The sequence below is a fragment of the Paenibacillus sp. UNC496MF genome (assembly GCF_900113915.1).
GTDB classification, from domain to species: domain Bacteria; phylum Bacillota; class Bacilli; order Paenibacillales; family Paenibacillaceae; genus Paenibacillus_Z; species Paenibacillus_Z artemisiicola.
Map to the genome: position 1 here is coordinate 1 of NZ_FORE01000009.1, position 57,250 is coordinate 57,250.

General features: G+C 60.2%; 55 protein-coding genes. 9 read left to right on the forward strand and 46 right to left on the reverse strand.

Annotated features, from left to right (window positions below):
- Window positions 1-311: IS3 family transposase (locus tag BMZ79_RS15835; RefSeq protein WP_143088970.1), on the forward strand; the 311-nt coding region annotated here is incomplete at its 5' end.
- Between the two features lie 73 nt (window positions 312-384).
- Here the strand turns inward: BMZ79_RS15835 and BMZ79_RS15840 are convergent.
- Window positions 385-951 carry a TlpA family protein disulfide reductase gene (locus BMZ79_RS15840; RefSeq protein ID WP_090641608.1) on the reverse strand — a complete coding sequence of 189 codons (567 nt, stop codon included), beginning with the start codon at window positions 949-951 and terminating at the stop codon, window positions 385-387.
- A 150-nt stretch (window positions 952-1,101) separates the two neighbouring features.
- On the opposite strand from BMZ79_RS15840, the gene BMZ79_RS15845 reads away from it, so the two are divergent.
- Both BMZ79_RS15845 and BMZ79_RS15850 read left to right on the forward strand, forming a co-directional pair.
- Window positions 1,102-2,430, forward strand: a complete 1,329-nt coding sequence (locus BMZ79_RS15845; protein WP_090641610.1) for an MFS transporter — start codon at window positions 1,102-1,104, stop codon at window positions 2,428-2,430.
- Window positions 2,431-2,588: 158 nt separating this feature from the next.
- Window positions 2,589-3,083 (forward strand): M67 family metallopeptidase, encoded by a 495-nt coding sequence (locus BMZ79_RS15850; protein WP_090641611.1) that lies wholly within the window; start codon window positions 2,589-2,591, stop codon window positions 3,081-3,083.
- Here BMZ79_RS15850 and BMZ79_RS15855 read toward each other — a convergent pair.
- The 3 genes from BMZ79_RS15855 to BMZ79_RS15865 form a co-directional block, all read right to left on the reverse strand.
- Window positions 3,057-3,791 carry an exonuclease domain-containing protein gene (locus BMZ79_RS15855; RefSeq protein WP_090641613.1) on the reverse strand — a complete coding sequence of 245 codons (735 nt, stop codon included), beginning with the start codon at window positions 3,789-3,791 and terminating at the stop codon, window positions 3,057-3,059. The two genes, BMZ79_RS15850 and BMZ79_RS15855, sit on opposite strands and share 27 nt — an antisense overlap.
- Window positions 3,792-3,811: 20 nt before the next feature.
- Window positions 3,812-4,882: a DUF294 nucleotidyltransferase-like domain-containing protein gene (locus BMZ79_RS15860; RefSeq protein WP_090641614.1), complete on the reverse strand. Its 1,071-nt coding sequence runs from the start codon at window positions 4,880-4,882 to the stop codon at window positions 3,812-3,814.
- 87 nt (window positions 4,883-4,969) lie between these two features.
- Window positions 4,970-6,286 carry an ammonium transporter gene (locus BMZ79_RS15865; protein ID WP_090641616.1) on the reverse strand — a complete coding sequence of 439 codons (1,317 nt, stop codon included), beginning with the start codon at window positions 6,284-6,286 and terminating at the stop codon, window positions 4,970-4,972.
- 439 nt (window positions 6,287-6,725) lie between these two features.
- On the opposite strand from BMZ79_RS15865, the gene BMZ79_RS15870 reads away from it, so the two are divergent.
- Together BMZ79_RS15870 and BMZ79_RS15875 are read left to right on the forward strand one after the other, a co-directional pair.
- Window positions 6,726-7,184 carry a MerR family transcriptional regulator gene (locus BMZ79_RS15870; RefSeq protein WP_090641617.1) on the forward strand — a complete coding sequence of 153 codons (459 nt, stop codon included), beginning with the start codon at window positions 6,726-6,728 and terminating at the stop codon, window positions 7,182-7,184.
- 28 nt (window positions 7,185-7,212) lie between these two features.
- Window positions 7,213-7,893 carry a zinc metallopeptidase gene (locus BMZ79_RS15875; protein ID WP_090641619.1) on the forward strand — a complete coding sequence of 227 codons (681 nt, stop codon included), beginning with the start codon at window positions 7,213-7,215 and terminating at the stop codon, window positions 7,891-7,893.
- A 148-nt stretch (window positions 7,894-8,041) separates the two neighbouring features.
- Here the strand turns inward: BMZ79_RS15875 and BMZ79_RS15880 are convergent, their stop codons facing one another.
- From BMZ79_RS15880 to cymR, 14 genes are all read right to left on the reverse strand, one after another.
- On the reverse strand, window positions 8,042-10,192 hold the full coding sequence (locus tag BMZ79_RS15880; protein WP_256252773.1) for a methyl-accepting chemotaxis protein: 2,151 nt from the start codon (window positions 10,190-10,192) through the stop codon (window positions 8,042-8,044).
- Between the two features lie 246 nt (window positions 10,193-10,438).
- Entirely contained in the window at window positions 10,439-11,695 is a 1,257-nt protein-coding gene (locus tag BMZ79_RS15885; protein ID WP_090642132.1) for a peptidase U32 family protein, read from the reverse strand.
- Window positions 11,696-11,735: 40 nt separating this feature from the next.
- The gene (locus tag BMZ79_RS15890; protein WP_090641620.1) at window positions 11,736-12,680 is read right to left on the reverse strand and encodes a peptidase U32 family protein; all 945 of its coding nucleotides are present in this window, start codon (window positions 12,678-12,680) and stop codon (window positions 11,736-11,738) included.
- Window positions 12,681-12,692: 12 nt separating this feature from the next.
- A complete protein-coding gene (mltG, locus tag BMZ79_RS15895) occupies window positions 12,693-13,820 on the reverse strand; it encodes an endolytic transglycosylase MltG (protein WP_256252774.1) in 1,128 nt (375 codons plus the stop codon).
- Window positions 13,821-13,922: 102 nt separating this feature from the next.
- Window positions 13,923-14,222 carry a DUF1292 domain-containing protein gene (locus tag BMZ79_RS15900; RefSeq protein ID WP_090641623.1) on the reverse strand — a complete coding sequence of 100 codons (300 nt, stop codon included), beginning with the start codon at window positions 14,220-14,222 and terminating at the stop codon, window positions 13,923-13,925.
- 33 nt (window positions 14,223-14,255) lie between these two features.
- The gene (locus BMZ79_RS15905; protein ID WP_090641625.1) at window positions 14,256-14,567 is read right to left on the reverse strand and encodes a DUF1292 domain-containing protein; all 312 of its coding nucleotides are present in this window, start codon (window positions 14,565-14,567) and stop codon (window positions 14,256-14,258) included.
- Window positions 14,568-14,575: 8 nt separating this feature from the next.
- Window positions 14,576-14,992 carry a Holliday junction resolvase RuvX gene (ruvX, locus tag BMZ79_RS15910; RefSeq protein WP_090641626.1) on the reverse strand — a complete coding sequence of 139 codons (417 nt, stop codon included), beginning with the start codon at window positions 14,990-14,992 and terminating at the stop codon, window positions 14,576-14,578.
- 27 nt (window positions 14,993-15,019) lie between these two features.
- Complete coding sequence (locus BMZ79_RS15915) at window positions 15,020-15,280, reverse strand: IreB family regulatory phosphoprotein (RefSeq protein WP_090642134.1); 261 nt, start codon at window positions 15,278-15,280, stop codon at window positions 15,020-15,022.
- Window positions 15,281-15,329: 49 nt separating this feature from the next.
- The gene (gene alaS / locus BMZ79_RS15920; RefSeq protein WP_090641628.1) at window positions 15,330-17,966 is read right to left on the reverse strand and encodes an alanine--tRNA ligase; all 2,637 of its coding nucleotides are present in this window, start codon (window positions 17,964-17,966) and stop codon (window positions 15,330-15,332) included.
- Window positions 17,967-18,336: 370 nt separating this feature from the next.
- Window positions 18,337-19,407, reverse strand: a complete 1,071-nt coding sequence (locus BMZ79_RS15925) for an AI-2E family transporter (protein ID WP_090641629.1) — start codon at window positions 19,405-19,407, stop codon at window positions 18,337-18,339.
- Between the two features lie 308 nt (window positions 19,408-19,715).
- Window positions 19,716-19,910: a hypothetical protein gene (locus BMZ79_RS15930; protein WP_090641631.1), complete on the reverse strand. Its 195-nt coding sequence runs from the start codon at window positions 19,908-19,910 to the stop codon at window positions 19,716-19,718.
- 3 nt (window positions 19,911-19,913) lie between these two features.
- Complete coding sequence (locus BMZ79_RS15935) at window positions 19,914-20,459, reverse strand: PRC-barrel domain-containing protein (RefSeq protein WP_090641632.1); 546 nt, start codon at window positions 20,457-20,459, stop codon at window positions 19,914-19,916.
- Window positions 20,460-20,473: 14 nt separating this feature from the next.
- Window positions 20,474-21,628, reverse strand: a complete 1,155-nt coding sequence (locus BMZ79_RS15940; protein WP_090641634.1) for a cysteine desulfurase family protein — start codon at window positions 21,626-21,628, stop codon at window positions 20,474-20,476.
- Window positions 21,629-21,641: 13 nt separating this feature from the next.
- On the reverse strand, window positions 21,642-22,061 hold the full coding sequence (gene cymR, locus BMZ79_RS15945; RefSeq protein WP_090642135.1) for a cysteine metabolism transcriptional regulator CymR: 420 nt from the start codon (window positions 22,059-22,061) through the stop codon (window positions 21,642-21,644).
- A 244-nt stretch (window positions 22,062-22,305) separates the two neighbouring features.
- On the opposite strand from cymR, the gene mnmA reads away from it, so the two are divergent.
- Window positions 22,306-23,406 carry a tRNA 2-thiouridine(34) synthase MnmA gene (mnmA, locus tag BMZ79_RS15950; protein ID WP_090641635.1) on the forward strand — a complete coding sequence of 367 codons (1,101 nt, stop codon included), beginning with the start codon at window positions 22,306-22,308 and terminating at the stop codon, window positions 23,404-23,406.
- 111 nt (window positions 23,407-23,517) lie between these two features.
- On the opposite strand, the gene BMZ79_RS15955 is transcribed toward mnmA, so the two are convergent.
- The 16 genes from BMZ79_RS15955 to BMZ79_RS16025 all read right to left on the reverse strand — a co-directional run bounded on the left by BMZ79_RS15955 (window position 23,518) and on the right by BMZ79_RS16025 (window position 43,148).
- A complete protein-coding gene (locus BMZ79_RS15955) occupies window positions 23,518-24,879 on the reverse strand; it encodes a hemolysin family protein (RefSeq protein ID WP_090641636.1) in 1,362 nt (453 codons plus the stop codon).
- Window positions 24,880-25,130: 251 nt separating this feature from the next.
- Entirely contained in the window at window positions 25,131-26,435 is a 1,305-nt protein-coding gene (locus tag BMZ79_RS15960; protein WP_090641637.1) for a replication-associated recombination protein A, read from the reverse strand.
- Window positions 26,436-26,560: 125 nt separating this feature from the next.
- Window positions 26,561-27,910: an Nramp family divalent metal transporter gene (locus tag BMZ79_RS15965; RefSeq protein WP_090641638.1), complete on the reverse strand. Its 1,350-nt coding sequence runs from the start codon at window positions 27,908-27,910 to the stop codon at window positions 26,561-26,563.
- A gap of 255 nt (window positions 27,911-28,165) precedes the next feature.
- A complete protein-coding gene (locus tag BMZ79_RS15970; RefSeq protein WP_090641640.1) occupies window positions 28,166-28,831 on the reverse strand; it encodes a YdeI/OmpD-associated family protein in 666 nt (221 codons plus the stop codon).
- Window positions 28,828-29,583, reverse strand: a complete 756-nt coding sequence (locus BMZ79_RS15975; RefSeq protein ID WP_090641642.1) for a tRNA threonylcarbamoyladenosine dehydratase — start codon at window positions 29,581-29,583, stop codon at window positions 28,828-28,830. The genes BMZ79_RS15970 and BMZ79_RS15975 overlap by 4 nt, the downstream gene beginning before the upstream one ends.
- A gap of 78 nt (window positions 29,584-29,661) precedes the next feature.
- Complete coding sequence (aspS, locus tag BMZ79_RS15980) at window positions 29,662-31,476, reverse strand: aspartate--tRNA ligase (RefSeq protein WP_371263735.1); 1,815 nt, start codon at window positions 31,474-31,476, stop codon at window positions 29,662-29,664.
- A gap of 41 nt (window positions 31,477-31,517) precedes the next feature.
- Window positions 31,518-32,768, reverse strand: a complete 1,251-nt coding sequence (gene hisS, locus BMZ79_RS15985) for a histidine--tRNA ligase (RefSeq protein ID WP_090641644.1) — start codon at window positions 32,766-32,768, stop codon at window positions 31,518-31,520.
- Window positions 32,769-33,419: 651 nt separating this feature from the next.
- A complete protein-coding gene (locus BMZ79_RS34290) occupies window positions 33,420-33,578 on the reverse strand; it encodes a hypothetical protein (RefSeq protein ID WP_177222165.1) in 159 nt (52 codons plus the stop codon).
- 224 nt (window positions 33,579-33,802) lie between these two features.
- Window positions 33,803-34,246: a D-aminoacyl-tRNA deacylase gene (gene dtd / locus BMZ79_RS15990; RefSeq protein ID WP_090641646.1), complete on the reverse strand. Its 444-nt coding sequence runs from the start codon at window positions 34,244-34,246 to the stop codon at window positions 33,803-33,805.
- Window positions 34,247-34,280: 34 nt separating this feature from the next.
- Window positions 34,281-36,464: a RelA/SpoT family protein gene (locus BMZ79_RS15995; RefSeq protein ID WP_090641648.1), complete on the reverse strand. Its 2,184-nt coding sequence runs from the start codon at window positions 36,462-36,464 to the stop codon at window positions 34,281-34,283.
- A 209-nt stretch (window positions 36,465-36,673) separates the two neighbouring features.
- Window positions 36,674-37,186: an adenine phosphoribosyltransferase gene (locus BMZ79_RS16000; protein WP_090641649.1), complete on the reverse strand. Its 513-nt coding sequence runs from the start codon at window positions 37,184-37,186 to the stop codon at window positions 36,674-36,676.
- The gene (gene recJ / locus BMZ79_RS16005) at window positions 37,183-39,615 is read right to left on the reverse strand and encodes a single-stranded-DNA-specific exonuclease RecJ (protein WP_090641650.1); all 2,433 of its coding nucleotides are present in this window, start codon (window positions 39,613-39,615) and stop codon (window positions 37,183-37,185) included. Before recJ ends, BMZ79_RS16000 begins: the two co-directional genes overlap by 4 nt.
- A 41-nt stretch (window positions 39,616-39,656) precedes the next feature.
- The gene (locus tag BMZ79_RS16010; RefSeq protein ID WP_090641651.1) at window positions 39,657-40,568 is read right to left on the reverse strand and encodes a cation diffusion facilitator family transporter; all 912 of its coding nucleotides are present in this window, start codon (window positions 40,566-40,568) and stop codon (window positions 39,657-39,659) included.
- 37 nt (window positions 40,569-40,605) lie between these two features.
- Entirely contained in the window at window positions 40,606-41,538 is a 933-nt protein-coding gene (secF, locus tag BMZ79_RS16015) for a protein translocase subunit SecF (RefSeq protein ID WP_256252775.1), read from the reverse strand.
- Window positions 41,528-42,799 (reverse strand): protein translocase subunit SecD, encoded by a 1,272-nt coding sequence (secD, locus tag BMZ79_RS16020; protein ID WP_090641652.1) that lies wholly within the window; start codon window positions 42,797-42,799, stop codon window positions 41,528-41,530. Before secD ends, secF begins: the two co-directional genes overlap by 11 nt.
- Before the next feature lie 88 nt (window positions 42,800-42,887).
- A complete protein-coding gene (locus BMZ79_RS16025) occupies window positions 42,888-43,148 on the reverse strand; it encodes a post-transcriptional regulator (protein WP_256252776.1) in 261 nt (86 codons plus the stop codon).
- A 160-nt stretch (window positions 43,149-43,308) separates the two neighbouring features.
- On the opposite strand from BMZ79_RS16025, the gene spoVB reads away from it, so the two are divergent.
- Complete coding sequence (spoVB, locus tag BMZ79_RS16030) at window positions 43,309-44,919, forward strand: stage V sporulation protein B (protein ID WP_090641654.1); 1,611 nt, start codon at window positions 43,309-43,311, stop codon at window positions 44,917-44,919.
- 107 nt (window positions 44,920-45,026) lie between these two features.
- On the opposite strand, the gene BMZ79_RS16035 is transcribed toward spoVB, so the two are convergent.
- Window positions 45,027-45,761 carry a YetF domain-containing protein gene (locus tag BMZ79_RS16035; RefSeq protein ID WP_090641655.1) on the reverse strand — a complete coding sequence of 245 codons (735 nt, stop codon included), beginning with the start codon at window positions 45,759-45,761 and terminating at the stop codon, window positions 45,027-45,029.
- Between the two features lie 199 nt (window positions 45,762-45,960).
- Here BMZ79_RS16035 and BMZ79_RS16040 point away from each other — a divergent pair, with 199 nt between their 5' ends.
- Complete coding sequence (locus BMZ79_RS16040; RefSeq protein WP_090641656.1) at window positions 45,961-46,362, forward strand: TIGR04086 family membrane protein; 402 nt, start codon at window positions 45,961-45,963, stop codon at window positions 46,360-46,362.
- Window positions 46,363-46,483: 121 nt separating this feature from the next.
- Entirely contained in the window at window positions 46,484-47,344 is an 861-nt protein-coding gene (locus BMZ79_RS16045) for a phosphatase PAP2 family protein (RefSeq protein WP_090641658.1), read from the forward strand.
- Window positions 47,345-47,461: 117 nt separating this feature from the next.
- On the opposite strand, the gene BMZ79_RS16050 is transcribed toward BMZ79_RS16045, so the two are convergent.
- From BMZ79_RS16050 to BMZ79_RS34295, 11 genes are all read right to left on the reverse strand, one after another.
- Window positions 47,462-48,325, reverse strand: coding sequence for a DUF421 domain-containing protein (locus tag BMZ79_RS16050; RefSeq protein ID WP_090641659.1), 864 nt, complete (start codon window positions 48,323-48,325; stop codon window positions 47,462-47,464).
- Between the two features lie 135 nt (window positions 48,326-48,460).
- Complete coding sequence (yajC, locus tag BMZ79_RS16055; protein ID WP_090641660.1) at window positions 48,461-48,796, reverse strand: preprotein translocase subunit YajC; 336 nt, start codon at window positions 48,794-48,796, stop codon at window positions 48,461-48,463.
- An 18-nt stretch (window positions 48,797-48,814) separates the two neighbouring features.
- Complete coding sequence (gene tgt / locus BMZ79_RS16060; RefSeq protein ID WP_090642141.1) at window positions 48,815-49,951, reverse strand: tRNA guanosine(34) transglycosylase Tgt; 1,137 nt, start codon at window positions 49,949-49,951, stop codon at window positions 48,815-48,817.
- Between the two features lie 23 nt (window positions 49,952-49,974).
- On the reverse strand, window positions 49,975-51,021 hold the full coding sequence (gene queA / locus BMZ79_RS16065) for a tRNA preQ1(34) S-adenosylmethionine ribosyltransferase-isomerase QueA (RefSeq protein ID WP_090641661.1): 1,047 nt from the start codon (window positions 51,019-51,021) through the stop codon (window positions 49,975-49,977).
- A gap of 10 nt (window positions 51,022-51,031) precedes the next feature.
- Window positions 51,032-53,203, reverse strand: coding sequence for a SpoIID/LytB domain-containing protein (locus tag BMZ79_RS16070; RefSeq protein ID WP_256252777.1), 2,172 nt, complete (start codon window positions 53,201-53,203; stop codon window positions 51,032-51,034).
- A gap of 24 nt (window positions 53,204-53,227) precedes the next feature.
- A complete protein-coding gene (locus BMZ79_RS16075; protein ID WP_090641662.1) occupies window positions 53,228-53,674 on the reverse strand; it encodes a thiol-disulfide oxidoreductase DCC family protein in 447 nt (148 codons plus the stop codon).
- On the reverse strand, window positions 53,674-54,729 hold the full coding sequence (ruvB, locus tag BMZ79_RS16080) for a Holliday junction branch migration DNA helicase RuvB (RefSeq protein WP_090641664.1): 1,056 nt from the start codon (window positions 54,727-54,729) through the stop codon (window positions 53,674-53,676). Before ruvB ends, BMZ79_RS16075 begins: the two co-directional genes overlap by 1 nt.
- Window positions 54,730-54,746: 17 nt before the next feature.
- Window positions 54,747-55,379 (reverse strand): Holliday junction branch migration protein RuvA, encoded by a 633-nt coding sequence (gene ruvA / locus BMZ79_RS16085; RefSeq protein WP_090641665.1) that lies wholly within the window; start codon window positions 55,377-55,379, stop codon window positions 54,747-54,749.
- Window positions 55,376-55,879, reverse strand: a complete 504-nt coding sequence (gene ruvC, locus BMZ79_RS16090; protein ID WP_090641666.1) for a crossover junction endodeoxyribonuclease RuvC — start codon at window positions 55,877-55,879, stop codon at window positions 55,376-55,378. Before ruvC ends, ruvA begins: the two co-directional genes overlap by 4 nt.
- 190 nt (window positions 55,880-56,069) lie before the next feature.
- The gene (locus BMZ79_RS16095; RefSeq protein WP_177222166.1) at window positions 56,070-56,726 is read right to left on the reverse strand and encodes a BofC C-terminal domain-containing protein; all 657 of its coding nucleotides are present in this window, start codon (window positions 56,724-56,726) and stop codon (window positions 56,070-56,072) included.
- A gap of 131 nt (window positions 56,727-56,857) precedes the next feature.
- Window positions 56,858-57,250 (reverse strand): hypothetical protein (locus tag BMZ79_RS34295; RefSeq protein ID WP_218154699.1); only part of this gene is annotated, 393 nt, incomplete at its 5' end.

The window sequence follows — 57,250 nt, forward strand, 5'->3', positions numbered from 1 at the left end:
CAGATCTCACCGGTGTTCTCCTGCACGCCGATCAAGGATTTCAGTACACCTCTAACGCCTATAACCGCAAGCTTGAGAAGCTCGGGGCCATTGGCAGCCACTCTAGACGTGGAAACTGCTATGATAATGCCTGCATCGAGTCGTTCTTTTCACATCTGAAAACGGAAAAGATTTATCTTGTTCGTCCGCAAACGATGTCTGAATTGGGACAAGCGGTCGAAGAATACGTGTCGTTCTACAACAACGAACGCTTCCAGAAGAAGCTAAACGACCGTTCCCCGGTGGAATACCGTGAAACGGTCGCAGCATAGAGTTGTCTTTTGATAGATGTCTACTTGACGGGGTTATGACCAAGGGCTCCGGCTTTTTTATTTCCCGGTCTGGTCAGGTACTCGAACCGGCTTTCTGCCCGCTTTCGGCTTCTAGCCATTTGTCGATGAAGCCCTGCCACTTCGCTTTCGTAATGACGCCTTCGACCCGCTCCCGGACGATGCCGTTGCTGTCGATCAGCAGGCTGATCGGGAAGGAATTGACTTTATACAGCTTCTGGGCGTCTCCGTCGCGGTCCATCAAGATCGGGAAGGACAGCTTCTGCTGGTCGACGAATTCGCGGGCTTGGCGTTCCTTGTCGACGCTCGTGGCGTTAATGCCAAGAATTTGCAGCTTGCCCGCGTATTTCTTCGACAACGCCTGCAGATCGGGCGCTTCCATCTCGCACGGGTAACACCAGGACGCCCAGAAATTGACGAGCGTCAGCTGCTCCTTCTTTCCGCCGATGGCGACCGGCTCCTCCTTCAGGTCGGGGAGGCTGAGCGTCGGCGCCGTGTACCCCGGCTTCGGAAGCATGTCGGACGAAGCGGCAAGCGCGTCGTCGTGCTTGCCTTTATTTTGATAGACTGCGGCACCTGCCAACACCAGCACGATGACGAGCAATACGATCGATCGTTTCATGATGCGCCTTCTTTCACCAAATTTGTCGAATGCGATGCCTGGGCACGCTCCCTCCATGTTACCATGTTCAGGAATGGAAGCTCAAGTTCGGGGGCACATTAACCGTCGAGACCGCACGGTCATCCTCTAGCGCTTGGAGGCATTCATCGCATGAACGGTTCAACGAAATCGCGCGGGGCGGGAAGCAAGCCCGGCAAACTGCGCACGGCGTCTTCGGACAGCGGCTCGGCTTCGTCCGCGAAGGGTCAAAACAAAGGAAAAGGCGGCGGCAAATGGCTGGAATACGCCGCGCTCGCCACGGTGCCGCTCGTGCTCGTGCTGGGCAATTCCATGCTCGTGCCGATTTTGCCCGACATGGAGAAGCACATGCACATCTCGACGTTTCAGGCCAGCCTCGTCATTACGCTATTTTCCGTCGCCGCCGGTCTCATTATTCCGCTTTCCGGTTACTTGTCCGACCGCTACTCGCGCAAAGCCGTCATTTTGATATCGCTCGCCGTGTACGGCATCGCGGGAATCGGGGCGGGCATCGCCGCGGTCATGAATTCATACGGCTTCCTGATCGCCGCCCGGGCGCTTCAAGGCATCGGGGCCGCCGGCACGTCGCCGATCGCGATGGCGCTCGTCGGCGACAAATACAAGGACGGCGCGGAGAGCGAGGCGCTCGGGCTGATCGAAGCCTCCAACGGCGCCGGCAAGGTCGTCAGTCCGATCATCGGATCGCTGCTCGCCTTGATTACGTGGTACATGCCGCTGTTCGCGTTCCCTATCTTCTGCGCCGGCTCGTTCTTCGCCATGATGTTCCTCATTCAGGAAGCGCCGAAGGACGGAAAGTCCGAACCGCTGCCGCTCGGGCAGTACGTCAAGGACATCGGCAAGCTCTTCAAGGAGAAAGGCCGCTGGCTGATCGGCGCCTTCGTCTCGGGCTCCCTCGGCCTGTTCATCCTGTTCGGCGTGCTCTTCCGCCTCTCCGACCTGCTCGAGAAGGCGCCCTATCGCGTCGACGGCGTGGCCAAAGGCGGCGTCCTGGCGATTCCGCTCCTGTTCCTGGTCATCACCGCCTACGTGACGGGACGCAAGATCAAGAACAACGGCAAGCTGATGCGCGCGCTCATGCTCATTGGCCTGGCCGTCATGAGCGCGTCCCTCGCGGCCGCCGCGCTGTGGCATCGCAACATCTACCTGCTGATCGGGTTCGCCTCGCTTAGCAGCTTGGGAACCGGCCTGCTGCTGCCGTGCCTGAACACGCTCATCACCGGCGCCGTCGACCGGCAGCACCGCGGCATGGTCACGTCGCTCTACAGCAGCCTCCGCTTCCTCGGCGTCGCCTTCGGGCCGCCCTTGTTCGGCTGGATCGCCGGATACTCGGACGCGCTGCTGTACGGCATCGTCGCGGGCTTATCCGTCTGCGCGCTGCTGCTCATCGCCTTCCTGGTCCATCCGCCGGAGCAAGCCGGGGACGCGGCGAAGGCCAAGTAAACGCTCCGTCCGCCGAATCGGAGACGGCGCTTGCCGGACACGGCGACACGCATCTGTTCGCTTATTCCTAACAACGTCGATGGTCGTTTCCCGCTTTCTGCGCTATACTGATGGCATTCGACATGCCTGCGGACTAGAAGCGCAGAAGGAGGACAAGCATGAACGACATGCCGTTGATTGCGGAATTGACGCCAGAAGCCTACCAGGCCTTATTCGCGCTGACCATGGACGCGATGCCCCATGAAGTTTGCGGCGTTCTGACCGGACTTCGCTTGTCCGAGATCGGCAGCTCCACTCCCGCGCAGGCTGCGGCGGACGTACTGCGCGTCACCGGCGTCCTACCCGTCAAGAACGCCGCCGCGCGCCCGGAGACGCAATTCGCGTTCGATCCGCATGACTGGGTTCGCGCGGTCTACGACATGCAAAAAAACCGACAATCGCTTGTCGGTTTCTTTCATTCCCATCCCGGTTCGCCGCCCGTGCCCAGCAAGGCCGATCACGCCGGTTTTCCGTTCGGCGCCGCCGAAAGCGGGAGCGGAACGTCGTATTGGATTCTGTCGCCGGACGCGCTCGGCCGGACGCTGGCCATCCGGCCGTATTGGGTGCGCGGCGAATCGTTCCTGCCCTTAATGCTTGCTCAAGTACGCGTATAAGTCCCCTAGCGTCGCCACGTTCCGGTCCAGCATCCGGCGCAAATAACGCAGCCAAAGCTGGGCCGTCATGCGGGAATCCTCGAGCGCGTGATGACGGCGCGTGATTTCGATGCCGTTCTGCTCCAGCAGGTCGTCCAGGCCGTAGCCGGCAAGCTCGGGCTCCAGCCATTTCGCAACCATGATCGTATCGAGCACCCGATGCGTCAAGTTCACCTTGGACGTCCGCCAGAGCGCGCTGTTCAAGAACTGCTTGTCATGCCCGCTCGCGTGCGCGATGAGCAGCCGTTTGCCGACGAATTCCATGAAGTCGTGCAGCACCTGCATCAGGTCGGGGGCGTCCGACGCCATGTCGTTCGTAATGCCGGTCAATTCCGTGATATGCTTCGGCACTTTCCGCTTCGGATTGACCAGGCTGTAAAACGACTGCTCCTCCACGATCCGATTTCCACGCAGCAGCACCGCGCCGAACGACAGGATCTCGTCCCCGTTCGTCGGATAAAATCCGGTCGTCTCCAGGTCGAACACCACGACCTCCATCTCGTCCAGCAGCTGATCCATGATGGAATCCTTCCGCTGCTCCTTGGACATGGAGCGGATGAACGCCATCTGCTGGGCGTTCTGCGCGCCCATCATCGAAGCCAGCGCCGGCGTGAGGCCGCCCATCTTGTACAGGTGCCACATCCGGCCTACGCCTTTTTGCTCCTTCATGCTACTCCCCTCCGGAATGCTCAGAACCTGCCGGACGCCCGCCTGCGCACGTATTTCTGCAGTTTCTTGACGACGCGAAGCCCCGTCTTCAGTTCTTCAATGAGTTCTTTGGTCAGAAGCGCGCCGGACAGCTTGCCGTTGTTCGTATAGTATCCGCCCTCGAGCTTGGACGTCGTCATGAGCCGCAGGCGCAGAAACAAGCGGAACGCTTCGGCGTACGCGCCGCCGTCCTCGTCCGAGAACACGCCGGCGCGCGTCAGCTCGCCGATGCGGGCCAGCGTCGACGGGCGCACCACGTCCGCCTGAATCGCGAGCAGCCGAACGGCGTTCACCATCGGTATATACGCGCCGTATTTCAGGTCCAGACTGCCCGCATCTTCCCCGTAATGCTCCTTGAACAGCTGCCCGAAGACGCCGACGAGCGCTTTATGCCGCATCGTATTGTTCAGCATGCGTTCGACGATTTCGGGATGAAGCGCTTTGCTCGCGTAGAAATGGGCCTTCAGCGCTTCCCCCGGCCCCGCCGCGCCGGCGATGACCCGGCTATCGGCGACGATCAGCAAATAGCGCACGCGCTCCCAATCCGGTTCCCCGATCCAGAGATCCAGTTTGGCCTTCCAAGCCGACAAGGACTGACACCATAGCGGATTAGCGCTGACCACCTCGCCTTCGCAGGGCGGGTATCCCAGCTCCTGCAGCGTCGCGACGACCGATCGGGCGAATTCGCCGAAATAATCCGCCACGGCCTCCAGCCGCGACGCATCGGGCGGATCCTCGTAAACGAGCCCGCTGTCCTGATCGCTCGTCAACGTTTGTTCCCCTCTGCCTCCGCTGCCGAATAATAAATAAGCGTAAGGCACGGGCGGAGGGCCGTGCCCGAGCCGGGCCATCCGCGCTTCCGAGAACGCGATCGCGCGCCGAATAATGGCGTCGTGGACCTCGTTCAGCTCCGTATTGAATGCTTCGATCGGCTGCGCGGACAATTGCGTCTCCATATGGGCGTGGATATCATCCCGCAAGCCGCGCAGCGCCGCCGCATCGTTCGCCGCCTCGATGCGCGCGAGCAGCTTCGCACGGACCGGGTCGTTCATGCTTCGTTCACCTCAATGTCTGGATATCCGGAATAACGCGCGCACCGCCGGGTGTCGTCGGCGGTGCGGACGTGCGATGCTTCTATTTTACATCGTTTGCTGCGCTTTTTTCATTTGTTCCGGATAACCGAACGTGCCGTGCTCGGACAGGTCGAGACCGATGATTTCTTGTTCTTCCGTGACGCGCAGGCCCATGACCACTTTCATGATGCCGAGCAGCAGGAAGGAGACGATCAGGACGTACGCGCCGCAGACGACGACGGATTCCAGCTGTACCCACAGTTGATGCCAGCTGCCCGTGTCGATAAGGCCGCCTTGGCCGACGTTCAGCTTCTTGGCCAGCGCGTCGGTGGCGAAAATGCCGTTCGCGAGCGTGCCCCAGATGCCGGCCGCGCCGTGTACGGAGAGCGCGAAGATCGGATCGTCGACTTTGATTTTTTCGAAGAATTTCGCGCTGAAGTAGACGAGAACGCCTGCGAGCAACCCGATGACGACCGCCGCCCAAGGCTCGACGAACGCGCAAGTCGCGGTAATGGCGACAAGGCCGGCAAGAGCGCCGTTCAGCGTGGTCGTGATGTCGGCTTTGCCGTTCATGAGCCAGGAGATCAGAAGCGCCGCCACCGCGCCGCCCGCCGCGCCGAGCTGGGTGTTGAACGCGACGTAACCGAAGAAGCCGTCGCCTACGCCGAGCGCGCTGCCCGCGTTGAAGCCGAACCAGCCGACCCACAGAATGAGAACGGACAGAGCGCCGAATACTTGGTTGTGGCCGAGAATTTCGTTGGCGGAGCCGTCTTTATTGAAGCGGCCGATCCGCGGCTTCAAGAGCACCGTGGCCGCGAACGCCGCGATGGCGCCCGTCAAGTGAACGACCGTCGAACCCGCGTAGTCCTGCGCGCCTTTGGAGAACAGCCAGCCGTCCGCGCTCCAGATCCAGTGCGCGATGACCGGATAAATCAGCGCCGTGAAGAGCACCGTAAAGACCAGGTAAGCGGAAAGCTTGGCGCGTTCCGCGAAGCCGCCCCAGGCGATGGAGAGCGATACGGCCGCGAACGCCAATTGGAAGGTGAAGAAAATCGCCGGAGGGAGGCCTACGCCGTCGCCCGCCGCTTTGTCCGGCGAGAAGAAGAAATCCCCCGAACCGATCAAGTTGCTGATCGCGGTGCCGGTATTGTCGGCGCCGAACGCGAACGCGTAGCCGATCGCCCAGTAAACGAGGGTACAAAGACCCAGCGTGAAGATCGTCTTGCCGGCGATATGGCCGGCGTTCTTCATCCGGGTCGAACCCGACTCCAGCAGGATGAAGCCGCCCTGCATGAGGATGACCAGGATGGCCGCGACGAGCACCCAAATCGAGTTCAACCCCATGTTCAGCGTTGCCGCGGACGGGTCGTCCGCGAAAGCCATTGCCGGGAATAACAGCGATAAAGCGCCTAATGAGACAATCAGTTTTTTGACCACAATGACCACTCCCTAATGTAATGTTTCATAACACGGTAGGAAAGACTTAATGTCATTATAGTCAGAAGTGCCTGATTTGACAATAAGGATTTTTCGAAATGCCGAAAAAAATCTAACATTCGTATCCGTTTAATAACGGAATGTTAAGTTTTTTCACAGTTAGGCTGAGGAATCGGCCTTTTTCTCCTTCTATCCTTCGCTTTTTTCCAGCTGCCTCCAAGCCGGATCCGGGAATCCGCCTGATCTCCGGCCGTCTATTTCCCGTGATTCGAATTTCCATGTCAGGTTTTGTGCAAGCAACAATTGTCAAAGCATTACGTTTGACTGTATGGTTAAGGCTTTGTATCATAGTGACAGAAGATCTTTTGTACATACCCGTTTTATAATGAAAGAGGTGATTTCGATGACCGAACCTATGTTGTACCGGATCGGCGAATTAGCCAAACTCGCCGGCGTCAGCCCGCGCACGATCGATTTTTATACTTCCTCGGGACTGATCGAGCCGGAACGCCGCTCGGCCAAAAATTATCGATTGTACAGCGATGAAACCTTAGCGCGACTGAAACGTATCGTAGAAATGAAGAAAGATAAATATTCGCTGGATGAAATCAAGGCAAGTCTGTCCGGCTGGGGCAAGCTATCCTCGAAAGAGGAAGTCTCCGGCCAGCTGATCGAGCTGGAGATTCATCTGGAGCAGCTGCAGCGCGAGGTCATGGCGATCGAACCCGTCATCAGCCAATTGAAGCCCGGACAGGCGAAACAGGTATTCAAACGGCTTATTCCCCAGACGGCCGCTTGCGTCGAGGCATTGATGCTGCTGCTGAACAAAGGCGGATTCATGTAGCATCTCATGAAAACGGAGGGAATCAGTCATGTTTTTTCATCCCATGGACTTTCTGATCATCATTGCCTTCATTTTGTCGGTTTGGGCGCAATTTCGCGTTCGAGGCACGTTTAACCGTTGGGCGGAAGTGCCGACGGCCAGCGGGCTGACGGGTTATCAAGCCGCTCGGATGATGCTTGACCGGAACGGCCTCCATGACATCCCGGTCGAACCGGTTCCGGGCACGCTCTCCGACCACTACGACCCGATTCACCGCGTCGTGCGCCTGTCGGAGCACGTGTACTACGAAAACTCGATTTCGGCCGTCTCCGTGGCCTGCCACGAGGTCGGACACGCAATCCAGCATAAAGTACACTATCCGATGCTCGCGCTGCGCCACCGCATCTTTCCGGTCGTTAATTTCGCTTCCGGATTCGCGCCCCTGCTTCTCATCGCCGGCTTCCTGTTCCACGCCACGGGGCTGATCGGGCTCGGCATCATCTTCTTCTCCTGCGCGGTCGCTTTCCAGCTCGTTACGCTGCCGGTCGAATTCAACGCCAGCAACCGGGCGCGCGACATCATGGTCGCCGAGGGCTATATCACCAACGAAGAAGAACGCGGAGTCGGGAAAGTCTTGAATGCGGCGGCACTGACGTACGTAGCCGCGGCGTTGATTTCGCTCCTCGAGCTGATCAAGTACATCATGATCTTCAATCAGGAACGCGATTAATTCGCAACGTCAAAAGTCAAAGGCGGGCAGCCCAGCTGCCCGCCTTTTTTGTCGTTCGTCGCGCAGCTTGTTTCCCTCCTTCTCGCGGCGGGATGCAAATAGGACCGGCAACCTGTTCAGTTGCCGGTCCTCGATTGGCTTGCGCGTATTACGTCCGGAAGCGGCTCAACGTTTCCTTCAAGCCGGTCGAGACGGTTTCCAGCTGATCCGACAGCCGGACGAGCCCCTCGCTGATGTTCGTCTGCTCGCTGCTGAGCGAAGCGACTTCTTCGGACGTCGCCGATGATTCTTCGGCCACGGCGCTAACGTTGCTCATCGCCTCGGACAGCACGACCTGCGAGCTTTCGAGCATGCCGATGGCATCCGTCACCGTGTCGAGCCTGCCGACGAAATCGCCCATCTGCCCCTGAACGGTCAAGAAGATTTGATTCGCTTCCTTGACGGCCTGAATCTGCTCTTGGAAGATCGGATACGCGTCGGAAAGCACGCTGACCGTCTCGTCAATCTCCCGCTGAATCGTCTCGGTGATCTGACCGACCACGTCGATCGACTGACGGGATTGGTCCGCCAGCTTGCGGATTTCGTCCGCGACGACCATGAAGCCTTTGCCGGCGGTACCCGCGCGAGCCGCTTCGATGGTCGCGTTCAACGACAAAATATTCGTTTGCTTCGTCATGTTGTTCAGAACATCCAGAATTTTGCGGATCGAACGCGTCGATTCCTTCAGACGGTCGACCTTCTCCACCATGGAGCGCGTCATTTCTTCGGTCATGCCGGTTTTTTCGATCAACGTATTCATGTACGCCGTGCCTTGACGGCTCGCCTTCTCGACTTCGGCCGCGGCTGCGCCCATCTCCTGGTTCGCGTCCATAACCTTCGCCATCTGTCCGCCGATGTCGCTCGTCAGATCGCTGCCCTTCTCCGCTTCGACGGCGAGGCTTGTCGCCCCGTTCGCGATCTCTTCGGTCGCGACGGCGATCTCCTTGGCGGAGATGGCGGTTTTCTTGGACGCGTCGGACAGTTCGCCCGCGGTCGCCAAGACGTCCTGCGCCGACTGGTTGGTCTGGTTCACGAGCACCGTGATTTGCGTCATCATTTGGTTGAAGCTTTGCGCGAGCTGGCCGATCTCGTCCTTCTTGCTGATCGTGGAGCGCACCGTCAGGTTGCCGCGCTCGCCTTCGTTCATCAGGTTGCGCAGGCTGACGAGCGGCATCGCGACCATGCGAATGACGAGGAGCCCGATCCCGATGGCGAGCAGCGCGGCGATGCCCGCGATGATGTACGTCGCGTTGCGGATCTGTTTCGCGTCCTTGAAGAGCTCGGAAACCGGGACCGTGCCGACGAGCTCCCATCCAGTGCTTTCGAACTTATTGTACATGGCCAGCACTTGATCGCCGTCGGAATCGGTCGTCGTTCTCGAGCCTTCTTCCGCCGCTTTGCCTTCGGACGGCACCGCGACCGGGGAGGCCTGCTCCAGCTGAGCATCGTCGGCGCTGTACACGATTTTGCCTTGGCCGTCTTGGATCAGCACTTCGCTGCCGTTGCCGAGCTTCAAGTCTTTCAGTTGATCGCCGACTTCCTTCAGCCGGATCTCGATCAGCAGCACGAAGCTGCCTTCGTTGCTGATCGTGTTCTTCATGACGCGGCCCATCGCGAACGTCGGATCGGTCGCCGAGGAGCTGTAGCCCTTCACCTTCGTCGGCAGCCATACCAGACGGCCCGCGCCGTCCGTCACGCTCTTCATCCAGTCGGACTTCTGCGCGTCCGCCGTCGTAATATTCGTGCCGCCCATCGTGACGGAGGACGAGTCGCCGGACATCGGGACGATCGCCGCGCCGATGATCGACTGATTGCCGAGGATATACGATTGAACGGTGTCGCTCAGCTTTTTCATCAGATCGAATTTATCGTAGTCGTCCGTTGCCTGCTTGTACTGCGTCAGGTAATCCTGGACGTTCTTGTCGAGCAGGATTTGCATGGACAGCGCCTCGTAGTTCTTGAACATCAGGTCCAGCTTGCCGTTCGATTGCGCGATCGCGACGGAGCTGGATTCCGCGACTTTCTCCTTGATGATCGATTTGGACGTGGAATAGGAGAACAGCCCGACGACGAGCACGCATACCACGATCGCGCTAAAAATAATCATGAACAGCATCAGGCCGACGGATTTGATCGGATTCGAAAACTTGACGTTCTTCAGTCCGTTGACGGAAGACGCGTACATCGATTTCACGCTGCCGTTCAAGCCGTTATCGGCCGCTTCCGTTGCCTGCTTGTCCCTCTTCAACTTGATCCCCATTGCTTGACACCGCCTGGTCTAGTGATAGATTTCCGATTCGGTTGCGTACGTTTGCGGGCTGGCGTCGCCGGCGGGCCGATCTAGATCGAAACTCCCGTGCCGATTGGCAGAAACCGTTCTCGCAAGATGTTGCAATACCCAATTTATCGGTCCGGGGAATTCGTTTTGTTAGCCGAAATGGAATTTCGTTCACAAAAAAAACATCCTGCCGCAAGCGGCAAGGATGTTGGGTAGGTCTATTGGCATTCAGCGAATTCGCTTGCGCATCATGTCCATCGGCTTCACCGGCGAATCGGTGCGCATGACGATATGCTGCAGCGGGTGTCTGGCGGCATCCAGCGGATGGCCTTCCGTATCGGCGATCTCGCCGACCGTTTGCTTGAAGAACGTGCCGTTCGGGCCGAAAAACTCCACTTCCTGGCCCGGTTTGAAATGGTTGCGCTGCTGTACGACGGCCGTTCCCGTCGCTTCGTCGTACGAGACGACGACCCCGGCGAAATCGTACGGCGCGGCTTTTTCTTCCGGCTCGTAGATATGATCCTCCGCGCCCGGCGTATCGTAGAAGAACCCGGTATTGAGCGGACGGTTGGCGGCTTTCCGGATATCGTCAAGCCACTCCTGCTTCAGCTCGTAATGCTCCGGATCAGCCATATACGAATCGATGGCTTGTCGATAGGCGTTCACGACGGTCGCGACGTAATGCAGGCTCTTCATCCGGCCTTCGATTTTGAAGCTGTCGACGCCCACGTCGATCAAATCCGGAATATGCTCGAGCATGCCGAGGTCTTTGGAGCCCATCGTGAATTTGTCGGCGTCCATGCCGACCATCGGCAGATCGTCCTCGTAGATGTCGTATTTCCACCGGCATGATTGGCAGCAGCCGCCGCGATTGGAGTCGCGGTCCGTGAAATGGTTCGACAGCACGCAGCGTCCGGAATACGACGAACACATGGCGCCGTGGATGAACGCTTCGATTTCGATGTCGACATGCGCTTTGATTTGTTCGATTTCTTCGAGGCTCGCTTCGCGGGCAAGCACGACGCGCGGCAGCCCCTCTTCCTTCCAAAACTGCACGGCCTGCCAATTCATCGTCGACTGCTGCGTGCTCAGATGCACTTCGAGCTTCGGCGCCACGCGCTGCGCGGTTTCGACGATGACCGGATCCGCGACGATGATCGCCGCGATGCCCGCCTGTTCCAACTCCCGCAGGTAGTCTTCCAAGCCCGCGATATCTTCGTTATGCGCGTAAATGTTCGTCGCGACGAATACTTTGGCGCCGTAACGCTTGGCGAACTCGACGCCTTCCTTCATTTCCTCGAAGCTGAAATTGTCCGCGTTGGAACGCAGACCGTATTTCCGACCGCCGATATAGACGGCGTCCGCGCCGTAATGGACGGCGAATTTCAATTTTTCCAAATTGCCTGCCGGAGCAAGCAACTCCGGCTTTTCCAGCCGGTTGCGTTTCCCCCGATAACGCCGAGGGGCCGTTTCTGTGGTCGTCACCGCGTTCACCTCCACTACCTTCCAAGGGTGACCTTGTACCTTAATACACTTGCTCTTTATAGAAAAACCCGTAGGACAGCTCCCGGTCCGGATCCTGCAGCTTCGCGATGGAATCGAGCCAAGCTTCGTCGAACGCGTACCCCAGCGGGTCCGCGTCATACGCATCGATCGCCGCGCGGTAGGCGCGCACGACGGTTTCGTTGTACGTACTTGATTTTAACAGCCCTTCGATCCGAAAGCTATCGATATTCGCTTCCATCAGCTCGTGCAGGTTCTCGATCATGCATAAATCGTCGGAGCTCATGATATGGGTTCCGTAGGCGTCTTCATAGATCGGAAAGCGCTCGTTCGGGCGTTCCGCTTCGACCAGGTAGAGACCGTCCTCCCGCTTGCCGTGCACCGGCACGTCTTCGAAGGAACCGTCCTTGCGCTGATGCTCGAAGTAATTGTGCACGAGCGGCCGCTTGGAATGATAAATGTTCGTCATGCCGTGCACCTGAACCTGCACGTCCAACTCCGTGTTCCGCTTTACGTCCAGGACTTGGTCCAGGTTCAGCTCGCGCGCGAGCACGACGCGGGACGCGCCGCGCCGTCCCCAATAATTCGCCGTCGCGTAGTTGGTCGACGTCATCTCGGCGTTCCAATGCAGCTTCATCTCCGGCGCGGCCGCGCGCGCCGCCATGAGCACGGCGGGATCTCCGAACACGACGGCGTCGATCCCGGCCGCAGCAAGCGCCCGCAGATAGTCCGGCAGCGACGCCACCGTCGCGTTATCCATGACGTTATTGACGGACGCGTATGCGGCCGCGCCGTGCCGATGGGCCAGCTTCGCGGCCTCGGCCATCGCGGCGACGTCGAATTCGCCGGGGAGACGCATGCCGTACCGGGACTCGCCGATCACGAACGCATCCGCGCCCGCTTCGATCAGCCGTTCCATATCGGCTAGAGAAGCTGCGTCGATGAGCAGCTCCGGCTTCGTTGCCATTTGCAAATCCTCCTATTGCTTCGCGGTTTGATTGCTCTTCGCGATGTTCTCGTTGTGCTGCTTCAGCGTCTCGGCAAACAAATGCTCGTGACTGCCGTCTTTCTTCGTGACGTAATAATAAAAGTCCGTCTTCTTCGGAAACAGCGCCGCTTCGATCGACTTGAGACTCGGCGACGCGATCGGCCCGGGCGGCAGGCCTTTGACCTTGTACGTGTTGTACGGGCTATCCACCCGGAGATCGGATTGCATGAGCCGTTCCTTCTGTTTGTCCAGCAAATATTGCACGGTCGCGTCGATCTGCAGCGGCATGCCTTTCTTCAACCGGTTGTAGATAATGCCTGCCACGATCGGACGTTCCTCGTCGACGACGACTTCCCGTTCGACGAGCGATGCGATCGTCAGCATGCCGTTGAAGTCGACGTCGTTCGCGGCGAGCTGATCTTCCCAGTTCTCCGGCAGGCCGTCGAGTTTGCGGTCCAGCTCCTGAAGCATCCGGTCGATTATCGCGTCCGGCTTGCTGTCCTTCGGAAGCTCGTACGTCTCCGGGAACAAGTACCCCTCCAGACGATGGCGAAGCTTCGCATCCTTCGGAATGTTCTTGGACGCGTCGGTATCCGGCCATGCCTGGTCCTTGTCGGCCAGTGCGAGGAACGCGGATTTGTCGACGATGCCGTCCTTCGCGAGCGTGTCCGCGATCTGCTGAACCGTGAATCCCTCCGGAATCGTGAACCGGATCGTCGGCGCTTTGACCGTCTCGCCCGCGTTGAGCTTCGCGATGATCGCCTGCTTGTCCATGCCCGGCTTTAATTCGTACGTGCCGGCTTGGAAACGGGGACCTTCGTCTTTGTACCGCAGGTAATATTTGAATAGAAACGCGTTCCGGATAATGCCGTTCTCCTCGAGCGCTTCGGCGAATTGAAACGGCGAAGAGCCCTGCTTCAGCTCCACCTGCACGGCATTGCCGGCGCTGGTCGGGCGCAAACCGTTCCAAATATACAGATACGTGCCGCCCGCGATCAAGATCATGATGCCCAAAATCGTGGTAATGACCCAAAACGTAATGCGTGCTTTTCCCGGTCCCGCCGGACGGTCTTCCCCGTTCGTCCGTTCGCGATCCGGCAGGTGCTCTGATCGACTCAAGCCATGCTCCCCCGTTTCTCGACTATCGACGCGAATCCGCGCGGAAAGGGGCGGCATCGCCGCCCCCGATCCGTGCCGTATGTCTTTCCGGGCGCAAACGCCTTAGGGGCGTTCGTCGCCTTCGAACAATAAATCGTCGTACGCTTCCGCGACGGCTTCCCATTCTTCGTCGTCCTCGATGGACTCGAGCTCGGGTTCTTGCTCGCCGTCGATCAGAATCCGGAAAAAGGCGATCTCATCGTCCTTCCGCATGCTTTGCGACTGCAGGCCCGCATAGGCCCGATCGCCCAGCTGGAATTCGGCCGCGATGCGATACGGCTCCGTCTCCCCCTGATCGCCGATCAAATCGACTTCCGTACCGAAGACGGGCTTCAAAATGGCAATGCGTTTTACTTCGGACACGTTCCAAGCTCCCTTCGGCCCGCGGGCGAGCCGTTAGTCGTTATCGTCAATCTCGGCAAGAAGCGTGTTGAAGGTTTCTTCGACCATGTTCCACTCTTCCTCGTCCTCGATCGTATACAATTTCAAATCGTCGCCGTCTTCCTCGTAGCGGAACGCGTACACTTCGTCCGCTTCCTCGTCCTGCTCGTCTTCGGCGTCTGCGTTCAGCGGAACGACCATCATATATTTCTGATCGGAGCCGTCTACCTCGAATTTCATGACTACCTCGAACTCTTCTTCGTTGCCTTCTTCATCCGGAATATAGATGATTTCCGGCTCTTCAAACGGCATGTTGTCCTTTGTCATCGTTACCCTCACCTTTTCGTTTTAGAATCGAGATAATTTTGCAAAATGAGCGTCGCCGCCATTTTGTCCACCACTAACTTTCGCTTCTTCCGGCTGACATCCGCCTCGAGAAGCGTCCGCTCCGCGGCGACGGTCGTCAGCCGTTCGTCCCAAAGGTGTACGGGTACATTTAGCTTTTGCTGCAAATGTTGCGCGAATGCGATGCAAATTTCGCCACGCGGCCCGATGGTGCCGTTCATGTTCTTCGGTAATCCGACTACGATCTCAGATACTTCATGCTCCTGCACAAGCTTGGCGATCGCTTCGTCTTCGCCGTTGTCGCGCCTTCGCTCCACGACGCCGATCCCTTGCGCGGTCCAGCCGAATGCATCGCTGACGGCGACGCCGATCCTGCGGTCGCCGTAATCCAAACCCATAAGACGCATGCGACGGGAGCCTCATTTCTGTTCCGATTATTTGCTGTGCTGACTTAAGTAAGAGCGTACCAGCTCCTCGATCAATTCGTCGCGCTCTTTCCTGCGGATCAAGCTCCGTGCATTGTTATGCCGCGGAATGTAGGCCGGATCTCCCGACAACAAATACCCGACGATCTGGTTGATCGGATTGTAATCCTTCTCCAGAAGCGCGTCGTATACGGAAAGCATGATCTCTCTCGAGGAGGCTTCCCCTTCCGCCTTTACGTCGAATTTCATTGTCTTGTCCATTGAATTCATCGCCAGCACCTCGCTTTCCAAGCCGCTTGACAGCCGTTTTATAGCTATATCATATCACATTTGACTGCGCAAGAACCAGTTCCTCGGCAATTTGGAGCGCCTCGCCCAACTTCGACGGGTCTTTGCCCCCGGCCTGCGCCATGTCGGGTCGTCCGCCGCCGCCGCCGCCGCAAGCCGCCGCGGCTTCCTTCACGATCTTGCCGGCGTTGAAGCCCTGCTTGACGAGATCGGGCGACACGGACGCGACCAGGTTGACCTTGCCTTCGGCCGCGGCGCCGAGCACGATGACGGCGCTCGGCAGCTTCGCCTTCAGCTCGTCGACGATGCCGCGCAGCGCGTCCATCGACGGCGCGTTCACTTCCGCCGCCAGCAGCGTGACGCCGCCGACGCTCTTAGCCTGCGTTTCCAGCGAGCCCGCTTCGATGCGGCTCAATTTGCTTTGCAGCGACTCGTTGTCGCGCGTCAAGTCCTTCACCTGCGTCTGCAGCGCTTCGATGCGCTTCGGCACGTCGGTCAGGTTCGACTTCAGCAGCGAGGCCGATTGCTTGAGGAGGTCGAGCTGGCCTTCCATGTACAAGTACGCATGGCGTCCCGTCACCGCTTCGATCCGGCGCACGCCGGAGCCGATGCCGCTCTCGCTCACGAGCTTGAACAAGCCGATCTGCGAGGTATTCGCCACGTGGCAGCCCCCGCACAGCTCGAGGCTGTAGTCGCCGACGCGCACGACGCGGACGACGTCGCCGTACTTCTCGCCGAACAGCGCCATGGCGCCCATCGCCTTCGCTTCGGCAAGCGATTTGTAGTCGATGTCCAGCGTCGTGCCGAGCCAGATCTGCTCGTTGACGCGGCGTTCGATGTCCGTCAGCTCTTCCGGGCTGATGCTGCCGAAATGCGAGAAGTCGAAGCGCAGCCGCTCCGGCTCGACCAAGGAGCCCGCCTGGTTGACGTGCTCGCCGAGCACGTCCTTCAGCGCGCGGTGCAGCAGATGCGTCGCCGTATGGTTCTTGATCGTATCCTCGCGCGTCTTGGACGTGACCGCGGCTTGCACGGTGTCGCCCACTTTCAAGGTGCCGTGCTCGATGACCGCGTGATGGAGCGGCTGGCCGTGCGGCGCTTTCGTCACGTTGTCGACGGCAAGCGCGAAGCCGCTGCCCGCGATCGCGCCGTTGTCGCCGACTTGGCCGCCGCTTTCGGCATAGAACGGCGTGCGGTCGAGAATGACCAGCACATGGCTGCCGGCGCCGGCTTCCTGCACGAGCGCGTCGCCGTCGACGATGGCGACGACCTTCGCGCCGTCTACCGTCAGGTCCCGGTAGCCCACGAACTCGGACTTCTCCGTGAAGTCCGCGAGCGGGCCGCCCTGGACGTTCATGCCGCCCGTCTCCTGACGCGCCGCGCGGGCGCGGGTCCGCTGCTCTTCCATGGATGCGTCGAAGCCTTCGCGGTCCACCGTCATGCCTTGCTCGGCCGCATAATCTTCCGTCAGGTCGAACGGGAATCCGTACGTGTCGTACAGCTTGAACGCGTCCGGTCCGCTGATCCGCGTGCCGCCCGCCGCTTGAGCCGCCTTAACCAGCTCGCCGAGCAGGGACAGTCCGTCGGACAGCGTCTCATGGAAGCGTTCCTCCTCCGTGCGCATGACCTTCTCGATGAACTCGCGCTTCTCGACGATTTCGGTATAGTGCGTGCCCATGATTTCGCCGACGATCCCGACGAGCTCGAACAGGAACGGACGGTCGACGCCGAGCGTCTTCCCGTATCGGACGGCGCGGCGAAGGAGACGGCGGATGACGTAGCCGCGGCCTTCGTTCGACGGCATGACGCCGTCGCCGACGGCGAACGCCACGGTGCGGATATGGTCGGCGATGACCTTCAGCGCGACATCGTGATCCGCGTTGACGTGATACGAGACGCCCGCGATCTCGCACGTCCGGTCGATGATCGGACGGAACAGATCGGTGTCGAAGTTGGAGTCGACGTTTTGCAGGATCGAGGTGAACCGTTCGAGACCGGCGCCGGTATCGATATTCTTGTTCGGCAGCGGCGTGTAGCTGCCGTCTTTATTATGATTATATTGCGAAAAAACGAGGTTCCATACTTCGAGGAACCGTTCGTTCTCCCCGCCCGGCCAGCATTCCGGGTCGTTTAGGTCGCCGAACGCGTCGCCGCGGTCGTAGAAGATTTCCGTGCACGGTCCGCAAGGGCCTTCGCCGATGTCCCAGAAGTTTTCTTCCAGCTTATAGATGCGCTCCGCCGGCAGGCCGATCTTCTCGTTCCAGTACCGGAACGCCTCTTCGTCCTCCGGATACACCGTGACGGACAGCCGGTCCGGATCAAAGCCGATCCACTGCGGGCTCGTCAGAAATTCCCACGCCCACGTGATGACCTCTTCTTTGAAGTAATCGCCGATCGAGAAGTTGCCCAGCATTTCGAACATCGTATGATGGCGGCGGGTTTTGCCGACGTTCTCGATGTCGTTGGTGCGAATGCACTTCTGGGAGTTCGCGATGCGCGGGTTGTCCGGGATGACGCGGCCGTCGAAGTACGGCTTCAGCGGCGCCATGCCCGCGTTGATCCAGAGCAGGGACGGGTCGTTATGCGGCACGAGCGAGGCGCTCGGCTCGATTTTGTGGCCTTTGCTTTCAAAAAAAGCGAGCCATTTGGAACGAATTTCACTAGCTTTCATTCGGTTCAGCCTCCACATTGTCAAATGAAAATAAAAAAACGCCCCTAAAAACAGGGACGAATCGTTCGCGGTACCACCCTGGTTATCATTCGCCCGCACGCGCGATCGCCGAAACAGCGCCGCATGCGGCCAAACAATCTCCTTATCAGAACGGTAACGGGTCCACCCGGCGAAGTTCGTTCGCACTCCGGAACCAGCGTTCGGCCATCCTTCGCCCTTAGAATTTTTTCAGCCGACGCGCTCCTCTTGCGAAGCGCGAAGAAATTCTTTCTCTGGGTGGCGGTCTATGGCGTACTTCGGTTCCATCCACGTTTTCATATCATGCGTTTGACCTAGATAGAATTAGAATATCAGGAAACTGCATACGCTGTCAAATCGTCTTCCTCCGGACGTAATACGCGAAGATATGCTGCACGATGACTTTGAGCGCGGCGAAAATCGGAACGGCCAAAATCATGCCGACGATCCCCGCGATCTCTCCGCCGACCAGCAGCGCGAAGATGATCGACAGCGGGTGCATATGCAGCGTCCGTCCGACGACCTGCGGCGACACGACGTTGCCTTCGAGAATTTGGCAGACGGTGTTCACGATGACCACCATCAGCATCATTTTAACCGAGACGGTCGAAGCCATGACGAGCGCCGGTGCCGCTCCGAAGAACGGGCCCAGGTACGGTATGATGTTCGTCACGGCGACGACGCTGGCGAGCAGCAGCGGATACGGCATCCCGATGATGAGGTAGCCGACGTACGCGAGCGTGCCGACGATGACGCAGACGAGGAATTGACCGCGGATGTAGCTTCCGAGCGCGTTGTCGATGTCTTTCAGCAGGCGGACCGCATGCTTGCGGTGCGGCTTGGGGACGTAGGTCAGCAGCGTCCGCTCGAACACTTCGAAATCCTTCAGGATGTAGAACGCGAGGAACGGAATGATGAACGCGATGAACACGACGTTCAGCATTGCCCCGATATTGTTAATGAAGCTGAAGATGGCGTCCGAGCCCTGCTTCTCCAGCTTGAACAGCGATTTATTGATGCCCGAGCGGATGCTCTCCGGCAGGAACGACGAATTGTTGAAGTCGTCGACGATATTCTGGGCTTTCATCGTCAAGTCCGGCATATGGCGGTTCAGCTCCTGCAGCTGCTCCAGAAACATGGGAATGGCGTTCATCAGTATGACGGTGAGCGCCGCGCAAAACACGGCATAGATCAACAGCACGGCCATCGTGCGGGGCACTTTGCGTTCGTGAAGCATGCTGACGATGGGATTCAGCACGTACGAGATGATCATCGCGATCAGGAAAGGCGCCAGCACCGCTCGCAAAAACACGTAGATATGGATGAAGATCGGCTTGAGCAGCAGCAGCAAATACAAGGCGGCCAGTCCCAAGATGAGATAGACGAGCCATGTAAATATCCGGTTGTTCGTAAACCGTTCCACGGCCGCATCCCTCCCTTGAATCGGCTTGCGCGAACCGCGGCGTCCCCGCGCGAGCCGCGTCGATATCCCTAGTACTACAGTATATGTACAAGTTGCCGGAATCATCCCGCTCCCGGGAAGAAAGCTCTTGCTTCCGCCCGACCCGTCCTTCGCGCCGAAGGCTTTCGTTCTTGTTTTCACCGGTGCCTAGATCTTCGTTCCATCCCTCCACTCGATACGTGCCATGCTCCCGCTCGCGCTCTTTTTCGGCAAACGCAAAAAAGACGGCCTTCTTCAAGGCCGTCCTTCTTACAATTCGGTCCCGCGCATCAGTTCGCGTGGACTTGCGGCATTTCGTCTTCGAAGAACAAGTCGTCGAGCGAGCTCAGCGTTCCGTCCTCTTCCACTTGATACACCGACATTTTCTCGCCGTTCACCGTCAATTCGATGAAACAGCCCCAGCAATAATACTGATGGGATCCGATTTTACCGATATCTTTAGAACTGCAGTTTGGGCATTTCATAGCTCATTTCTCCCTAATATCCGTCTCTGAACCCGCGATCGGCGACAGGTTGTCCTCGCTTCCGGCCGGTACTATAATTACATCGTTGCCAAGCATGACTTCATCAGCTTGCAGCGGAGCGGGAAGCCACTTGCGGCCTTCCATGATATCCGCTATGAAACCGTCCGTCAACTCATAGCCTATTATTTGTGTACCCTGTAAGTCGTTAAAATAAACATCCGATACGCGGCCAAGTTGTTCGCCATGAGCGGTAATGACGGGTAAATCCTTCAACCGTACGGTTCCGGTCAAAAAAGAGCGCTGCACGTCCGCTTGTTTGGTCCGCTTCACGGATGTTTCGTCCATAATGATCACGGCGTCTTCCCCGCAGACCAGAACTTCGTTCCACAGAACGGTTTTCATCGATGTCAGAAAGCGCCGTCCGGCGTCCAAAATGATACCGCCGAGCTGCCAATGCTCGTCGAACCACGCGTCCTTCACGTGCCCGACATGCTTGCCGGCGTTCATTTCGATGACAGGCAGTCCAATCAGGTGCTGTAATCGCAACAAGGTTTGGGAGCCTCCTAGGCATTAGTACGAACGCGGCTCATAAAGGTTTCAACTTTTTTTGCCGCCAGTTCGAGTTCCTCCATAGTATTTCCCAATCCGAAGCTAAATCGAACGGCCGAATCGCGACGTTCTTCCGAAATGCCCATCGCCTGGAGCACGTGCGAAGGCTCGAGCGCCCCCGCGGTGCACGCGGAGCCGCTGGAAGCCGCGATGCCCGCCAAATCCAAATTCATCAGCATCGTCTCCGAACCGATTCCGAGAAAGCTGAGATTGACGATATGAGGCGCATGCAGCCCGGGGTGGCCGTTCACGACGACCCGTTCCTCGCCGGCGATGGTTTTCATCCGTTCTAACCAAGTATAACGAAGCTTGTCCAGGAAAGGTTTCCTCTCCGCGGCCGATTTCACACAACGTTCAAACGCGGCCGCGAAACCCGCGATGCCTGCCGCGTTTTCGGTGCCCGGCCTTCTCTTCCGTTCCTGGGAGCCGCCATGAAGGAGCGGTTCGAGCTGCGTGCCTTTGCGCACGTACAGCGCGCCGACGCCTTGCGGCCCGTTGATCTTATGAGCCGAGAAGCTCATGAGATCGACGGGCAGTTCGCGGAGATCGATCGGCAGCGCGCCGAGCGCCTGAACGGCATCGACATGAAACACAGCGCCCCGAGACCGGACGATCGCGCCGATGTCTTCGATCGGCTGAATCGTTCCGGTCTCGTTGTTGACGTACATGACGCTGACGAGCGCGGTATCGTCCGTCATTGCCCGTTCCACGTCCGCGGCCGCGACGAGCCCCTGCCCGTCCACCGGCAGCACGGTGAGATCGAAGCCTTCCCGCTGCAGGAACTCGCAGGCATGCAGCACCGCATGATGCTCCGCCGCGTTCGTAATGATATGGGATTTCCCGCGCTTGCGGGCGGCCCGGGCGGCTCCGATCAGCGCCAGGTTATCGCTCTCGGTTCCACCGCTCGTGAAGACAAGCTCCGTCGGCGCGCAGCCGATGCCCGCGGAGATCGCGTCCCTCGCCCGGTTAAGCACCGCCCGCGCCTCCCGGCCGAAGCCGTGCGTGCTCGAAGCGTTGCCGCCCGCGCCCGCGTAGACGTCCATCATCGCCGCTGCGGCGTCCGGGTGCATCGGCGAGGAAGCCGCGTGATCGTAATAAATGCGTACCATTAGGCAATCATCCTTAAATATAGAACATATAGGAGTCTTGTTGAACCTCTTCCTTGTACGTGACGAGGTCCGCAAGCGTCGTCGAATCCAATACTTCCGCGATGCTGTTGCGAATGCGCAGCCACAGGTTGCGCTTGGCCGGATCGTCTTCCTCCGTGAAATCGACCGGCGAAATCGGTCCTTCCAAAATACGGATGACGTCCCCCGACGTAATCTGCGCCGGGTCCTTCGACAAAATATAGCCGCCGTAAGCGCCGCGGATGCTCTTGACGAGCCCCGCGTTCCGCAGCGGCGCGATCAGCTGCTCCAAATAATGCTCCGACAATTGGTTGCGCTCCGCGATGCTCTTCAGCGACGTCGGGCCTTCGCCGAATTTGCCTGCGAGCTCCATCATGATCGTCAGGCCGTAACGGCCTTTCGTTGATATTTTCAATTCGAACACCTCTTCTCCGACGGGACGATATCTTATTTAAAGGTTGCGATTGTAAAAAGATTACAATTCATGGTATTCCCATATCACATCTATGTTAACATACTCGCGGCCAATTATGTTGAAAATTCGTTGACACTTTCATGAAAATCATTCAAGAAGTGTGCTACAATAGAATCTTAAGCGCCCTGCCATGCCTTCAAACACGGAATAGGGCTGAAATCTTGAAGGTGGTGGATCTGTACCCATGAGCAATTCCAATACGCGCGTCGTCGTAGGCATGTCCGGCGGCGTCGACTCGTCCGTGACCGCGCTGCTGCTGAAGCAGCAAGGCTATGACGTCATCGGCATTTTCATGAAAAACTGGGACGATACCGACGAATTCGGCCATTGCACGGCCGAGGAGGACGCGGAAGACGTGCGCCGCGTCTGCGACCAGATCGGCATCCCTTATTATACGGTCAACTTCGAGAAGCAGTATTTCGATAAAGTCTTCGCTTATTTTCTCGACGAATACCGCAACGGACGCACGCCGAACCCGGACGTGATGTGCAACCGGGAAATCAAGTTCGGCGATTTCCTGCAAAAAGCGCTGGAGCTCGGCGCCGATTACTTGGCGACCGGCCATTACGCCCGCCTCGAACGGACCGCGGACGGCGAAGCCAAGCTGCTGCGCGGGGTCGACGCCGGCAAGGACCAAACGTACTTCCTCCACGCGCTCCGGCAGGACCAGCTGGCCAAAGCGATGTTCCCGATCGGCCATCTGCCGAAGCCCGAGGTCCGGCGCATCGCCGCCGAATTCGGCCTTGCGACCGCCAAGAAGAAGGACAGCACCGGCGTCTGCTTCATCGGCGAACGCAACTTCAAGCAGTTCCTGAGCGGTTACCTGCCCGCGCAGCCGGGACCGATGATCGACATCGCAACGGGCGAAACGAAAGGCCGGCACGACGGACTCATGTATTACACGCTCGGACAGCGCCAAGGCCTCGGCATCGGGGGATCCGGAAGCGGCGAGCCGTGGTTCGTGGCCGACAAGGACTTGAAGGAAAACATCCTGTACGTCGTCCAAGGCGACGCGCATCCGAGCCTGTACTCGCAGGGCTTGACCGCGACCGGCATCAACTGGATTTCCCCCATTCGGCCGGACGGCGAATTCGCCTGCACCGCGAAATTCCGGTACCGCCAGCCGGACCAGGGCGTCAAGCTGACGTTCCGGCCGAACGGCACCACGGCGGACGTCGTCTTCGACGGACCGCAGAAAGCCATCACGCCGGGACAGGCGGTCGTGTTCTACGACGGCGACGTCTGCCTTGGCGGCGGTACGATCGACGCGGTAAACAAAGCCTGAGCGGCGCAGCCGCAACATCCGGGAAAGAAAAGAGGCGTTCGACTAGTCGAACGCCTCTTTGTTTATCGATTTTTGATTGCTCTTGGTACTTACTCGCCGCGGCGCGCGGGATTAACCCGTCTCGGCCTGCATTTCGACCTCGTGCAGCAGCTCTTCCTCGACTTCCTCGACCGTCCGCTTGCGGATTTGAATCCGCGAGATGCGCAGATGATCCGTTTCCTCGATGATGAACTCGAACCCGACCGGATGGACGATCCGCTGGCCCGCCGACGGCGGGTTCTCGATCTGGGCGTACATCCACCCGCCGATCGTGTCGTAATCGTCGCTTTCGATCTCGGTGCCGAAATAGCTGTTCACTTCTTCGATCAGCATCATCCCGTTGATGGAATGCGTGCCGTCTTCCTTCGGCTCGATATCGGGACGTTCTTCGTCGAATTCGTCCTGAATCTCGCCGACGATCTCTTCCATGATGTCTTCCAGCGTGACCAAGCCCGACGTGCCGCCGTATTCGTCGATCAGAATGGCGATCTGCGTCTTCTTCTTCTGCATCAGCTTCAACAGCGAGCTGATATGCATGGAATCCGGCACCGTCGTCATCGGACGCGCAATCTGGCGGATGTCGTGTATCGTTTGGTTCGTTACCTTGAGCAGGTCTTTTATATGAATGAATCCGATAATGTTGTCTTTGTCCTTGTCGCAGACGGGATAACGGGTATGCATTTCCTTGAGCGCGATCGCCCGGTTCTCTTCGAACGACAGGTTGGCGTACAGACAGATCATCTCGGTGCGTGGAATCATGATTTCTCGGGCATGGGTTTCGGCGAACTCGAAAATGTTGTCCACGAGCGTCAGTTCGGTATTGTCGATCAATCCGGACTTGTGGCTCTCCTTCATGAGAATGCGGATTTCCTCTTCCGTGTGGGCCGATTCATGCTCGGCGGCCGGCTCGATGCCGAAAGCCTTCAGCATGAGATTCGCCATGCCGTTCAGCAGGAAAATAAACGGGTACATGATTTTGTAAAACATCATCAGCGGAAACGCCGTCCACAACGTCACCGATTCCGACTTGCGAATCGCGTACGTCTTCGGCGCAAGCTCGCCGAGCACGATATGAAACACGGTAATCAACGAAAAGGCGATGATGAACGATACCGTCGAAATGGCGACGGGACTGAAATGCAGCTTCTCCAGCAGCGGCTCCAGAATATGCGCGATGGCAGGTTCCCCTACCCAGCCCAATCCGAGCGAAGCCAGCGTGATGCCCAATTGACAGGCCGACAGATACGCATCCAAATTGTTCGTGAGCGCGGACGCGAAGCGCGCCCGGTGATTGCCGTCTTGGACGAGCGTGTCGATCCGGCTGCTTCTCACTTTGACCATGGCGAACTCGGCGGCGACGAAAAAGCCGTTCAAAAACACGAGCGCCAAAATTAAGAGAAAGCTCAACAATATGGGTAACGGGTCACTACTCAACGATTCCCTGTTCGCCGTTCGCGCCTAAAGCCGCGATCACGACTAACAGGTGCACCTCCTTCAGGGAATGAAATTATAAACTTCTTTTATAATACTACATTAGACGATCAGGTCTCTTTGCGTCAAATGCCGTCATCCCACCTTCTGGCCCGAAAATCGGGTTTTACTCATGTTTATTCTGTAAAGGTCGCCTTTTATGCGCCGTTTTCGCGCTCCTGCTACCGTTTATGAAGACAACGCAGCGGAATCGCCTATTTGCGCCGCTCCTGATTTTGTCGAATCTTGTCCTCCATGCCCTGCTGCGTCGCGCTATAGAATTTCTTTTGGACGATCCGTTCCGGGAGATACGCCTGCTTCACGTAATGGCCGGGATAATCGTGCGGGTACAGGTAACCCACGTGGCCGAGCTTCGCGGCGCCGCTGTAATGGGCGTCGCGCAGATGCAGCGGCACCTCGGCGTTCCCGATGCTCTCGATCGTCGACATGACGTTGCCGATCGCCACGGCGGCGGCGTTGGACTTGGGGCTCTCCGCCGCGAACAGGATCGCCTGGGCGACGTTGTACTTGGCTTCGGGCCATCCGATCTTATGATAGGCGTCCATCGCCGTCACGGCCTGAACCATCGCCTGCGGGTTGGCGAGCCCGATATCTTCGCTGCACGCCACGATGAGGCGGCGCAGGAAGGTCATCGGGTCCATGCCCAGCTTCTCGACGGCGTAGAGGAACCAGAACAGCGCGGCGTCGCTGGATCCTCTGATGCTCTTATGGAACGCCGACAATACGTCGTACTGCGTCGACTCGTCGGCGCGGATCGTCGGCTTGCGGATCGATTCCTCCGCGACCTCGAGCGTGATCGCGACGGTACCGTCCGGCTGCGACGGCGTCGTCACCGCCGCCAGCTCCAGCGCGTTCAGCGCCCGGCGGATATCGCCGCCCGCCATGGACGCGATATGCTGCAGCGCGTCTTCGGCAACCTGCAGCTTCATGAAGCCGAGCCCCTTGACGGGATCGGCGAGCGCGCGGCGCATCGCTTCGAGCGCGTCCTCCCGCGTCAAGGCTTCGAGCTGGAACAGCGTCGACCGGGACAGCAGCGCCCCGTTGACGTAATGGAACGGATTCTCGGTCGTCGCGCCGATGAACACGATGATGCCTTGCTCGACGGCCGGCAGCAGCGCATCCTGGCGGGAAGCGTTGAAGCGGTGCACCTCGTCGAGAAACAGGATCGTTTTGCGGCCGTACATCGACTTGGTCAGCTTGGCTCGATCGATGACCTCCCGGACGTCCTTGACCGAGGCCTCGACCGCGTTCAGCTTCACGAATTCGCCCTGCGTCCGTTGGGAGATAATATGCGCGAGCGTCGTCTTCCCGCAGCCCGGAGGGCCGTAGAGCAGAATCGAAGACACCTGGTCGCCTTCGATCGCGCGCCGCAGCAGCTTGCCGGGACCGACGACGTCGCGCTGGCCGATGTAGTCGTCGATCGTCTGGGGGCGCATCCGGTCCGCGAGCAGCTTGGCCTGAGGCTGCCGCTCCTCCTCTTGGTAGGTAAACAAATCCATCCGAATCACATTCCTTTCCGGTCCATCATACCATACAAGCACACACGTTCGCCACGCCGTCCGCGCATGCAAAGAAGCCTTCCCCATGCGGAGAAGGCTTCCCGAACCCGGTTATGCGTCGCGCGTTAGCCCGCAAACGTTTGGTACAGCAGGTAAAGGTTCAAGACGGCGATGACGATCGCCACGAACCAGGCTAGTATTTTCAGCCAGAGCTTATTCGCGAAGCTGCCCATCTTCGACTTGTCGCTCGTGAACTTCACGAGCGGAATGACCGCGAAGGACAGCTGAAGCGACAGGATGACCTGGCTCAGGATGAGCAAATCCGCCGTGCCGCTCGCGCCGTACAGCCAAGTGACGATGACGGCCGGAACGACGGCGATCATCCGGGTGATCAGGCGGCGCAGCCATGGCTTTAGCCGAATGTTGAGGAAGCCCTCCATCACGATCTGGCCGGCCAGCGTGCCCGTAAGCGTGGAGTTCTGGCCGGAGGCGAGCAGCGCCACGCCGAACAGGATGCTCGCCGCGGTCGTGCCGAGCAGCGGCGACAACAGGTGGAACGCGTCGCCGATCTCGGCGACGTCCGTGTGGCCCGACGTATGGAACGTCGAGGCCGCGATGATCAGAATCGCCGCGTTGATGAACAAAGCGAAGAACAGCGCGATGGTGGAATCCCACGTGGAGTATTTGATCGCCTGGCGTTTGCCGAGCTCGGTCTGTTCGTACTGCCGCGTTTGAACGATGGAAGAGTGCAAATACAAATTATGCGGCATGACCGTCGCGCCCAGAATGCCGATCGCGATATAGAGCATCGCGGGGTTCGAAATGATCTCCGTGCTCGGCACGAAGCCTTTCATGACCTCGCCCATTTGCGGTTGGGACCAGAACATCTCGATCAGGAAGCAGCCGCCGATCGTCACGATCAGCACGATCACGAGCGACTCGATGAACCGGAAGCCTTTATTTTGCAGCAGGAGCACGAGAAGGACGTCGAGCACCGTCAGGATGACCCCGGCTATCAGCGGAATGCCGAACAGCAGGTTGAGCGCGATCGCCGAGCCGATGACTTCGGCAAGGTCGCAGGCCGCGATGGCGAGCTCGCACAGCACCCAGAGCGCCATGGCGACCGGCTTGCTGTAATGGTCTCGGCAGGCCTGCGCCAAGTCGCGTCCCGTCACGATGCCGAGCTTGCCGGCCAGCGCCTGAAGCAGGATCGCCATCAGGTTCGACAGCAGGATGACCGCGAGCAGCGTATAGCCGAATTGGGAACCGCCGGCGATATCCGTCGCCCAGTTGCCGGGGTCCATGTACCCGACGGCGACCAGATAGCCGGGACCCGCGAACGCTAAAAATTTACGGAACCATGAGCCGTGCTTCGGAATCTTCATCGAGCGGTACACTTCCGGAAGCGAGTTCTGGGCTCTCTTCTGTCTCCATCCGGTTTCTTGCGCCAGCGGAGCCGATTGATTGGTGCTCATTTGCCTTTCACCTCTTCGTGTTCGTAGTGTCACTATGTTATAACCTACAAATATGCAGGGCGGAAACCATTGTTTCCTATTTTCATTGTACACCACCAAAAAAGTTTCATCAAGGAAACTTTTGTTGATTGGGACAAATTTCATGGCCTAGTCAAAAAAGCAGGACTACCGGACGGACATCCGATAATCCTGCTTCTTGGGGCTGCTTCAGCGCTTCTTCAGCGCCGCTTATTGGGACTAAGCATCGCGATTCTCTTACGCCTGCGGCTTGTCCGACGGACGCTTCAGCTGCTGCGCCAGCTTCGCCGTCATGTCGCCGATGCGCTTGGCCCGGGTGACTTCTTGCTTCGCTTCGTTGATCCAGCGAATGTATTCCTTGCGGTGCGACGGGGCGAGTCCCGCGAAGAACGACTCGGCTTCGGGCCGCGCGGCGAGCGCCGCCTTGACGTCGTCCGGCACGACGAGCTCCTTCGCCGCGCCCGTGCCCGCCTCGCGGACGGCGTCCGCCGCCCGCTTCGCCCGCGCGCTTGTCTGAACCGCGCCGACGGGACGGAACCGCATCGCCGACCACGTGTCGTCGACGGAGACGAGCGAGACGCCTTCCCAGCCTTCGTCGCGGACCGCTTTCCAGCCGCGGTCGCGGTTGATGTCGGTTCTGATTTTCGACGTGCCTTTCGGATAACAGATCCAGAGCAGGCCGTCCTTCTTCACGGCTTTGAGCGCTTTCGGCGCATGCTCGTTCAAGCTCGCGATGTCCTTCGCGAACAGCAGGACGAAATCGTACGTGCCGGCGTCCATCTCGGTGAACGGCTCGGCGTTCTCGGCGCCGAGCGACTCCTTGTACGACGCGTCCGGCGCTTCCAGCAGCGCGATGCGCATGTCGAGCGACAGCCGCAGCTTGTTCATCAGTTCCACGTTCATTGGGCCTGTCCTCCCGCTTCGAGCAAATCTTTGACGACCGCGCTGACCATGATCAGGCCGGCCACCGGCGGCACGTACGCGTTGCTTGCCGGCGGCTGCTTCGCCTTGCGGATCTCCGGCGCGTTCTCCGGCACGATCCGCTGCGTGACGTCCTCGCGCGGCTTGATCGGCTCTTCCGTCGAGAAGACGACCTTCACGCCTCGCTTGATGCCTTCCTTCCGCAGCTTCTGGCGAACGACGCGCGCCACGGGATCCATCGACGTTTGCGAGATGTCCGCGACGCGGAACCGCGACGGATCCATCTTGTTGGCGGCCCCCATGCTGGAGATGACCCGAATGTTCCGCTGCAGGCATTCCTTGATGAGATGCACCTTGTAAATGATCGTATCGGACGCGTCGACGACGTAATCGAGCTTGTACGCGAACAACTGCTCGTACGTCTCCTCCGTGTAGAACATGCGAAGCGCGATGGCGTCGCACTCCGGATTGATCAGCTTGATGCGGTCGCGCATCAGCTCCGCTTTCGGCTGGCCGACCGTCGTCGTGAGCGCGTGAATCTGGCGGTTGACGTTCGTGATGTCCACGACGTCCTTATCGATCAGAATGATCCGGCCGACGCCCGTGCGCGCCAGCGCTTCCGCCGCCATCGCGCCGACGCCGCCGACGCCGAGCACCGCGACGGTGCTGCCTTTCATGATATCCAATCCCTCCGGGCCGATCGCCAGCTCCGTACGGGAAAATTGATGAAGCATCCTTCCTTGCACCTCCAAAGGCGATAGATAACGAATCCGGCTTTCGCCGCGCGGGGCGGACGAAAGCCGGGAAAGGGCTTAGTTTTGGGCGGGCTGGGCCGATGCCGTCGCCGCGGCCTCAGGCTGCTTGGCGGCCTTCTGGATCGTGCGGATATGCAGCTGCTGCAGCTGGGCAATGTCGACTTCGGACGGCGCGTCGCTGAGCAGGTCGGTCGCGCTCGCCGTTTTCGGGAACGCGATCGTCTCGCGCAGGTTCGTGCGGCCCGCAAGCAGCATGACGAGACGGTCGAAGCCGAACGCGATGCCGCCGTGCGGAGGCGTGCCGTAGTCGAACGCGTCGAGCAGGAAGCCGAACTTCTCGCGCGCTTCCTCCAGCGTGAAGCCGAGCGCCTTGAACATCATCTCCTGCACGTCGCGCTTATAGATCCGCATGGAGCCGCCGCCGACTTCGTAGCCGTTCAGCACGAGGTCGTACGCTTGCGCGCGGATCTCGCCCGGATTCGTCTCGAACAGGTGCAGATCGTCTTCGTTCGGACGCGTGAACGGATGATGCTCCGCCACGTAGCGCTTCGCTTCCTCGTCGTAACCGAGCAGCGGGAAGTCGACGACCCATTCCAGCTTGAACTGGGATTCGTCGATCAGGCCGAGCTGCTTGCCGATCTTGAGGCGCAGGTTGCCGAGGACGTCCGCGACGACCTTCTTCTTGTCCGCGGAGAACAGCAGCAGGTCGCCTTCCTCGACGCCGAGCCGCTCCGTCAGGGCCGCGATTTCCTCCGGCTTGAAGAACTTCACGATCGGACCGCGCCATTCGCCTTCCTTCACCGTGACCCAAGCGAGGCCTTTGCCGCCGTAGCGCGCCGCGAACGGCTGCAGGTCGTCAAGCTCCTTGCGGCTCCAGCTCGCGCAGCCCTTGGCGTTCAGCGCCTTGACGACGCCGCCGCTTGCCGATACGGTCGCGAATACCTTCACGTCGCTCGAAGACACGATATCGGTAATGTCTTCCATTTCCATGCCGAACCGGAGATCCGGCTTGTCGGAGCCGTATTTGTTCATCGCGTCCGCATACGTAATGCGCTGGAACGGGCGCGCGATGTCCACGTTGATCGTTTCCTTGAACAGCTTCGCGACGAGCTCTTCCATCATATCCAGCAGTTGGTCCTGGGACAGGAAGGACGTCTCGATGTCGACCTGGGTGAATTCCGGCTGACGGTCCGCGCGAAGGTCTTCGTCGCGGAAGCAGCGCGCGATTTGGTAATAGCGCTCGAGGCCGCCGACCATCAGCAGCTGCTTGAAGATTTGCGGCGACTGCGGCAGCGCGAAAAATTCGCCCGGGTGCACGCGGCTCGGCACGAGGTAATCGCGCGCGCCTTCCGGCGTGCTCTTGGTCAGAATCGGCGTTTCCACGTCGATGAAGCCTTGGCCGTCGAGGAAGTCGCGAAACACCTTCGCCGACTTGGAGCGGAGGAGCAGCGTTTTCTGCATTTCCGGACGGCGCAGGTCGAGGTAGCGGTACTTCAGGCGAAGCGACTCGTCGACTTCGACGCCGTCTTCGATCGGGAAGGGCGGCGTCTTCGCGGCGTTCATGATTTCGATCTCGGTAACGCGGACTTCGATCTCGCCGGTCGCGAGGTTCGCGTTGACCGTCTCGGCGTCGCGTTCGACGACTTGGCCGCGGACGGCCAGGACGTATTCGTTGCGCGCGCGGTCGGCGATCGCCAGCGCGTCGCCGGAGAAGGTCGGGTTGAAGACGATTTGCACGATGCCGGTGCGGTCGCGCAGATCGATGAACAGCACCCCGCCGAGGTCGCGGCGGCGCTGCACCCAGCCGTTCAGCGTCACGGTCTGTCCGATATTCGCCTTCGTCAATGTTCCGCAAGCATGCGTTTTAAGCATCACCATGTTCATGTCTCCTTTATGATCGTGAATGAATGAAACTACCCTTTCAAAATCGCGTCCGCCAGCGCGTCCAGCGCCACGAACGTCTGCTCGCCCGTCGCCATGTTTTTCAGGGCGATTTCGCCGCGCTGGAGCTCGTCGTCGCCGAGAATGGCCGTGAAGCGCGCTTGCAGCCGGTCGGCCGATTTCAGCTGCGCCTTCATTTTGCGGCTCTGATAATCCCGCTCCGCCGCGATGCCGCGCAGGCGCAGGCCATGCAGCAGCCGCGTCGTCTCGCGCTCCGCCGCTTCCCCGAGCCCGACCAGGTACGCGTCGACCCGGTGGAGGTTATCGAGCTGCACGCCTTGGCTTTCCAGCAGCAGCACCGTGCGCTCCAGGCCGATGCCGAGGCCGACGCCGGGCTGGTCCGGGCCGCCGATCTCGGCGACCAGGCCGTTGTACCGCCCGCCGCCGCCGATCGTATCGATCGCGCCGATGCCTTCCGCCTTGTACTCGAACGCGGTGTGCGTGTAGTAATCGAGGCCGCGCACGAGGCGAGGGTTGATGACGTACGGAATGTTCATGTCCACCAGATTGCGCTGCAGCGCTTCGAAGTGCGTCCGGCACTCCTCGTCCAGGCTCTCCAGAATCGACGGCGCGCCGTCGAACCGGTGCTGGTCGGTCTTGCAATCGAGGACGCGGAGCGGATTGCGGTCCATGCGGGCCTGGCAGTCCTTGCACAGCGTCTCGCGCATCGGCTCCAGGAACGCGAGCAGCCGCGAGCGGTAAGCCGCCCGTACTTCCGGCGTGCCGACGGAGTTGATTTCCACCCGGACGTCCTTCAGGCCGACCTCCGCATAGAACGTGTAGCCAAGCGCGATTACTTCCGCGTCCAGCGCCGGATCGACCGCGCCGAGCGCCTCCACGCCGAATTGGTGGAACTGCCGGTACCGGCCCGCCTGCTGGCGCTCGTACCGGAACATCGGACCGATGTAGTACAGCTTCGATACGTCCGGCTCTCCGTACAGTTTGTTCTCCACGTACGCGCGGACGGCACCGGCCGTGCCCTCCGGACGGAGGGTCAGACTGCGGTCGCCGCGGTCGGTGAAGGTGTACATTTCTTTCTCCACGATGTCCGTCGTTTCGCCGACGCCCCGCTTGTACAGCTCCGTCATTTCGAAGAGCGGGGTGCGAATTTCGCGGAAATTAAACCGCCGGCAGATGTCGCGCGCCACGCGTTCGACGTACTGCCATTTCTCTACGGCGCCCGGCAAAAAATCCTGCGTGCCCGGAGGCTTCTGAAAAGCCATGCCCATTCCCTCCCATATGCTGATGATCTTGCCAAGTTCCCGGTGGCCGGGGACTAAAAAAGCTCCCGCCCTCCGCCTGTTTAGGCCAAAGGGACGAGAGCTTGCCGAAAACGAAGCTGTCGTGGTACCACCCACATTCCGGAACGTTCGCCGCGATCGGCCTTCGTCCCGCTTAATCCGGTTAACGCCCGGCTACGCAATACGGCTACTGAACCGGCCCGAAATCGCCGGCGGGTTCGCCGCATGTCCTCCAGGATGTCCTCTCGCTCAAGCACGCCAAGGATTCTTCCAGCCAAGGAATCCCTCTCTGTATCGGTGCGGGTAGAACGAAATCTTCCTATCAACGGATCGACACTTTATCTCATCTATAATAGCATTCCGGATTTATGCTGTCAATATACATCGAAGGATCGGACGGAAGGCCGAAGAAAAGAAAAAACCTACAAACGAGTTGTAGGTCCATCAATAATATATTCAAAAAAGGGGGTCGACTTTCATTATAGGCACGTCATGTTAGAGAATCATTGAAAACAGGTTACAGTTCCATTACAAAAAATGAAGCGGTTACGCTCCTTATTCGTACCCCTGTGTCACCGTCGATCGTTGCGAATACAAAGCCTTACTCCGCGCTGCGACTCTTCCGTTCGTGCTTCAAGGCATTCTGGGCGGCACGACCGCGGCCCGGCCCAGTTCGCCGCCCGCTTCGATGCCGGATTCTTCCCGGGCCAGCATGATCGCCTCGCGGCGATCGGCAAACAGCAGCCGTTTGGCCGTTCTCTCGATGCCTTGTTCCTTGCGTGATTGATGCATTCCGGTCACCCTCCGCTAATCTGGCGCCTGTCGATGGCGCGTTGTCAGCTTTTAGTGTGCCCGCCCCGTCCGTTTTCAACACCGCCCGCGGTGTCCGAAGCATTGGAATTTAAGGCTGCGTGCATATGACAGTCTCGACGAATGATAGGCAACAAAAAAACGGCATGCCTGAATGCCGCCTGTTTCGTTTATCCTGCTGCTAGGGATATTGCTGTTAGACGCGCCTACGCTTTGCTGTCGACGATCAGCGTGACCGGTCCCCAATTCGTGAACGTCACGTCCATCATGGCGCCGAACCGGCCGGTCTCGACCTTCAGTCCGGACGCGCGAAGCGCGTCGTTGAACGCCTCGTATTGCGCCTCCGCCTGCTCCGGTCTCGCCGCCGCCATGAAATTCGGCCTCCGGCCCTTGCGGCAGTCCCCGTACAAGGTAAATTGAGAGACGGACAAGATATCGCCGCCGACGTCCGCCGCGGACAGGTTCATTTTCCCGCTCTCGTCCTCGAAAATCCGCAAGCCCGCGATCTTGTCGGCCATCCACCGTACATCCGCGTCCGTGTCCTCGTGCGTGATGCCGACGAGCAGCACGAGTCCTTTCGCGATGGCGCCGACCGTCTCGCCGTCCACGACGACGGCCGCTTCCTTGCTTCGCTGTACGACTACCTTCATCTGTCCGCTTGCTCCTTCGACGCGTTAGGAATGATTACTGCATGATCCGCTGCACGGAATAAATGTCTTTCACCCGTTTGATCCGTTCGACGACCGATTGCAAATGCTCGATATTGCGGATCAGCACGGTCATATGAATCATCGCCAGCTTGTTTTTGTCCGATCGGCCGGAAACGGCCGAGATGTTCGTCTTGCTCTCCGAGACCGCCTGCAGCACTTCGTTCAGCAAGCCCGGCCGGTCGTGGCCCGTAATCTCGATGTCGACGCTGTAATTCGCCTCGACCGAGTCTTCCCACTCCACTTCGATCATGCGCGCCGCCTCTTCCCCGTCGACGCTCGTCGTCAGGTTCGTGCAGTCCGCGCGATGCACCGACACGCCGCGGCCCCGCGTGATATAGCCGACGATGGCGTCCCCCGGAACCGGATTGCAGCAGCGGGCGAAACGAACGAGCAGATTGTCCACGCCTTTGACGCACACGCCGTGCGTCGGACGCGTCTTGCGCATCGCGGGCGACGACTTCATTTCCTTCATCTCGTTCGTGAGCTCGATCTGGTTCGCTTCTTCGGCTTCCTTGCGCATCTTCTCCGTCAGCTTCGTGCAGATCTGGGCGGCGGTGATGCCGCCGAACCCGACGGCCGACAGCATGTCGTCGATGTCGTTGAACGTGAATTTATACGCCGCCTCCTGCAGCTGCGCGTCGGACATGAAGCTGGACGGCTCCAGACCGAGCCGCTTCAGCTCGCGCTCGATGGCGTCGCGGCCTTTGACGACGTTCTCCTCGCGGCGCTCCTTCTTGAACCATTGCTTGATCTTGCTGCGCGCGTGCGACGACTGCGCGATCTTGATCCAGTCCTGGCTCGGTCCGTACGAATGCTTCGACGTGAGAATCTCGACGATGTCGCCCGTCTTCAGCTTGTAATCGAGCGGCACGATCCGGCCGTTCACCTTGGAGCCGATCGTCCGGTTGCCGACCTCCGTATGGACGCGGTACGCGAAATCGAGCGGCACCGCGCCGGCGGGAAGCTCGAACACCTCGCCCTTCGGCGTGAACACGAAGACGAGATCGGAGAAGAAATCCATCTTCAGCGACTCGACGAATTCCGATGCGTCGCTCGCTTCGTGCTGCAGCTCGATGATTTCGCGGAACAGCGTCATCTTGTCCTCGAACGAACCGCCCGGCACGACGCCGCCTTCCTTGTACGCCCAGTGGGCCGCGATGCCGAATTCGGACGTGCGGTGCATCTCCCACGTGCGGATCTGCACTTCCGTCGGCTCGCCTGTCGGCCCGATGACGGTCGTATGCAGCGACTGGTACATGTTCGCCTTCGGCATGGCGATGTAATCCTTGAAGCGCCCCGGCATCGGCTTCCACAACGTATGGATGATGCCGAGCGTCGCGTAGCAGTCTTTGATATTGTCGACGATGATGCGGATCGCGAGCAGGTCGTAGATTTCGTTGAACTGCTTGCTGCGCGCGGTCATCTTCTTATAGATGCTGTAAATATGCTTCGGCCGTCCCGATATGTCGCCGTCGATGCCCATGTCCTCGAGCTTCTCGCGAATGCGGCCGATGACGTCGTCGATATATTGTTCGCGCTCCGCGCGTTTCTTCTTCATGAGATTGGCGATCCGGTAATACTGCTGCGGATTCAAATACCGGAGGGCGATGTCCTCCATCTCCCACTTGATCGCCGAAATGCCGAGCCGGTGCGCGATGGGGCAAAAGATCTCCAGCGTCTCGTACGCGATCCGCCGCTGCGCCTCCTCGGATTGATACTTCAACGTCCGCATGTTGTGCAGCCGGTCCGCCAGCTTGATCAAGATGACGCGCATGTCCTGGGCCATGGCCACGAACATTTTGCGGTAATTCTCGTTCTGCTGCTCCTCCTTGGAGCGGAATTGGATCTTCTCCAGCTTTGTCAGTCCGTCTACGACGGCCGCGCATGCTTCGCCGAACCGGGACCGGACTTCTTCCAGCGGGACGGTCGTATCCTCAACCACGTCATGAAGGAGCGCCGCGATGATCGACAATACGTCCATTTGCATATTGACGAGGATTTCCGCGACGGCGACCGGATGAAGGATGTACGGCTCTCCCGATTTGCGCACCTGCCCGTGATGGGCCTGATCGGCGAATTCGTAAGCTTCTTTGATCCGGTTCAAATCTTGTTCCTTCAAATAGGTGGATGCTTTATCAAGTAGCTGCTCTATGCCCATGAATGTCCCTTTCCGGAAAAGCGCGCGTCCGATTGGCGCCGCCTGCTTTCCAAATCAATGAAAATCCTGCCAGGTCCAGCGTGACCGTTCAGCCCGAGTTTTTCCTACTATTATGCCTGTTTTCAAGCCTTTCCGTCAACTCCGCGATTGCAGAACGCCGGACGACGGTAGCGTTCGCTCCCGTGTCCGGCGCCGATTGAAGCTATCTTCTAGTAGGTGACGAGCGAGAAAATATCGATGCCGTCCAGCTTGCTGCGGCCGTCCAGATAGCCTAGCTCGATGAGGAACGCCGCCCCGACCACTTCGCCGCCGAGCTGGCGGATCAGGTTGATCGTCGTGGCGATCGTGCCGCCCGTCGCGAGCAGGTCGTCGGCGATCAGCACCTTCTGGCCGGGCTTGATCGCGTCCTTGTGGATCGTCAGCTTATCCTTGCCGTACTCCAGGTCGTAGTTCGCCTCGACGACTTCGCCGGGCAGCTTGCCGCTCTTGCGGATCGGCACGAAGCCGAGGCCCATGGACACGGCGAGCGGCGCGCCGATGATGAAGCCGCGCGCTTCCGGTCCCGCGATCAGGTCGATCTGCTTGTCCTGTATCGCTTGGCGAATGTCGTTGATCGCCGACGCGTACACGGCGCCGTTGTTCGTCAGCGTCGTAATGTCCTTGAACCGGATGCCCGGCTGCGGGAAATCGGGGATGACGCGAATATGCTCTTTATAGTTCATGAAATACCTACTCCTTCGTTTTCTTGTTCGGTTGTTTGATCGTGAATCAGGCCCGCTTGCACCGTCAGCCAATCCGTCAGCTGCTTGACCGGCAGCGCGAGAATCGCATTCGATTCCGCGTTCCGCTGGCCGTCGCGGTAATGCCGCGACAGGGACAGCTCCTTCTTGCCCGTGACCGCGCTCAGCGCCAGGCTGCCCTCCGCCTCTTCGACGAACCGCAGTTCCTTGAAGACGTCCAGCATGAGCGTTACGCTATCGGCCGACCGACGGAGCTTGGCGGCCAGCGCCGCGGCGGCGCCGGCTTCCGGCAGCGGGCATTCGCGCCGCAGCAGCTGATAGAGCTGCCCGAACTGCTCCCGCGTCGGAAACTCGCCCGACTCCGGATCCGCCGCGTACAGCAGATGCACGGACTCCAAGTCCCGGCACGCGGCGATCGCCGCGGCCAGCTTCTCGGCCGACGGCGGCTTGCCGAAGACCGCCAGTTGCCCGCATGGCACGCGCTGCCCGGCGAGGGCATCGTACGTCAGGAGGCGGAACCGTTCCGGCAGCCGGAGCCGGCCCGGCGCTTCCGCGGCTTCGAGCCACGTCTCGTTCGGCACGAGCAGGACGCCTTGGCTCTGCTGCATGACGTCCGAGGCGAGCAGCCGCTCCGCCGTCCGAAGCGACTCGCAACCGGGCTCGCTTCTCAGATCGAACAGCTGGATATGCGGCACGCGCAGATCGCTCAGCATGAACTGGGCTTTCCGCTGGCCGTTCCACTCGTTCACGGCCAGCTCGCCGACGACCTCGACGGCCGCGCCGTTCGACAGGCGCTCCGCCAGATGGCCGCAGCCGAAGCCAACGGCGTCCAGCAGCTTGCCTTGGCCGGCAAGCGCCAGCTTCAGGTGATTCTTCTCCTTGCCCATCGTCTTGCGCTCGGCGAGCGTCACGCCGGTGAGCAGGAGCTTCGGCGCGCCGTTCCCGGCGCCGAACGGCTCCAGCTTGGCGAGCTGCTCGCGCACCTTCAGGGTGGCGTCCTCCATCTTGCACGCCAAGTCGATCGTCAGCTTCGGAATCCAATCGTCCTCCGTCAGCCATTCGTCCGCGAGACGGGACAGCCGTTCCTCGAACGGCGCGAGCTTGTCGCGGTGCAGCGTCATGCCGGCGGCCGCCTGGTGCCCGCCGTAATGGTCGAGCCATTCCTCGCACGCCGTCAGCGCCGCGTGCAGGTCGTAGCCCTCGATCGAGCGGGCCGAGCCTTTGCACTTGCCGGTCTCCGAGTCGATGCCGAGGACGATCGTCGGCTTGTAATGGCGTTCGATCAGCTTGGAAGCGACGATGCCGACGACGCCGGCGTTCCAGCCTTCGCCGGCGACGACGATCACGGACGGCCGTCGCGTTCCGGCCGCGTCCGCCGCTTCGCATTTCGCCGTCCACTGCTCTTCGGCTTCCCGCAGGATATCCTCGACGATCCCCTGGCGCTCCTTGTTCAGCCCGTCGAGCCGGAACGCGCCGGCCGTCGCGGCTTCCTCGTCGGCGGCGGTCAGCAGCTCCACCGCCGCGTTCGCGTGGTCGAGGCGGCCGGCGGCGTTAATGCGCGGCGCTATGCCGAAGGCGATATGCGTCGCCAGCAGCGACGGCAGTTCGATGCCGCACACGTCGGCGAGCGCCCGGAAGCCGGGCTTGTCCGTCGCGCGCAGCCGCTCCAGCCCCAGCCGCACGAGCACGCGGTTCTCGTCCGTGAGCGGCATGAGGTCCGCGATCGTCCCGAGCGCCACGACGTCGGTCCATTCGACCGGGGGTTCCCCGAGGAGCGCCGTCGCCAGCTTGAACGCGACGCCGACGCCTGCCAGTCCCTTGAACGGATAACCGCAATCCTCCTGCTTCGGATTGACGATCGCGAAAGCGGCAGGCAGCTCCTGCGGCGGCTCGTGGTGGTCGGTCACGACGACGTCGATGCCAAGTACGGCCGCGTGCGCGATTTCCTCGACCGCGCTGATGCCCGTGTCGACGGTGACGATCAGCGTGACGCCCGCCGCCGCCGCCGCGTCGAGCGCCGTTTTGTTCAACCCGTAGCCTTCTCGCGTGCGATGCGGTATGTAGTGGTCGAAGTCAAGCGCCAGCCGATTGAATAAGTACGTCATCAAGGTCGTCGACGACACGCCGTCCGCGTCGTAATCGCCGTAAATCCGGACGCGCTCGCCGCGTTCCCGGGCAAGCGCGATCCGGTCCGCGGCTTCCTTCATCCCTTTCAGCAAGAAAGGATCGTGCAGGCACTCGAGGCCCCCGGTCAAAAAGCGCCGGGCGTCTTCGACGCGGTCGTAGCCGCGCTGGACGAGCAGGCGCGCGACCAGCGGCGGGAGCGATAAGGCGCGCGCCAAGGCGGCCGCGCGGGCTTCCCCTTCGACGTCCAGCGAAGCGAGGCGCCAGCGTGTTTTCGATTGCAGCAAGGCACCCGTCACCTCTCTTCTCAAAAAAATGAACGCTGCTGCTATTGCAGTAGCGTTGTCACGTGTTCCGGATTGGACTCATGATTGCTTTTATACGGATAACCGGGATCGTAAGGTTCTACGTGGACGGTAACCTCCGTCATGTGATTGAACCGTTTCATGATGAATTCTCTGACCCGTTTGGCGATCTCGTTGCCTTCCAGCACCGAGATGCGCGGGTTCACGCTGATGACGACTTCCGCGACGGCGTAATGACCGTGCTCTCGCGCGCGCAGCAGCTCGACGCTGATGACGCCTTCCATGCGCAGGACGACGGCCTTCAGCTCCGAGAGATCCGCCGGCTCCACTTCCAGGTACCGGCTCCGCATCACGGAAGCCGATGCGACGCGATACCCGCTCGTGAAGACGATGACGACGATGATGAGCGACGCCGCGGGATCCAAGTAATAGAGCAAGTGCAGATGGAGCGGCCTTCCGAGCATCGATCCGCCGGTACCGACGAGGGCGGCGAGCGACGCGTAAAAATCAGCGCCGCGTTCCTTGGTCGAGAAGCCCGCTTCCTTCAGGATGAACGCGGCCAGCACGACCGCGGCCGCCGGCCAGCCCGGACTGTCGTCCACGCCGTCCGCGATCGACTTGATCGCGGCGATGCCGATCTCGAGTCCGGCGATCATCAGCAGGATGGACGCCAGCACGCCCGTCGCGGCTTCCGAGCGGCCCCGGGCCGCCGGGACCGGCGCGTACGGCGAGCCGAGCTGCCGGCACCGGCGGATGCCGGTCAGCGAGACGAACGAGGCGGCCGCGTCGGAGGCCGAACGGCAGGCATCGGCGAGCAGCGACTTGCTGCCCGTCATGACGCCGACGCCGCCTTTAACCGCTGCGATACAGACATTGCCGATAAGCCCGGTCCATGCTGCAGACTCCGCTCTGGCGTAACGATGGTTCGCTGTCATGGATGCCTCCTGTTATAGCGTTGTACTCCCTATCTTACTACGATGCGGCCGAAGACTTGACATTCGACTTCGGTTTTTGTTTGCTCTTCAGCAGCAGCCAGAGCGGGCTCGCGATGAAGATGGACGAGTACGCGCCGCTGATGAGACCGAACAGAATCGCGAGCGAGAACAGCCGGATCGATTCGCTGCCGAAGATGAGCAGGCAGATCGTCGCGAACAAGACCGTCATGACGGTGTTGATGGAACGGGACATCGTCTGCCAAATGCTGTCGTTGACGATTTTGGCGATGTCCGTGACCGACTTCAGCTTCGCGAACCGGAGATTCTCGCGGATCCGGTCGAAAATAACGATGGTATCGTTAATGGAATAGCCGATGATCGTCAATACCGCCACGATGAACGGCAGATTGACCTCCAGCCTGAAAATCGAAAACAAGCTGATTACGATGAAGGCGTCATGCAGCAGGGCTACGATCGCCGCCACGGCGAATCGCCATTCGAACCGGATGCTGACGTAAATCACAATGCCGATGCTGGCGATCAGCACGGCCTTGATCGCGTTGCCTTGAAGCTCCTTGGCAATTTCGACGTCGACCGTGTTTACTTCCATGGACGCGTCTTTGTCGAATTTATCGGCGATGCCTGCTTTGAGGGCTTTCTCCTTCGTGTCCGACAGGACGTCGTCGAAACGGAGCGTGACGCGCTTCGCGCCGAACGTCATGCCCGGCGAGCCGAAATCGTTGTCCTTCAAGTACTGCTCGAACGCGGCCTTCTGGCTGCTGACGTCCTTCTTGAACGTAATATCGACGCTGGACCCCGCCTTGAAATCGACGCCGTAATTCAAGCCGAATACTCCGAGGGTCAAGATGCCGACGATCGTAATCGAAATCGAAAGCATGAAGAAGTAACGGGATGTCTTGACGAAGCTGAATTTCTTCTCGTCGACGTTGTCGAATGCCTTATAATGCACGTACTTCACTCTCCTTCACACCGAAATTGGTTTTCTTCTTGACCACACCGCTGCGGACGAGAAGCGTGAGGAGCAGGCGCGAGAAGAACACGTTCGTGATAATGCTCATGACGATGCTGAGCAGCAGGATCACGGCGAAGCCCTTGACGGAGCCGACGCCGATAAAGAACAGCACGAGCGCGGCGATGGCCGTCGTGACGTGCGAGTCGATGATCGTGCGGAAGGAGTGGCGGGAGCCGGCCTTCTGCGACGACATGATGCTCTTGCCGCTGCGAAGCTCTTCGCGAATCCGTTCCGCCATGATGATGTTGGCGTCGACCGCGATGCCGATGCCGAGAATGAACGCGGCGATGCCGGGCAGCGTCAGCGTGGCGTGAATGAGATTGAAGCCGAGCAGCAGCAGCCAGATATACACGATAATGGAAATGCTCGCGATGACGCCGGGCAGCCGGTAGAAGATCATCATGAACAGCAGAATGACGATCGTGGCGATGATGCCGGCCTCCATGGTTTCGTCCAGCGATTGCTTGCCGAGCGTCGCGCCGACGCTTTGCGTGTATTTCTCGGTCAGCTTCAGCGGCAGGGCGCCAAGGTTGATCGTGTTCTTGAGATCGTACGCTTCCTCTCGGGTGAAGCTGCCCGTGATCGAAGCGTCGGTGCTGTTGATTTCGCTCGACACGTTAGGCGCCGACAGCATTTTATCGTCCAGGTAGATGGCCAGCTGGTTCGTGCCGTTCGCGCTGAGCTTGGCCACTTCGCGAGTAATCTCGGCGAATTTGCTTGCGCTCTTCATCTTGATCGTAATTTCGTACTCGTTCAGTTGGGTCTGGCGAACGTCGGCGCCGTTCTGCTTGAAATCGCTGCCGCGCAGCTCGATTTTGCAGTAGCCCTTGTCGGCGGCGCAGCCGCGCGCGCTGCGGAACGTCAATTCGGCGGGCTTCTTCAGGATGTCCCGCACCTTGGCTTCGTCCGTCACGCCGGCGATCTTGACCCGGATGCGGTTCGTCCCCTCCGTCGTGACTTCCGGCTCGGCCACGCCCGTGGCGTTGGCGCGAGCTTCGAGGCTCTTGGCCGTTTCCGTCAGGGATTCCTTCGTCACCTTGCCTCCGGCTTCGATCGGCTCGGCTTCGTACAGGATTTCGAAGCCTCCCTTCAGGTCCAGTCCAAGTTTGACGTCGTCCACCACCCACTTGGACAAGCCTCCGACGACGCCGAGCGATACGGCGACGATGAGGATAAACGCTAACAGTCGACGATTCATGATTCCTACAAATCCCCCTTAAGTGCTCTGCTCAATAGTCCTATTATAACGATGGCTTAAAAACGAGTCAAAAAAAAGAGCCCATCCGTTAAAAATGGGTTCCTTTAAACGCGCTGAGCGTCATAAAGTTCATGAACTTCGTCACTTTTAACGATAGTATGTCATTGACGACCTGGTGTTTGGCCGGCTGTCCCGTCTTGCCGTACTTCTCGCTGACGCAGAGCCAAATCTCCTCGCCGGACACGTGCTCGTATCCGAACAGGTGAAACTCCTCCGCCTTGCTGTTGCATAAGTATTCGATGGTCGCGACCCACTCTTCCTCCGTCATCGGCCTGTCATCCGTCTCCATTCCACGACCTCCTTGCCTGCTGTTTGCTCTACTCATTCGCCGTCCCCTTCCGACATTCCTGCAAAAACGCCCGCGCGCCGAAAATTGACTGCATGGAAGCGGACATGCCGCGCATAAACATGGAGATAGGACATGTTCACGGTAGAGGGAGAGGAACGCATTGACCAAGCAAACGTTCATTAAGGGCGCCTTGATTCTGCTTGCCGCCGGCATCGTTAACCGGATCCTCGCCTTCGTGCCGCGAATCGCGCTGCCCCGCATTATCGGTCCCGAAGGCGTAGGCATCTACCAGCTCGGCTATCCGTTTCTGATCGTGCTGTTGACGCTGATCACGGGCGGCATCCCGCTCGCGGTCGCCAAATGGATCGCCGAAGCGGAATCCCAGGGCGACGCCCGGCGCGTCAAGCAGATCTTCCGCTCGGCCATGGCGCTTACGCTGATGCTCGCGGCCGCGCTGACCGCGCTGTTCGTCTGGCTGACGCCGTGGATCACGACCCATCTGATGACCGACCCGCGCGTATTCCAGACGTTCCGGATGATGAGTCCGCTGCTGCTGATCATCGGCGTCTCTTCCGTCTACCGCGGCTACTTCCAGGGCAAGCAGAACATGATTCCGACCGCGCTGTCGCAAACGATGGAAACGGTCATTCGCATCATTTTCGCGCTCTTGTTCGCGAAGTGGCTCCTGCCGCTCGGCCTGGCTTGGGGCGCGGCGGGCGCGATGCTCGGCGTGGTCGCGGGCGAGGTGGCCGGCTTCGCCGTGCTGCTGCTCCATTACGCCCGCGAGCGGAGAAGGAGGACGGCGGCTCCGGCTTCCTCGCCCTCGGACGAGCAGGCATCCCCGCCGGACGTTCGCAAGCCCGCTTACGGGGGACGGGCGTCCGCGGAACGCATCCCCGTCATGCGCCGCCTCGTCAGCCTGTCCGTTCCGGTGACGGCCAGCCGCATGATCGGTTCGTTCTCGTACCTGCTGGAATCCATCTTTACCGCCCGCGCGCTCCTGATGGCCGGCATCGCCACGGGCGCCGCGACGGCGCAATACGGCGCGCTGCAGGGCATGATCATCCCGATCCTGCTCCTGCCGACCGCGCTCACCTATTCCCTTGCCGTCTCCCTCGTGCCGTCGCTGTCGGAAGCCGCGGCGAAGGGCGACAAGAAGACGATCCATATCCGGCTGCACCAATCGATGCGCCTCGCGCTCGTGACCGGCGCCCCCTTCATCGTCGTCATGCTCCTCTTCGCCGAACCCATCTGCCGCGTGCTTTACAATCACGCCGAAATCGCGCCCATGCTCAAGTGGATCGCCCCGGTCGGGCTGTTCATCTATTTGCAGGCTCCGCTGCAGGCTGCGCTGCAGGCGCTGGATAAGCCGACGACCGCGCTCACGAACACGTTCATCGGCGCCGTCGTGAAGCTCGTGCTCATCTTGAAGCTTGCCTCGATGCCGGAGCTCGGCATCTACGGCGCATTGATCGCGATCAACATCAACATCGTGCTCGTCACGGTGCTCCACTGGATCAGCGTGATGCGGTTCGTCGGCTTCCGCATGAAGTGGCTCGACTTCCTGAAGGTGGGGGCGGCGATGCTGATCATGGGCGCCGCGGCGCTGTGGGTCATGAATCTCCGGACGCTGCCGGCCTTATGGCTGAACCTGGTCGCCGCCTGCGCCGCCGGCGTCGTCGTCTACCTCGTCCTGATGGTCGCGCTGCGCATCATCGACCGGTCCGATGCCGCGAGGCTGCCGCTCATCGGACGCTGGTTCCGGACATGACGAAAGCACCGGCTCCCTTGCCGGTGCTTTCGCTTGTATCGGAATCAATACGAACATGCGGTTTTCGCTGCCGGCTTCGGATGCGTTGCGGCTTTGCTGCGATTCGTCTACGGGGTCGGTTTGCCCCTGTGCTTCAGGTCGACGAACAGTTTTCCCCGGTGGTCGATCGTGCACAGGAACACTTGCTTCGCGTCGACGATGCCGCGCTGCCGGAGCTGATTGTTGAGCCAGAAGCGGTCTTTCTCGAGCATTTCCAGGTTATGCTTCTGAATCTTGCCGTCCATGATCAACGGCACGGGCAAATTCTCGAACCGATAGTTGCGCGGAAACGTCTTGGGCAGCGGCTCTTCCCGGTTCCCCGTCTCTTCTTCTCCGGCCGAAGACGGGTCGGTCGCTTTGTCCTTCTGAATGATGGACAGCTTGCCCGTGGATTCGAGAATCGCGAACTCGACGTCGGCGATGTTCGTCTTATTCTCGCGGAATTGCAGCAGCAGGTCGTCCAAATTGTAACGCTGTTTGCGCATCGCCTCGCGATTCAGCTTGCCGCGCTCGACGATGATCGTCGGTTCGCCGTCGATCAAGGTGCGCATGCGGCGGAATTTCAGCGAGACGAGCGCGATTCCGATTTGGACCACGAGCAGGATGGCCATGGGAAATATCCCGTCCAAGATGGGACGCTTCGTGTCCTCGATCACGAAAACGGCGATTTCCGCGATCATGACGGAGATGACCAGATCGAACACCGACAGCTTGCCGATTTCCCGCTTTCCCATCAGCCGCATGATGATGAACACGACCAAATAAATGAGAAGCGTACGGAACAACAGACTCCAGTATTCCATAAGGACCGCCCTCCCAGCGTAAGGTACAACTATTGTCACCGGATGGTCATCCCGACATACGAAGGGGGCGATTCGAAATTATGGAATCCGTTCGCGCCGCGGCCTGCCCCGAAACGGCGTTTTCGCCTGTACTATTCCTCCCGGCTTGACCATATGTTGTAGTAATTGGACAAGAAGCGAAGATGGAGGGAGATCTCGGATGAAACCGATAACCGCGATGAAAAACGTTCCGAAAGTGCACATGTCCTCGCCGCTGCTTTCCGGCATCCTCTATGCGGCCATATGGCTGGCCGCCGGGGCATTGCTGCTCTCGATGATGCTGCGTTGGGGCAGCATGCAGGAGAGCGAGCTGCCGACGTACAGCCTGTTCGTGCACGGCTGCTCCGCCTTGGCCGGCGGATTCGTCTCGGCCCGGCGTTCCAGGCAGCGGGGTTGGTATTACGGCGGCGTGCTGGGCTTGGTCTACGGCATCCTTATTTTGCTGATCGGCTTTCTGGCCAGCAATACCGGCTTCAGCGGCAAGACGCTGACGATGATGCTCGAAACGCTCCTGTGCGGCTCTTTCGGCGGCATGATCGGCGTCAACACGAAGCGTTCCTGACCGCCGAGCGCCCCGGTTGCGGCCCGAGCCCGCGCATTTCGCGATTGTAATCATCCCCGCGGAATGTGTTATACTAAATCGGATCGTAACGACGCAACGCCTTAGGGGGATTATTAGAATCATGACTTTGTTCAACAATATGACGACGGTCGCCATTTACACGGCGCTGACCGTCGTCGTTCTTATCTGGTACGGGGCCGCGGCCAATCCGTTTAAAGTCGCCGGATTGTTCCTGAAGGAGAACCTGTTCAACCGTAAATATAACGCGCATTTCGTGCTTTTGATTTTGATCCTGTTCTGCAACAAGTTCGAACTTCGCATCGAAAAGGGCATGTCGAACACGCATGATTTCGCCGGCTTTTTTCAATCGATCGAAGGCAGCTTCGTCGCGAACTTTCAGCATGCGTTCCAGCACGACTGGCTGACGCCGTTCCTCGCGTTCATGTACGTCGTCGTCTTTCAGGCGCTGCTGATCGCATCCGTCGGCATCTATACCTTGCGAAGCCCGGATAAAAGGATGTTCTACGCAACCTGCTACGCGATCATGATCAACTACGCGGTCGCGATCCCGTTCTACTTGTTCTTTCCGGTCAGCGAGGTTTGGTACCACGATCCGAACGTCAGCTTCCTGATGCTGCAGGTGTTTCCGAACTTCGAGCACCAATATCGCGCCTTGTCGGGCTTGAACAACTGCTTCCCGAGCCTGCACACGTCGATATCCGTGACGTTGGCGATTCTGGCCGCGAATTCCGGGATCAAACGCTGGGCATGGTTTTGCGGCATTAGCGCCGCGGTCATCATCTTCGCGATCTTCTACCTCGGCATCCATTGGCTCATCGACATGTGCGGGGGCCTGGCGCTCGCGACATTCGCCTCGTTCATGGGCATCCGGCTCAGCAAGGCGACATGGTCGCTGCGCGGACGCCGGGGGACGGTCGTTCCGCCTTCGCCGGTCAGCTACCTGCGGGAGGACGCCAAGTAAGCGGCAGATCGGCTTGGGCTTGCATGATCCCTACCGTTTCAACAACGTGCCTTTCATGACAAAGACCGCTGCGGCGGGGCTTCGGCCCCCTGCGGCGGTCTTTTTGTACTTACGCGGTCATTGGTAAATCAGCGGCCGCACGTCGTCGATGAGCTTCTGCAACTGCTTCGCGCAAGCCGCGTACTGCACCTTCTCCTTGTCGTCCCCCGACAGCAGGCCGTACATCTCCATATCCGCTTCGCATTTCTTGAGCGCCGCGAGCAGTCCGGCTTGGCCGTTCGGGTTTTTCGGCAGCTTCGCCTTATCGTCGAAGAGATCGAAGTACAGCGAGCCGTTGTCGTCGATTTGCGCCAGAAAGACGTCCTCGATCTTGACGTCCGACTTCTTTAATTCCTTTTTCAGCCAAACCTCGTTGTAGCCGGATGACCGGAGCGGATCCGGCAGGATCTTGCCGTCCATGATGACGACCTGCGGCTCATGCTCCGGCTGCACGCGAAGGCCGAGCGTCTTCGGCGTAACCGGCTGATTCTCCGCCTTCAGCATGACGTTAATGGCGCCGCTCACTTCCATGACGGCGAACTCGACGTCGGCCGGCTTGAACACGTCCTTCCGGCGCAGGCTTTCCATCAGCTCGTCCGTCGTAACGCGTTCTTTCTTCAGGTTGCCCTCCAAAATCTTACCGTTCTGGATCAGCACCGTCGGCTGGCCGTCGATCCAATCCCGCGCCTTTTTGCTCTTCATTTGCAACAATTCGATGGCGAGCGACACGGCTGCCCACACCGCCAGCGAAATCATGCCCAGATACCACGTATTTTCCGCTTCCAAGGACACGTAGCCCGCGAGGTTACCGATCGTAATGCCGGTAATGTACTCGAAGACGGACAGCTCCGTCACCTGCCGTTTGCCGAGCACCTTCGTCAGCAGCAGCAGGAAGACGACCGCAGACAACGTGCGCAGGATGATTTCCACCCATTGGTACATGGATTGTTTCACTCCTCGATCCCGTTATCGTCGTTATAGTATTCGCGCGATTGCTGGAAACTATGAGCCCTTCCGGCCGGGACCGGCGGGCAATAAAAAAAGCGGCGCTCGCGAGCGCCGCCTGGTTCCTTCGTATTAGCCTTTGATGTCTTCCGATTTCTCTTCCTTCACCATGGCCGGTGCCGTCGCCGGCGCCGCGGTCACGGCCGCGCTCGAGGAGACGACCGTGTTGATCGCGCTGCGATCGAAGGTAATCTTCGTGGCATCGTTCACGCGAAGCACGACCGTGTCGTCGGTCAGCTCCAGGATCGTGCCGTGCATGCCGCCGATCGTGACGATTTTATCGCCCTTTTTGATTCCGCCGAGCATGAGGTTCCGCTGCTTCGACTTGCACTGCTGCGGACGAATCAGCAGGAAGTAGAACACCGCGAACATCAGAATGAACGGAATTAAGGATGCAGCTCCTGACATTTCATTTCACCCCTTTCGTTAAAATCCTTTGCCGTTCTCGTTCAAGCCGTATTTGTCAAAAAACGCGTTCCGGAAATCGAGCAGCCGGTCGTCCATGATCGCTTGGCGGACGCCCCGCATGAGCTCCAGCAGGAAGTGCAGGTTATGAATCGTCGTCAGGCGAATGCCGAACGTTTCGTCCGCCTTGATGAGATGGCGAAGATAGGCGCGCGAGTAATTCGTGCACGTGTAGCAGCTGCATTCGGGATCGAGCGGACCGAAGTCTTCCGCGAACTTGGCGTTGCGGATCACGAGCCGGCCGGAGCTGGTCATCGTCGTGCCGTTGCGCGCGATCCGGGTCGGCAGGACGCAGTCGAACATGTCCACGCCGCGAATCGCGCCGTCCAGCAGCGCGTCCGGCGAGCCGACGCCCATCAAGTACCGGGGCTTGTTGGCCGGCAGCAGCGGAACCGTGCATTCCAGCATCCGATACATCAGATCCTTCGGTTCGCCTACGCTGAGGCCCCCAATAGCATACCCCGGAAAATCCAGGGAAGTCAATTCGGTCGCGCTTTGGCGGCGCAGATCCTCGTACATGCCGCCCTGCACGATCGCGAACAACGCCTGGTCGTGCGGGCGCGCATGGGCCGCCAGGCAGCGCTCGGCCCAGCGGGTCGTCCGTTCCATCGATTGCTTGACGTAGTCGTATTCGGCCGGATAAGGCGCGCATTCGTCAAACGCCATCATGATGTCTGGTCCGAGCGCGTTTTGGATCTCCATCGCTTTCTCCGGAGAGATGAACATTTTATCCCCGTTCAGATGGTTGCGGAATTCCACGCCTTCTTCCTTGATCTTGCGCATCTCGCTCAAGCTGAACACTTGGAAGCCCCCGCTGTCCGTCAAAATCGGACGGTCCCAGTTCATGAACTTGTGGAGTCCGCCGGCCTTGCGGACGATCTCGTGACCGGGCCGGACGAACAGGTGGTACGTGTTGCTGAGGATAATGTGGGCGTCGAGCGTCTTCAGCTCTTCCGGGCTGACCGTCTTGACGGTCGCCTGCGTGCCGACCGGCATGAACGTCGGCGTCTCGATGACGCCGTGCGGCGTATGCACGCGGCCGAGCCGCGCGCCCGTTTGCTTGCAGGTTTTCAATAATTCGTAAGTAATTGCCACTATGCTTCTGCCTCTTTCCGCAATTGCTAGTAAATAAACATGGCGTCGCCGAAGCTGAAGAACCGGTACTCCCGGTCGACGGCTTCCTTGTACGCCCGCATGATCGCCGAACGTCCGGCCAAGGCGCTGACGAGCATCACGAGCGTCGACTTCGGCAGGTGGAAATTCGTCAGCAGCGCGTCCACGAGCTTGAATTCGTACCCCGGGAAAATGAAGATGTCGGTCCAGCCGCTGCAAGCCCGTAACTCTTCATACGCATAACGGGCGGCAACGGTTTCAAGCGTTCTGGCCGAAGTCGTGCCGACCGCGACGATTCGCCCGCCGCCGGCCTTCGCTTCGCGCAGCATCGCCGCCGTCTCCTCGCTCAACTCGTAATATTCGGCATGCATCGTATGCTCCTCGACCGTATCGACCGACATCGGCCGAAACGTGCCAAGCCCGACGTGCAGCGTGATATAGCCGATCCGCACGCCTTTGCGCGCCAGCTCGTCCAGGAATTCCTTCGTGAAATGCAGGCCGGCGGTCGGCGCGGCGGCGGAGCCTTCATGCTTCGCGTATACCGTCTGGTAACGCTCGCGATCGTCCAACCGTTCCTTGATATACGGCGGCAGCGGCATCTCCCCGAGCCGGTCCAGCAGCTCGTTGAAAATGCCTTCGTACCGGAATTCCACGATTCGCGCGCCCTGCTCGCCTTCCGCCACGATTTCGGCTTCCAGCAGCGGCCGGCCCTCGCCGGCGTCCCCGAAGTTCAGCTTAACGCCGGCCCTCAGCCGCTTGCCGGGCTTCGCCAGCGTCTCCCAGCGGTCGCCTTCCAGCTGCTTCAGGAGAAGCAGCTCGACCTTCGCGCCGGTGTCGGCTTTGACGCCGAGCAGCCGGGCCGGCATGACGCGGGTATCGTTCAAGATCAGCGTATCGCCGGGGTTCAACAGCTCGGCCAGCTTGGTGAAGCGCTCGTGCCCGATGTCGCCGGTCGCCTTGTTCAGCGTCAGCAGCCGGGACGACGTGCGGTCGGCCAGCGGCGTTTGCGCGATCAGGCGCTCCGGCAGCTCAAAATCAAATTCGTTTACATTCATGGGGTCCTTGTCATTCCTTCACGATCTTCGCGTCTTTATAGTAGTATTGCATAATATATTTGTAGTCATACCCAAGTTCTGCCAATCCGCGCGCGCCGTACTGCGAAAGCCCGACGCCGTGGCCGTTGCCGGAACCGACGAACCGGAACGAAGGGTCCTTCGTCGCGGCCCGGACCGTGCCGTCGCCGTTTAGGATGAAGAAGTTGGCGGCCTTGAGCTCCTGCGTCTGACGGTCGGCGCCGACCGTATAGATCTCGCCGCTGTCCGCGGGGCGTTCGCGCGTGGCTCCGCCGGCGCCGGCGATCGTCATCCGCGCGGTTTCGTCGATCGTGAACAGGGTGCTCGGCAAGCTTCCGAAGGCGGAACGGAACGCGTCCGGCGTCTTGACCGAGACGGCTTGTCCGTTGGCCAAGATTTCGGTCGGGCGTCCGGACGGGCCCTCCTTGCCGATTTCCAGCGTCCGGATCGGGCCGCTGATCGGCTTGCTCAGCTTGCCCTGCGTCAGCTTGAGCAGCTCGGCCGCGGAATACGTGCCGCGCACCCACGACATTTCGTTGGACTGGGTCACCTTCTCCAACTGCACGACGAGCGTGCCGCGGTTCACCGTGTCCACGACCGCCACGTTGTCCTGCACGAGCGGAATCGGACGGACCTTCGTCCCGTCGGTCTTCGCGCGCAGCACGGCTTGTCCGCCCGCGGATTTCTGGCCCGTGTCCTCGAGCAGATCCTCGCGGATGTACCCGACGAGGCTGTTCGGCAGCACGACGCGGTACCATTTGTACAAGCCCTTCTCCGAGGAGGCGTCCGGGCTTTCGACGCTCTTCAAATAATCGACGCTGCTGCCCCAGATCTCCTGCGCGTCCGCCGTGAAGCCGCCCGCGCTGGACGAGAATACGGTATTGATCACGTTGCCCTCGTACGTCGCCACTTCGCCTTTGGTCGCGTCGACCGCGGCGATCGTCGTCGGCTTCTCCGCGCCGATGCCGCCATAGGCCTGGCTGAGCGTCGTATCCACGACGTGCGCGATTTGAAAGCCGAAGCCCTGGTACAGGGCGTATGTACGCGCCGCGATCGCTTGGGCTTTGAGCGCTTCCGCCGGCCAGGACGCCGGCATCTCGCCGCCGACGACGGAATAGATGTACTGCTCGAACGGCAGCTCGTTGATGACGGCCAGCTTGCCGCTTTGGCCGCTGACTTCGAACGCGCCGCGATAGCTGCGGTTATACCGCTCCGTCAGCTTTATGCCGCCCGCCGCCGCCGAGTCCAGCCACAGCTTCGCGCCGGTAGCCGGCACGCCGATCAGCGGCACGGCCGGCTTCGAGGCCGAATCCGCCGTCGTGTAATCGTCGCGGATGAGGAAATACGACGACTTGGCGTCCGTCGGGCTCAAAGTTCCTCCCGCGCCGGCTTGCTGCGCCAGCGATTTGACCGCGGCCAAGGCGGTCTGGTCCGCCGCGGCGCCGACCAGCACGGTGTAGAAACCGGCGGCCGTTCCCGTCTGCTTCAGCGCAGCGTACGCGTCGACGCCGGCGTCGTTCAGCTTCTGCGCGGCGGCGGCCGCTTCGCTCTGGGAAGCGTACTTCGCGCCCGTGTCCAGGTGCAGCGGCCCGGTCAAGCCGGCTTTCTTGGACGTGCCGGCGTAACCGGCGATCGTCCCGTCCTTCATCCACTTGTCGCCCGCGGCGCCGGCCAGCGCGGCCGTCGCGTAGGAGCCCTCCAGGATGCGGTACAGCTTGCCGCCGGACCCGGCAGCCGCCGTCATGAAGCCGGACGCGCCGAGCGCCTTCAGCCGTTTCATGACGTTCAGCGCCTTCAAGTAATCCGTCGTTTCCAACAGCAGCGGCTTATAATCGTCCAGCGTGATCCGGACGGATTCGCCGGCGCCCGTCTGAAACAGCGGAACGACGTCGGACGGGGTCCGCACGCCGACCGCCAGCGCGCCGGCCGAGCCGAACGTCGCCGCGGCCGTGCTGAGGCTGTATTTGCTCGTATTGAGAAAAATGCCGACTCGGATCGTATCCAGCGCCGGTACGGCGGCGCCTTGGGACGGGTGGGAGGTCCACACGGACAGCGCGATCGCGCCGGCCGCGATGGCCGCCAGCGTCCGCTTCGCCTGCGGCATCGCCGCCAGCCGCCGCTTCGTTCTCCGCCTCCCGTCGAGTTGCACGTGTTCGCCTCTCATCGGCTTTCTTGTCCTCCTAATGGCTTAATCCCGTTTGGGCAGCGCGCAGACGCCTTCGTGGCAGCTCTCGTCGGACCTGCCGAACCATTCGTAGCGCCTGCCCGCGATGATCCGGTAAAGCAAATCGGCCACGCCGCGCAGCCCCGGCACCCGGTACAGCGGCGCGAGCCATCTCCAGCCGCGCACCGTCCGCAGGATGCGAACGACGCCGGCCGCCCCGGCATGCACGGTGCCGTCCATTTCCACGACATGCATTTTCGTCAGAAGCTGATCTTCGGTTACAGCTGAAAGCTCGGGAATCGTTTCGTACGTGTCCTCGAGCGATTGGACCGGAATGAACCGCAAAATCGCGGTCGATTGAAGCTCCTTCAAACGGCGGACGCTGGCCAAGCACAAATTGCACGTTCCGTCGTAGAGGACGATCAGCTTCTCCCGCCTCTCCTCTTCAGCTTGTTTCCTTCTAGAGCCCATTAGACGAAGCCGCCTCCTTCTTCCTCCGCTTCCGCCGCGTCGCCGGACGCGGCGGCCTCCTCAGGGACCGGCAAGCCCAAATGGCGGTACGCGAGCGGCGTTGCCATCCGGCCGCGCGGCGTCCGCTGCAGGAAGCCGATCTGCATCAAATACGGCTCGTAAACGTCCTCGATCGTCTGGCCTTCTTCGCCGATCGTCGCCGCGATCGTGTCGAGCCCGACGGGACCGCCCCGATAGATCGAGATCATCGCCCGCAGCATCTTATGGTCGATGCTGTCGAGCCCGAGCGGATCCACTTGAATGAGTCCCATCGCGGTACGGGCCAGTTCGTGCGTGACGATGCCGTCGCCGCGGACTTGGGCGAAATCGCGCACCCGCTTCAGCAGCCGGTTCGCGATCCGCGGCGTTCCGCGGGCACGCATCGCGATCTCCTGGGCCGCCTCGCCGATGACGCGGACGCCGAGGATCTCCGACGCGCGCGACACGATATACGCCAGCTCGTCGGTCGTATAGAACTCCAGCCGGCTGACGACGCCGAAGCGGTCGCGCAGCGGCGCGGACAAGAGGCCCGCGCGCGTCGTCGCGCCGATCAGCGTGAACGGCGGCAGCTCCAGTCGCACGGAGCGGGCGCTCGGCCCCTTGCCGATCATGATGTCGAGGGCAAAGTCCTCCATCGCCGGGTACAGCACTTCTTCCACCGAGCGGTGGAGCCGGTGAATCTCGTCGATGAACAGCACGTCGCCTTCCTGCAGGTTCGTCAGCAAGGCGGCCAGGTCGCCCGGCCGCTCGATCGCGGGTCCGCTCGTGGTGCGCAGGTTGACGCCGAGCTCGTTCGCGATGATGTTCGACAGCGTCGTCTTGCCGAGGCCCGGCGGGCCGTACAGCAGCACGTGGTCGAGCGCCTCCTTGCGGAACTTCGCCGCCTCGATGAATACTTTCAAATTGTCCTTAACTTGGGACTGACCGATATATTCGGACAAGTAGCGGGGACGCAAACTAAGCTCCACCGCCTGGTCGTCCATCATGAGGTTGGCGGAAATTATCCTCTCGTCCATTCGCCTCGCCCCTCCTCCTAGCCTTTAAACAATTGCTGCAGCGCCCGCTTCATCAGCGCGTCGACCGATTCGTCCGGCGCGTCCGACGACTGCATCGCCTGCCAGGCGCGGTCGAGCTCCCCCGCCGTGTAGCCCAGCGTCATCAGCGCTTCGCGCGCCTCGCGCCAATTCTTGCCGCCTTGCGCCTCCGCCGCGCCGGTCCCGGGGTCTTCGGGCGCGACGCCCGCCGCCGCGAAGCGGAAGCCGCCCGGAATCGCGTCCAGCTTGTCCTTCAAATCCAGCACCATGCGCTGCGCGGTCTTCCGTCCGATGCCCGGCAGCTTCGTCAGGAACGTCAGGTTCTCCTGCTGGATCGCCGCCGCGATCGTCTCCGGCTTCCCGCCGGCCAGAATGCCGAGCGCCACGCGGGGACCGATGCCGGACACGTCCAGCAGCTTGCGGAACATCGCTTGCTCGTCGCGAGTCGCGAAACCGAACAGCAGCGTCGCGTCCTCGCGGACGTGATGATGCGTATAAATCGTGACGGGCTCGTCGCTCTTCGCGAACGCGTACGGATTCGGCGCGAAAATTTGATAGCCGATATCCCGAACGTCCACCACCACGAATTCCGTGTCCAGATGGACGACCCGCCCTTTTACGTAATCGATCATGAGCGGTTCACCTCGTTGATTTTGTTGACCAGAACCGCCGAATGCGCATGGCAAATGGCTACCGCCAGCGCGTCCGCGACGTCGTCCGGCTTCGGAATGGCGCTCAGCTTCAGAAACATCCGCACCATCTCCTGCACCTGCCGCTTCTCCGCCTTGCCGTAGCCGACGATGGCCTGCTTCACCTGCAGCGGCGTGTATTCCGCCACCGGAAGACCGCGCTGCGCCGCCGCCAAAATAATGACGCCCCTCGCCTGGCCGACCGAAAACGCCGTCGTGACGTTTCGATTGAAGAACAGCTTCTCCACCGCGACGGTGTCCGGCTTGTAGCGGTCCATGAGCGCGCAGGCGGACTCGTACACCTGTTTCAGGCGCTCTTCTTGCGGCGTCTTCGCTTCCGTCGTGATGCAGCCGTATTGCACGGGAACGAGCTTGCTCCCGATTTTGTCGATGAATCCGAAGCCCACGATGGCGATTCCCGGATCAATGCCTAGCACCCGCAAAGCTTCTTCTCTCCCCGAGCCACCCGATATAATTGACGCAATAGCTAATAATGGCTTCCTCTCATTATATCAAATGATGGGTCGAATGAGAACACGCGTTTTGTCCCTCCCGCCGCCGGCGGAAAAAGCGAAAGGACGGCCGCCCGGGGCGACCGTCCTTCGATGTTCGCGTTTGGCGCCGGAATCGGCGCTACAACGTGCGCTTCATGACTTTCTCGGTGCGCTCCACCGCATAGTCGCTGAAAGTCGACAGGACGCTGTTGAAGTCGTCCTTGTCCGTCACGCGGATGCCTTTGACCAGCTCGTCGATCCGCTCGCGCGGCAGGCTGCTCTCCATGTAATTGACGTCCAGCTGGAAGAACGTGCGCATCACCTTCTCCTTCTTCGGCTCGCCGTCGAACAGCGACAAGCGGCCCAGCTTGTCCAATCCGAAATAAGCGCTGCGCTTGCACGCATCCGATAGATCGTCGATCCGCTGCTCCATCACGACGGCGCCCTGCTCGTCCAGCATCGCCGTCCATTCCGGATGCTGCTTCATCATGCGCAGCGCGTCGGCGGAGCTCAGGCTGCCGATCGTTTCCGATTCTTCGCCGCAGATGTAGACCCGGCGAAGCTTGACCGTGACCGTCGCCCGCATGTCGGACAGCGCCCCGATGACGCTCCGGCTGCCGTCGTCCGGCTCGGCCGCCGCCGCGGGAGCGCCCGGCTCCGCGGCCGCCGAACCGGCCTGCGGGCCGGAAAGCGCGAGCAGGCCGGCCGCTAGCCAGAAGCAGGCCAGCTGCCACATGGGCCGGCGGCCGCGCCTCAGCTTCTGTTTGACTTTGCGCCACACGTTGAATGTCATCATATGGGTTCCCCCCATTTGCCTTTTTTGTTAGTTTGGCTTATGCATTGGCGAAATATGCATGCGCGCCCGGCGCATAAGTAAAACCCCGTCCGCATCGGCCATCGATGCGGACGGGGCGCGTTCCTTCGGGCCTAGCGGTTGATCCAAGGCAAGCTGTCGCGGCGCTTCGGCTTAAAGCTGCTTTTCTGGCGGACGACGGCCTTTTTGGCCGGCTTCCGGCCCGGCGCCTTGCTGACTTTGGCGTTCACGGATTCGAAGGGCTCTTCCGGCGCTTCGAATTCGTCTTCGTCCCGCGGGCCGCAGTTGCACGGTTTATTGTTGCCGCTCGTGCTGACGGGCGACACTTGACCGCCTCCCATGTAGCCGTAGCTGTACGGCGCCGTGCCGGCAGGCGACACCATGGACGGATTGTAGTAGCCGTAACCGCCCATCGGACCCATGCTTGCCGGCGAGACGACCGACGGATTGAAGCCGTAGCCGCCCATCGGACCCATGCTCTCCGGCGATACCATCGACGGCATGCC

What these genes read in the sequence shown, in the direction of transcription:
- BMZ79_RS15840 (WP_090641608.1), bottom strand. Translation starts at nt 951, where the DNA reads ATGAAACGATCGATCGTATTGCTCGTCATCGTGCTGGTGTTGGCAGGT.
- BMZ79_RS15845 (WP_090641610.1), top strand. Translation starts at nt 1,102, where the DNA reads ATGAACGGTTCAACGAAATCGCGCGGGGCGGGAAGCAAGCCCGGCAAA.
- BMZ79_RS15850 (WP_090641611.1), top strand. Translation starts at nt 2,589, where the DNA reads ATGAACGACATGCCGTTGATTGCGGAATTGACGCCAGAAGCCTACCAG.
- BMZ79_RS15855 (WP_090641613.1), bottom strand. Translation starts at nt 3,791, where the DNA reads ATGAAGGAGCAAAAAGGCGTAGGCCGGATGTGGCACCTGTACAAGATG.
- BMZ79_RS15860 (WP_090641614.1), bottom strand. Translation starts at nt 4,882, where the DNA reads ATGAACGACCCGGTCCGTGCGAAGCTGCTCGCGCGCATCGAGGCGGCG.
- BMZ79_RS15865 (WP_090641616.1), bottom strand. Translation starts at nt 6,286, where the DNA reads ATGGCTTTCGCGGACGACCCGTCCGCGGCAACGCTGAACATGGGGTTG.
- BMZ79_RS15870 (WP_090641617.1), top strand. Translation starts at nt 6,726, where the DNA reads ATGAAAGAGGTGATTTCGATGACCGAACCTATGTTGTACCGGATCGGC.
- BMZ79_RS15875 (WP_090641619.1), top strand. Translation starts at nt 7,213, where the DNA reads ATGTTTTTTCATCCCATGGACTTTCTGATCATCATTGCCTTCATTTTG.
- BMZ79_RS15880 (WP_256252773.1), bottom strand. Translation starts at nt 10,192, where the DNA reads ATGGGGATCAAGTTGAAGAGGGACAAGCAGGCAACGGAAGCGGCCGAT.
- BMZ79_RS15890 (WP_090641620.1), bottom strand. Translation starts at nt 12,680, where the DNA reads ATGGCAACGAAGCCGGAGCTGCTCATCGACGCAGCTTCTCTAGCCGAT.
- BMZ79_RS15905 (WP_090641625.1), bottom strand. Translation starts at nt 14,567, where the DNA reads ATGACAAAGGACAACATGCCGTTTGAAGAGCCGGAAATCATCTATATT.
- ruvX (WP_090641626.1), bottom strand. Translation starts at nt 14,992, where the DNA reads ATGCGTCTTATGGGTTTGGATTACGGCGACCGCAGGATCGGCGTCGCC.
- BMZ79_RS15915 (WP_090642134.1), bottom strand. Translation starts at nt 15,280, where the DNA reads ATGAATTCAATGGACAAGACAATGAAATTCGACGTAAAGGCGGAAGGG.
- alaS (WP_090641628.1), bottom strand. Translation starts at nt 17,966, where the DNA reads ATGAAAGCTAGTGAAATTCGTTCCAAATGGCTCGCTTTTTTTGAAAGC.
- BMZ79_RS15930 (WP_090641631.1), bottom strand. Translation starts at nt 19,910, where the DNA reads ATGAAATGCCCAAACTGCAGTTCTAAAGATATCGGTAAAATCGGATCC.
- BMZ79_RS15940 (WP_090641634.1), bottom strand. Translation starts at nt 21,628, where the DNA reads ATGGTACGCATTTATTACGATCACGCGGCTTCCTCGCCGATGCACCCG.
- mnmA (WP_090641635.1), top strand. Translation starts at nt 22,306, where the DNA reads ATGAGCAATTCCAATACGCGCGTCGTCGTAGGCATGTCCGGCGGCGTC.
- BMZ79_RS15960 (WP_090641637.1), bottom strand. Translation starts at nt 26,435, where the DNA reads ATGGATTTGTTTACCTACCAAGAGGAGGAGCGGCAGCCTCAGGCCAAG.
- BMZ79_RS15965 (WP_090641638.1), bottom strand. Translation starts at nt 27,910, where the DNA reads ATGAGCACCAATCAATCGGCTCCGCTGGCGCAAGAAACCGGATGGAGA.
- BMZ79_RS15970 (WP_090641640.1), bottom strand. Translation starts at nt 28,831, where the DNA reads ATGAACGTGGAACTGATGAACAAGCTGCGGCTGTCGCTCGACATGCGC.
- BMZ79_RS15975 (WP_090641642.1), bottom strand. Translation starts at nt 29,583, where the DNA reads ATGCTTCATCAATTTTCCCGTACGGAGCTGGCGATCGGCCCGGAGGGA.
- aspS (WP_371263735.1), bottom strand. Translation starts at nt 31,476, where the DNA reads ATGCTTAAAACGCATGCTTGCGGAACATTGACGAAGGCGAATATCGGA.
- hisS (WP_090641644.1), bottom strand. Translation starts at nt 32,768, where the DNA reads ATGGCTTTTCAGAAGCCTCCGGGCACGCAGGATTTTTTGCCGGGCGCC.
- BMZ79_RS34290 (WP_177222165.1), bottom strand. Translation starts at nt 33,578, where the DNA reads ATGCATCAATCACGCAAGGAACAAGGCATCGAGAGAACGGCCAAACGG.
- dtd (WP_090641646.1), bottom strand. Translation starts at nt 34,246, where the DNA reads ATGAAGGTAGTCGTACAGCGAAGCAAGGAAGCGGCCGTCGTCGTGGAC.
- BMZ79_RS15995 (WP_090641648.1), bottom strand. Translation starts at nt 36,464, where the DNA reads ATGGGCATAGAGCAGCTACTTGATAAAGCATCCACCTATTTGAAGGAA.
- BMZ79_RS16000 (WP_090641649.1), bottom strand. Translation starts at nt 37,186, where the DNA reads ATGAACTATAAAGAGCATATTCGCGTCATCCCCGATTTCCCGCAGCCG.
- BMZ79_RS16010 (WP_090641651.1), bottom strand. Translation starts at nt 40,568, where the DNA reads ATGACAGCGAACCATCGTTACGCCAGAGCGGAGTCTGCAGCATGGACC.
- secD (WP_090641652.1), bottom strand. Translation starts at nt 42,799, where the DNA reads ATGAATCGTCGACTGTTAGCGTTTATCCTCATCGTCGCCGTATCGCTC.
- BMZ79_RS16025 (WP_256252776.1), bottom strand. Translation starts at nt 43,148, where the DNA reads ATGGAGACGGATGACAGGCCGATGACGGAGGAAGAGTGGGTCGCGACC.
- BMZ79_RS16035 (WP_090641655.1), bottom strand. Translation starts at nt 45,761, where the DNA reads ATGGAATACTGGAGTCTGTTGTTCCGTACGCTTCTCATTTATTTGGTC.
- BMZ79_RS16040 (WP_090641656.1), top strand. Translation starts at nt 45,961, where the DNA reads ATGAAACCGATAACCGCGATGAAAAACGTTCCGAAAGTGCACATGTCC.
- BMZ79_RS16045 (WP_090641658.1), top strand. Translation starts at nt 46,484, where the DNA reads ATGACTTTGTTCAACAATATGACGACGGTCGCCATTTACACGGCGCTG.
- BMZ79_RS16050 (WP_090641659.1), bottom strand. Translation starts at nt 48,325, where the DNA reads ATGTACCAATGGGTGGAAATCATCCTGCGCACGTTGTCTGCGGTCGTC.
- yajC (WP_090641660.1), bottom strand. Translation starts at nt 48,796, where the DNA reads ATGTCAGGAGCTGCATCCTTAATTCCGTTCATTCTGATGTTCGCGGTG.
- queA (WP_090641661.1), bottom strand. Translation starts at nt 51,021, where the DNA reads ATGAATGTAAACGAATTTGATTTTGAGCTGCCGGAGCGCCTGATCGCG.
- BMZ79_RS16070 (WP_256252777.1), bottom strand. Translation starts at nt 53,203, where the DNA reads ATGAGAGGCGAACACGTGCAACTCGACGGGAGGCGGAGAACGAAGCGG.
- BMZ79_RS16075 (WP_090641662.1), bottom strand. Translation starts at nt 53,674, where the DNA reads ATGGGCTCTAGAAGGAAACAAGCTGAAGAGGAGAGGCGGGAGAAGCTG.
- ruvB (WP_090641664.1), bottom strand. Translation starts at nt 54,729, where the DNA reads ATGGACGAGAGGATAATTTCCGCCAACCTCATGATGGACGACCAGGCG.
- ruvA (WP_090641665.1), bottom strand. Translation starts at nt 55,379, where the DNA reads ATGATCGATTACGTAAAAGGGCGGGTCGTCCATCTGGACACGGAATTC.
- BMZ79_RS16095 (WP_177222166.1), bottom strand. Translation starts at nt 56,726, where the DNA reads ATGATGACATTCAACGTGTGGCGCAAAGTCAAACAGAAGCTGAGGCGC.